46 protein-coding genes (2 of these 46 running past the window's edge) are annotated in these 57671 nt (G+C 43.8%); 22 read left to right on the top strand and 24 right to left on the bottom strand.

All coding sequences use genetic code 11. The features are described 5' to 3' along the window. Window positions 1-206: the beginning of a thioesterase family protein gene (locus JMX82_RS02200; protein WP_201539207.1), read on the bottom strand. Its footprint begins 385 nt before the window's first position; 206 of the gene's 591 nt are visible here — the first part of the coding sequence; its start codon is at window positions 204-206; its stop codon lies beyond the left edge, outside the window. A gap of 221 nt (window positions 207-427) precedes the next feature. On the opposite strand from JMX82_RS02200, the gene xthA reads away from it, so the two are divergent. From xthA to JMX82_RS02185, 3 genes are all read left to right on the top strand, one after another. Beyond that, entirely contained in the window at window positions 428-1252 is an 825-nt protein-coding gene (xthA, locus tag JMX82_RS02195) for an exodeoxyribonuclease III (RefSeq protein WP_201539205.1), read from the top strand. A gap of 127 nt (window positions 1253-1379) precedes the next feature. Beyond that, window positions 1380-2603, top strand: coding sequence for a bifunctional glutamate N-acetyltransferase/amino-acid acetyltransferase ArgJ (argJ, locus tag JMX82_RS02190; RefSeq protein WP_201539203.1), 1224 nt, complete (start codon window positions 1380-1382; stop codon window positions 2601-2603). Window positions 2604-3030: 427 nt separating this feature from the next. After that, window positions 3031-3429 (top strand): DUF4377 domain-containing protein, encoded by a 399-nt coding sequence (locus JMX82_RS02185; protein WP_201539202.1) that lies wholly within the window; start codon window positions 3031-3033, stop codon window positions 3427-3429. A gap of 142 nt (window positions 3430-3571) precedes the next feature. Here JMX82_RS02185 and JMX82_RS02180 read toward each other — a convergent pair whose 3' ends face one another. After that, entirely contained in the window at window positions 3572-5005 is a 1434-nt protein-coding gene (locus tag JMX82_RS02180; protein WP_201539200.1) for an L-serine ammonia-lyase, read from the bottom strand. A 539-nt stretch (window positions 5006-5544) separates the two neighbouring features. On the opposite strand from JMX82_RS02180, the gene JMX82_RS02175 reads away from it, so the two are divergent. After that, a complete protein-coding gene (locus JMX82_RS02175) occupies window positions 5545-6978 on the top strand; it encodes a solute carrier family 23 protein (protein WP_227676260.1) in 1434 nt (477 codons plus the stop codon). 147 nt (window positions 6979-7125) lie between these two features. Here JMX82_RS02175 and JMX82_RS02170 read toward each other — a convergent pair whose 3' ends face one another. Further along, the gene (locus JMX82_RS02170; protein WP_201539198.1) at window positions 7126-8058 is read right to left on the bottom strand and encodes a DMT family transporter; all 933 of its coding nucleotides are present in this window, start codon (window positions 8056-8058) and stop codon (window positions 7126-7128) included. 403 nt (window positions 8059-8461) lie between these two features. Here JMX82_RS02170 and JMX82_RS02165 point away from each other — a divergent pair, with 403 nt between their 5' ends. Next, complete coding sequence (locus tag JMX82_RS02165; RefSeq protein WP_201539195.1) at window positions 8462-9463, top strand: WG repeat-containing protein; 1002 nt, start codon at window positions 8462-8464, stop codon at window positions 9461-9463. 125 nt (window positions 9464-9588) lie between these two features. Here JMX82_RS02165 and JMX82_RS02160 read toward each other — a convergent pair whose 3' ends face one another. Beyond that, a complete protein-coding gene (locus tag JMX82_RS02160) occupies window positions 9589-10617 on the bottom strand; it encodes an alpha/beta fold hydrolase (protein WP_201539193.1) in 1029 nt (342 codons plus the stop codon). A 27-nt stretch (window positions 10618-10644) separates the two neighbouring features. Next, window positions 10645-10809 carry a rubredoxin gene (locus JMX82_RS02155; RefSeq protein ID WP_011280463.1) on the bottom strand — a complete coding sequence of 55 codons (165 nt, stop codon included), beginning with the start codon at window positions 10807-10809 and terminating at the stop codon, window positions 10645-10647. A gap of 355 nt (window positions 10810-11164) precedes the next feature. On the opposite strand from JMX82_RS02155, the gene JMX82_RS02150 reads away from it, so the two are divergent. Continuing rightward, the gene (locus tag JMX82_RS02150) at window positions 11165-11734 is read left to right on the top strand and encodes an adenine phosphoribosyltransferase (protein WP_055124107.1); all 570 of its coding nucleotides are present in this window, start codon (window positions 11165-11167) and stop codon (window positions 11732-11734) included. A gap of 98 nt (window positions 11735-11832) precedes the next feature. Here the strand turns inward: JMX82_RS02150 and JMX82_RS02145 are convergent, their stop codons facing one another. After that, window positions 11833-12309, bottom strand: coding sequence for a hypothetical protein (locus tag JMX82_RS02145; RefSeq protein ID WP_055124106.1), 477 nt, complete (start codon window positions 12307-12309; stop codon window positions 11833-11835). 142 nt (window positions 12310-12451) lie between these two features. Beyond that, the gene (locus JMX82_RS02140; RefSeq protein WP_055124105.1) at window positions 12452-13393 is read right to left on the bottom strand and encodes a transaldolase; all 942 of its coding nucleotides are present in this window, start codon (window positions 13391-13393) and stop codon (window positions 12452-12454) included. A gap of 517 nt (window positions 13394-13910) precedes the next feature. Here JMX82_RS02140 and pheA point away from each other — a divergent pair. The 6 genes from pheA (at window position 13911) to JMX82_RS02110 (ending at window position 21283) form a co-directional block, all read left to right on the top strand. Further along, window positions 13911-15092, top strand: a complete 1182-nt coding sequence (gene pheA / locus JMX82_RS02135) for a prephenate dehydratase (RefSeq protein WP_045455471.1) — start codon at window positions 13911-13913, stop codon at window positions 15090-15092. Between the two features lie 163 nt (window positions 15093-15255). After that, window positions 15256-16398 (top strand): histidinol-phosphate transaminase, encoded by a 1143-nt coding sequence (gene hisC, locus JMX82_RS02130; protein ID WP_201539189.1) that lies wholly within the window; start codon window positions 15256-15258, stop codon window positions 16396-16398. 171 nt (window positions 16399-16569) lie between these two features. Beyond that, window positions 16570-18981, top strand: coding sequence for a bifunctional prephenate dehydrogenase/3-phosphoshikimate 1-carboxyvinyltransferase (locus JMX82_RS02125; protein WP_413786752.1), 2412 nt, complete (start codon window positions 16570-16572; stop codon window positions 18979-18981). Between the two features lie 307 nt (window positions 18982-19288). Next, window positions 19289-20251 (top strand): EamA family transporter RarD, encoded by a 963-nt coding sequence (gene rarD, locus JMX82_RS02120; protein WP_055124102.1) that lies wholly within the window; start codon window positions 19289-19291, stop codon window positions 20249-20251. 50 nt (window positions 20252-20301) lie between these two features. Next, window positions 20302-20712, top strand: a complete 411-nt coding sequence (folB, locus tag JMX82_RS02115; RefSeq protein ID WP_201539187.1) for a dihydroneopterin aldolase — start codon at window positions 20302-20304, stop codon at window positions 20710-20712. Further along, a complete protein-coding gene (locus JMX82_RS02110; protein WP_227676259.1) occupies window positions 20705-21283 on the top strand; it encodes a 2-amino-4-hydroxy-6-hydroxymethyldihydropteridine diphosphokinase in 579 nt (192 codons plus the stop codon). The genes folB and JMX82_RS02110 overlap by 8 nt, the downstream gene beginning before the upstream one ends. Window positions 21284-21391: 108 nt before the next feature. On the opposite strand, the gene JMX82_RS02105 is transcribed toward JMX82_RS02110, so the two are convergent. Then, window positions 21392-22126 carry a glucose 1-dehydrogenase gene (locus JMX82_RS02105; RefSeq protein ID WP_201539186.1) on the bottom strand — a complete coding sequence of 245 codons (735 nt, stop codon included), beginning with the start codon at window positions 22124-22126 and terminating at the stop codon, window positions 21392-21394. A gap of 174 nt (window positions 22127-22300) precedes the next feature. On the opposite strand from JMX82_RS02105, the gene JMX82_RS02100 reads away from it, so the two are divergent. Continuing rightward, window positions 22301-22846, top strand: a complete 546-nt coding sequence (locus JMX82_RS02100) for a DUF924 family protein (protein WP_201539185.1) — start codon at window positions 22301-22303, stop codon at window positions 22844-22846. 109 nt (window positions 22847-22955) lie between these two features. Here the strand turns inward: JMX82_RS02100 and cysE are convergent, their stop codons facing one another. The 8 genes from cysE to ggt all read right to left on the bottom strand — a co-directional run bounded on the left by cysE (window position 22956) and on the right by ggt (window position 33101). Next, window positions 22956-23882, bottom strand: a complete 927-nt coding sequence (gene cysE / locus JMX82_RS02095) for a serine O-acetyltransferase (RefSeq protein WP_201539184.1) — start codon at window positions 23880-23882, stop codon at window positions 22956-22958. A gap of 149 nt (window positions 23883-24031) precedes the next feature. Next, window positions 24032-24475, bottom strand: a complete 444-nt coding sequence (locus tag JMX82_RS02090; protein WP_201539183.1) for a YtoQ family protein — start codon at window positions 24473-24475, stop codon at window positions 24032-24034. A gap of 115 nt (window positions 24476-24590) precedes the next feature. Beyond that, window positions 24591-25484: an RNA methyltransferase gene (locus tag JMX82_RS02085; RefSeq protein WP_201539182.1), complete on the bottom strand. Its 894-nt coding sequence runs from the start codon at window positions 25482-25484 to the stop codon at window positions 24591-24593. Next, entirely contained in the window at window positions 25484-25861 is a 378-nt protein-coding gene (locus JMX82_RS02080; RefSeq protein ID WP_109592692.1) for an Hpt domain-containing protein, read from the bottom strand. The genes JMX82_RS02085 and JMX82_RS02080 overlap by 1 nt, the downstream gene beginning before the upstream one ends. Window positions 25862-26104: 243 nt before the next feature. Further along, window positions 26105-29815 carry a DNA polymerase III subunit alpha gene (gene dnaE, locus JMX82_RS02075; RefSeq protein WP_201539181.1) on the bottom strand — a complete coding sequence of 1237 codons (3711 nt, stop codon included), beginning with the start codon at window positions 29813-29815 and terminating at the stop codon, window positions 26105-26107. A gap of 421 nt (window positions 29816-30236) precedes the next feature. Beyond that, the gene (locus JMX82_RS02070; RefSeq protein WP_201539358.1) at window positions 30237-30695 is read right to left on the bottom strand and encodes a hypothetical protein; all 459 of its coding nucleotides are present in this window, start codon (window positions 30693-30695) and stop codon (window positions 30237-30239) included. Window positions 30696-30733: 38 nt separating this feature from the next. Next, a complete protein-coding gene (locus tag JMX82_RS02065; protein WP_201539179.1) occupies window positions 30734-31135 on the bottom strand; it encodes a hypothetical protein in 402 nt (133 codons plus the stop codon). Between the two features lie 19 nt (window positions 31136-31154). After that, window positions 31155-33101 carry a gamma-glutamyltransferase gene (gene ggt, locus JMX82_RS02060; protein WP_227676258.1) on the bottom strand — a complete coding sequence of 649 codons (1947 nt, stop codon included), beginning with the start codon at window positions 33099-33101 and terminating at the stop codon, window positions 31155-31157. A gap of 180 nt (window positions 33102-33281) precedes the next feature. Here ggt and JMX82_RS02055 point away from each other — a divergent pair, with 180 nt between their 5' ends. From JMX82_RS02055 to JMX82_RS02045, 3 genes are read left to right on the top strand one after another with little or no spacing between them, the layout of a single operon-like run. Beyond that, on the top strand, window positions 33282-35267 hold the full coding sequence (locus tag JMX82_RS02055; protein ID WP_201539177.1) for a hypothetical protein: 1986 nt from the start codon (window positions 33282-33284) through the stop codon (window positions 35265-35267). 44 nt (window positions 35268-35311) lie between these two features. Further along, complete coding sequence (locus JMX82_RS02050; RefSeq protein ID WP_201539174.1) at window positions 35312-36949, top strand: hypothetical protein; 1638 nt, start codon at window positions 35312-35314, stop codon at window positions 36947-36949. Window positions 36950-36993: 44 nt separating this feature from the next. After that, window positions 36994-37878, top strand: a complete 885-nt coding sequence (locus JMX82_RS02045; RefSeq protein ID WP_201539169.1) for an exonuclease domain-containing protein — start codon at window positions 36994-36996, stop codon at window positions 37876-37878. Between the two features lie 119 nt (window positions 37879-37997). Here the strand turns inward: JMX82_RS02045 and JMX82_RS02040 are convergent, their stop codons facing one another. Continuing rightward, window positions 37998-38531 (bottom strand): Spy/CpxP family protein refolding chaperone, encoded by a 534-nt coding sequence (locus tag JMX82_RS02040; protein ID WP_201539168.1) that lies wholly within the window; start codon window positions 38529-38531, stop codon window positions 37998-38000. Window positions 38532-38797: 266 nt separating this feature from the next. Between JMX82_RS02040 and JMX82_RS02035 the strand changes: the two genes are divergently transcribed. The 3 genes from JMX82_RS02035 to JMX82_RS02025 all read left to right on the top strand — a co-directional run bounded on the left by JMX82_RS02035 (window position 38798) and on the right by JMX82_RS02025 (window position 46827). After that, window positions 38798-39496, top strand: a complete 699-nt coding sequence (locus JMX82_RS02035; protein ID WP_201539167.1) for a response regulator transcription factor — start codon at window positions 38798-38800, stop codon at window positions 39494-39496. Window positions 39497-39510: 14 nt separating this feature from the next. Continuing rightward, window positions 39511-41166, top strand: coding sequence for a sensor histidine kinase (locus tag JMX82_RS02030; RefSeq protein ID WP_227676257.1), 1656 nt, complete (start codon window positions 39511-39513; stop codon window positions 41164-41166). Between the two features lie 417 nt (window positions 41167-41583). Then, window positions 41584-46827: a YadA-like family protein gene (locus tag JMX82_RS02025; protein ID WP_201539165.1), complete on the top strand. Its 5244-nt coding sequence runs from the start codon at window positions 41584-41586 to the stop codon at window positions 46825-46827. Window positions 46828-47076: 249 nt separating this feature from the next. Here the strand turns inward: JMX82_RS02025 and JMX82_RS02020 are convergent, their stop codons facing one another. Continuing rightward, entirely contained in the window at window positions 47077-48261 is a 1185-nt protein-coding gene (locus JMX82_RS02020; RefSeq protein WP_201539163.1) for an acyl-CoA dehydrogenase family protein, read from the bottom strand. A 376-nt stretch (window positions 48262-48637) separates the two neighbouring features. Then, window positions 48638-49285: a maleylacetoacetate isomerase gene (maiA, locus tag JMX82_RS02015; RefSeq protein WP_201539348.1), complete on the bottom strand. Its 648-nt coding sequence runs from the start codon at window positions 49283-49285 to the stop codon at window positions 48638-48640. A gap of 142 nt (window positions 49286-49427) precedes the next feature. Here maiA and JMX82_RS02010 point away from each other — a divergent pair, with 142 nt between their 5' ends. Then, a complete protein-coding gene (locus JMX82_RS02010) occupies window positions 49428-50315 on the top strand; it encodes an IclR family transcriptional regulator (RefSeq protein ID WP_227676255.1) in 888 nt (295 codons plus the stop codon). Between the two features lie 95 nt (window positions 50316-50410). Here JMX82_RS02010 and JMX82_RS02005 read toward each other — a convergent pair whose 3' ends face one another. The 5 genes from JMX82_RS02005 to JMX82_RS01985 all read right to left on the bottom strand — a co-directional run bounded on the left by JMX82_RS02005 (window position 50411) and on the right by JMX82_RS01985 (window position 56146). Continuing rightward, a complete protein-coding gene (locus tag JMX82_RS02005) occupies window positions 50411-51463 on the bottom strand; it encodes a TRAP transporter substrate-binding protein (protein WP_201539161.1) in 1053 nt (350 codons plus the stop codon). 146 nt (window positions 51464-51609) lie between these two features. After that, window positions 51610-52185 carry a VOC family protein gene (locus tag JMX82_RS02000; RefSeq protein WP_055124084.1) on the bottom strand — a complete coding sequence of 192 codons (576 nt, stop codon included), beginning with the start codon at window positions 52183-52185 and terminating at the stop codon, window positions 51610-51612. A 113-nt stretch (window positions 52186-52298) separates the two neighbouring features. Then, a complete protein-coding gene (gene fahA, locus JMX82_RS01995; protein ID WP_413786750.1) occupies window positions 52299-53600 on the bottom strand; it encodes a fumarylacetoacetase in 1302 nt (433 codons plus the stop codon). Window positions 53601-53854: 254 nt separating this feature from the next. Further along, window positions 53855-55051, bottom strand: a complete 1197-nt coding sequence (locus JMX82_RS01990) for an aromatic amino acid transaminase (RefSeq protein ID WP_201539159.1) — start codon at window positions 55049-55051, stop codon at window positions 53855-53857. 165 nt (window positions 55052-55216) lie between these two features. Further along, window positions 55217-56146, bottom strand: a complete 930-nt coding sequence (locus tag JMX82_RS01985) for a LysR family transcriptional regulator (protein ID WP_198330808.1) — start codon at window positions 56144-56146, stop codon at window positions 55217-55219. 145 nt (window positions 56147-56291) lie between these two features. Here JMX82_RS01985 and hppD point away from each other — a divergent pair, with 145 nt between their 5' ends. Together hppD and phhA are read left to right on the top strand one after the other, a co-directional pair. Further along, window positions 56292-57392: a 4-hydroxyphenylpyruvate dioxygenase gene (gene hppD / locus JMX82_RS01980; protein WP_201539157.1), complete on the top strand. Its 1101-nt coding sequence runs from the start codon at window positions 56292-56294 to the stop codon at window positions 57390-57392. Window positions 57393-57580: 188 nt separating this feature from the next. Continuing rightward, window positions 57581-57671, top strand: partial view of a phenylalanine 4-monooxygenase gene (gene phhA, locus JMX82_RS01975; RefSeq protein ID WP_201539155.1) — the 5' end (the start) only. The gene runs 866 nt beyond the window's last position; the window shows 91 of its 957 coding nt (coding positions 1-91); its start codon is at window positions 57581-57583; the stop codon falls past the right edge of the window.

Here is a 57671-nt window from a genome sequence, read left to right as displayed (position 1 = left end):
GTCTGCAAAAAATACCCGTTTAAATTCAGTTCCCCAAACCAATCACGGCGGCAGTTTTCAAAAAACACCAAATGATTGGCATGGTAGACTATACCGCCTGCATCAGTATGGTTAATATAGACATTATAATTTTTGGTAAACAATGGCGTATATTCGCCGTCTACACTTGCCACTGTGTTTGTATTTTTGCTGTTATTTTTTATCATAAAGATGCTCGGTCATTGTTTTAATAAATATTGTTCGATGTTCATGATTCGATGGCCAAAATTTGATAGTAGCCATATTAACCACAACTACTCTAGCTTAAGATATCAGGGCGCGCAACAGTTAGGTCGGTCGACGTCTGTTATGATAGTGGATTATGCACTTTCATAGCCCATTTCTTTATATTAGCACCGTATTTTCATCAATTAGTATAGGATAATTTATGACCCGTTTTGTCAGTTTTAATATCAATGGTATTCGCGCTCGTCAACATCAGCTTGAGGCCGTGCGAGAAGTGATCGATCCTGATGTGATGGGTCTACAGGAAACCAAAGTACATGATGAGCAATTCCCCCTAGAAAACATAGAGAGTCTGGGCTATCACGTAGAGTACTTTGGTCAAAAAGCCCATTATGGCGTGGCATTACTATCCAAGGTTGCACCTATATTTGTGCAAAAGGGTTTTCCTGGTGAAGATGCTGAGGCACAGAAACGCTTTATCCATGCCCGTTATGATTTTGACGATCGTGAAATTGATGTGCTTAATGGCTATTTTCCACAAGGCGAAAGCCAAGATCATCCGACCAAATTCCCGATGAAGCGCGCTTATTATGCAGATTTAATGGCGTATATCGATACCCTAAAAGCAGAAGGTCGCTCGCTCATAATCATGGGTGATATGAATATTGCCCCAGAAGATACTGATATTGGCATTGGCGACGTCAATGCTAAGCGCTGGTTGAAAAATAGAAAGACCTCGTTTTTACCAGAAGAACGCGAGTGGTATGCGGCGCTGATGTCACGCGAGCTGACAGATACCTATCGCTTACATTATCCAGAGAGCACAGAGCTATATAGCTGGTTTGATTATCGCAGCCGTGGGTTCAATGATGAGCCGAAACGTGGCTTGCGTATCGATCATATTTTGTGCAGCTCGGATCTTGTTGAGGCCTGTGTTGATGCTGGTATTAGTTATGAGCTACGGGCGATGGAAAAACCGTCTGATCATGCGCCAATTTGGTCGGCATTTGATTTAAAAAAACGGTAGTATTTATATAGGTCGTGTTTGATACTTCAGCAGCAGTAGCCTCATGGTTGAAGGCTCAACGCGCCTCAGTATTTATCGCATCAACCGTTATAAATAATGATAAAAATTTCACAATAAGGATTAAACCATGGCAGTCGGAAATGTTACAGTACCTGATATTATTTATCCTATCGAAGGAATCAAGCTAAGCGCCACTGCCGCAGGCGTACGCTATAAAGACCGAGATGATTTAGTACTGATTGAGATCGCTGATACCGCGACCACTGCGGTTGTGACCACCAAAAACACCTTTTGTGCAGCGCCTGTAAGGGTATTGCGCGAGCATTTTGCCAAGATGAGTCCGCGTTATTTGGTCACTAACACAGGTAATGCTAATGCTGGGACGGGTGCTGATGGCAAACGTCGCGCCGTTGATATCTGTGCCTCTCTGGCGAGTAAGGCTGGCGTGGATAGTAATGCAATATTGCCATTCTCGACCGGTGTCATTGGCGAGCCATTAAATAGCGATGCGATCATCGCGGGCTTAGATAATGCACTTGCCAATTTGGGGGCTGACAATTGGCTTGCCGCGGCGAATGGTATTCGCACCACAGATACGATTCCGAAGCTCGCTAGCCAAAAAATCGACGTGGCGGGTAGCAGCTATCATATTACCGGCATGTCAAAAGGCTCAGGCATGATACGCCCTAACATGGCAACCATGCTAGGTTATGTGGCAACTGACGCCAATATTGCTGCTGACCTATTACGAGAAATGCTAAGTGCCATTAATGAGCAGTCTTTTAACCGCATCACTGTCGATGGCGACACTTCAACCAATGATTGCTGTGTGTTGATAGCCACGGGTGCTGCCAGCTCAGATATCATTGATAGTCCAGAACATCCGCATTATCAGGCTATATTTTCGGCTTTGACCGAGGTGTTTGTCCGTCTGGCGCAATTAATCGTACGTGATGGCGAGGGTGCTACCAAGTTTATGACCGTCAACGTCACTGGTGGCAAGACCACGCAAGAGTGCTGCGATGTGGCATATGCGGTCGCGCATTCACCGTTGGTCAAAACCGCGTTCTTCGCTAGCGATGCCAACTGGGGTCGTATCTTAGCGGCGGTTGGTTATGCTGGTATCGAAGACTTGGATACGGAACAAGTGGATGTCTATCTCGATGAAGTCATGATTTGCCAGAATGGTGGCGTCGCGCCTAGCTATACAGAAGAAGCGGGCAAAGCAGTCATGAGTCGTCCCGAGATTACCATTCATATCGATCTTGCTCGCGGTGATTCCAGCGACACCGTTTATACTTGTGATTTGTCCTATGACTACGTCAAAATTAATGCGGATTATCGTAGTTAAGGGTTATCACTGTCAGCTAAGTAAAATACTGTTTAATGAATAACTGAGCCAGAGTGACTATTACTCTGGCTTTTTGATGTGTAAATTTTGCTCAGTATCAATTTACTTTACTATTCAATACGCGCGATTAACAACAGTTGCAAAAGCTGACGTTACTTTACAAAGCAGTTATAGAGCAGAAGACGAGTTGCGCTCTATACTGACCTCAGTAAACAAACAATAGACGACATTATTGAGACGTAATAGGTTTATTCGGTAAAGCTAAATCAGGTGAATACTCTTGCTTGGCTCAATATCGACAGTAGTATTACACCCATCGCAAAAATTGACTGATATTTTTAAAATATATTTACCAGCATGATGTGTCCAAAACAATAATCTCAAACCATCAATAATGTATTTATAACCATTAACTGAGGATTTAATAATGAAAAAATTAGTACTTGCAGCAGTAATGACCGCCTTTGCCCTGTCAGGTTGCTCTACCATGGGTATGGATAACGAACGTACGATGGTTGTCGATGGGCAACCTATGAATGTTAAAGTGGTTAACATTCCAAGTTTTAAAATAGAAGTAGCACCACTGAAAGCCGTCTGTGAGCTGTCAACAGCTGAGGGTACTAAGGTTGAAGCAGAATGCTTACAGTATCGTCAGACTTATCAGAAAAACTACACACCTTTAAACGGCAATATTCAGGGCTTTACTTATGAGCCAAACTATCGTTATGTTCTAGATGTTCGCCAAGAAGTCATGATGGATGAAAATACTAACATGGCTAAGCCAGTTTGGATTCTAAACGAAGTGGTTTCAAAAACAGCTGAGTAATGAATCATTGAGTATGTCTAGTTAACGAGCATATTTAACCAGAATAAAAAAGACCTCTAATTCTATATTAGGGGTCTTTTTTTATTTCAGAAAATACTTGGGAGTGTGATGTCAGGATAAGCTATATTAAACAATCGTTATGTTAGCACTGACTATATTTTACACTGACGCCATGAGTGGCAGTAGGGATGCGATTGTCTGCATAAACGGCAAGACCGCCTCGTGAGGTTTCTTTGTATTTATCTAGCATATCCGCACCAGTGACTTTCATGGTTTCAATCACTTTATCTAAAGAGACAAAGTGCTGTCCGTTACCACGGCAAGCAAGTCGCGCCGCATTGACAGCTTTGACGGCGCCCATGGCATTGCGCTCGATACAAGGCACTTGCACTAGACCGCCAACAGGGTCGCATGTCAGACCTAAGTTATGCTCAATACCAATTTCAGCCGCATTAAGGCATTTAGCTGGATCACCGCCTAAGATTTCTGCCAATGCAGAAGCTGCCATGGCACAAGCAGAACCAACTTCACCTTGGCAACCAACTTCAGCGCCAGAGATGGAGGCATTTTGTTTGATTAAGCTGCCAATAGCGGTCGCATTTAACAAAAACTTGCGTGCACCATCTTGGCTATAGCTTGATAAAAAGTCGCGATAGTAATGCATGACCGCAGGAATAATACCTGCTGCACCGTTGGTGGGGGCAGTGACGACATTTCCGCCATTGGCATTTTCTTCATTGACCGCCAAGGCATATAAATCAATCCAGTCCATGGCAGCGAGTTTGTCATTTTTGGTAATGGGTTGGTTTTTCTCGGCGCACAGCTGTAGATGTAATGCTTGGGCACGGCGTTTCACATCCAAGCCACCAGGTAATATGCCACTGTTTTGACAGCCTCGCGTCACGCAGTCCTGCATTGACTCCCAAATAGAGTCTAAATAAGTAAAAACTTCTGATTGATTGCGGTAATGACATTCATTTGCCAATACCAATTCACTAACGCTTAAGTGGTGTTGACGACATTGCTCCAGCAATTCTGCGGCGCTATTAAAGGGGTAAGGAATGGCGTCAATGGTCGGCGTGGCGTTATCTTCATCCGGATTGGTGGCATCTTCTTCATTGATAACAAAGCCGCCACCTACCGAATAATAGGTTTGTTGATAATGACTGCCGTCGGTCAATAATGCACGGATAGTCAAGGCATTAGGATGGTAGGGTAAAACGGTTTCGTCATACCAATGAATATCGCGCTCTGTCTCAAAGGCAATAACATGCGTGCCTGCTATATTGAGCTGTTTGTCTGAAAAAATCGGTGACAAATATTGACTGGTCAAACGGGTATCGATCGTACTAGGAGCATGCCCAAGCAGCCCTAACAATATAGCAGTATCGGTTGCATGCCCTTTGCCTGTGGCTGCCAAAGAGCCATAAAGCTCAATTTCAACACCTGTAATAGCCGTCAGCTCTGTTTGCTTAGTTAATGAGCCCAAAAAAAGATTGGCGGCGACCATGGGTCCTACCGTGTGTGAGCTTGATGGGCCAATACCAATTTTAAATAAATCAAAAACACTAATCATAATAACTTACCAAGTTTTTTAAGTGCACTAACATGTTGTATAGCTGCTTTAGGCACTTTCATTGAGAATATAACAGGAAGCTCTCGCTTATAGCACCGACAAAGGTGTAGAGGAAGCACCGCCCATGGAAGTATTAACGCAAAAGAGGAAAAATGGTGATTGAATAATAACTTTTATTTGTTTTGAAACTCCGCTATCATGCTCGGAGCTAATGGCTATGTAACATCCTGTAAGTTGATTGTCGCGGCAGAGTACACTGAGTCATAAGCGACCATAACCATTTTTTAGTTAAACATATCCGACCACATACATCTACCAAAACATGGTCATCATACCAAATAATACTTTTGGTTTGCCATATTGCAACATAAATGAATGAGTCAGAGCGACATATTATAAATGAAAAGATGCGGATTTTACTCGTTATCGTAATTTCTAGCCACATATTCTTGCCGATTGATGCTCTGATTTAACTCAATTTTTATTTTTCATTTACTGTTGTCTATTATTTTAGCCCAGTTTACATAGGACAAGCGTGTATGCCCTCTCAAAAAGACCCTTCCTCGCCTTTAGAAAACAGCGCTCAAGCACCATCTGCTGAACATGGATTAGAGGCTGCGGCGATCAGTCCTCCGTACAATCCAGACTTTGAAAATGGACGCTGGTTTCCGACATGGCGTCCGTATCAAGGCGATTTAGATCGTGATCCGGTCGGTATCAATGAATATTTGCCACCGTCAAAAAGCCTGCTATTAGGTGTACAGCATACTTTTGCGATGTTTGGTGCGACTGTGCTTGCGCCGCTGTTAATGGGCTTTGATCCCAACTTAGCCATTTTGATGTCAGGTATCTGTACGGTGATGTTCTTTCTGATCACTGGTGGGCGCATGCCGAGCTATTTGGGCTCAAGTTTTGCTTTCATTGGTCCTGTTATCGCTGTGACAGCTTATGCAGGCGCAGGGTTCAATGGTAATTTGAATGTCGCTTTGGGCGGCATCATGGCTTGCGGTATCATTTATGCGTTAATTGGGCTGCTGGTGATGAAAACGGGTACTGGCTGGATTGAGCGTTTGATGCCGCCTATCGTTACTGGTGCTATTGTGATGATTATTGGTCTTAATTTAGCGCCAGTGACCATTCAAGGGGTGTCTGCCAATCAGTTTGATGCTTGGATGGCTACCTTGACCGTATTACTCATCAGTGGTGTGGCTGTTTTTACACGCGGTATGCTGCGTCGTCTGTTATTATTGGTTGGTTTAATATTATCCTATTTTGCCTATTTTATCATGACCAACGTCATGGGTTTTGGCGCAGCGATTGACTTTAGTAGTGTGGCAGCTGCTTCGTGGTTTGGCTTACCTAGTATCCATACGCCTCGCTTTGAGATGAGTGCTATTATTCTGATTGCGCCTGTGGCCTTTATTTTAGTGGCTGAAAACTTAGGGCATTTTAAGGCTGTCGAAGGTATGACCAAAGCTCGTGTAACGCCTTATATGGGTCGAGCATTTTTTGCTGATGGTTTGGCAACCACTTTTTCAGCAGGGTTTGGCGGTACTGGTGTGACGACTTATGCTGAAAACATCGGTGTGATGGCGGTGACTAAGGTATATAGCACAACAATATTTGTCGTGGCAGGTGTGGTTGCTATTTTATTGGGACTATCACCAAAATTTGGTGCCATCATTCAGACGATACCAGCCGCTTTATTGGGCGGTGCGTCCATTGTGGTGTTTGGTTTGATTGCTATTGCAGGTGTCAAAATTTGGATAGACAGTCGTATCGACTTTAGTAAAAACAGTAACCTAATTATCGCGGCCGTGACCGTTATTATGGGTACGGGTAACTTTAGTTTGCATTTAGGCGGCTTTGATTTGGGCGGTATCGGTACGGCGACTTTGGCAGCGATTGTCTTAAATGCGTTATTTAACCAAGGATCTGAAGCGAAGGCCACTCATCAATCATTGGCTAAGTAATCAGCTTTTATGATGCTGAGGTTTTATACCTATCAGTTAATGACGGTAACAGCGTATATCATTCCATAAAAAGCGCCCATGCTATAGGTAGCATGGGCGCTTTTTATGGAGTGGCAGCAAGTGCACGATAAAAATGCAGAATAAAAGCTACTTGTAGTCTCGCTTATAAAATTTTGAGAAAAACCGATAACGTCGTAGGGCGCGCGGCTTAGGTTTCAGTGAACCCAAATAGATTGCAAACATGGTCAACAGAGCACCGCTCCACTGTAAGCTATTAATCGGTTTGTCCAGCCAGCTATAATCAATGACCAATGCAGCAATGGGTTCTGATAATAATAATAATCCAGTTAACGCCAAAGACAGCTTAGGAATGGAATAGGCAATTAGTCCCCACGCCAAGCACTGCATCACCGTGCCGTAGATGAGCACCCAGCCAATCTCAGACCAAGTGTTTGGCAAAATATGACCCCTATCAAACACAAACATAGGAATAATCATCGCCAATACACCACCGATACTAATCAGCTGCATCAGCATAAATATGGGTGTGGGTTCAGTATCATGGGTCTTACGGATAAAAGTCATTGATGCCGCTAGCATTGCCCCTGAGACGATACCAGTGATGAACCCCCAAGTGGCGGCGCTGTTATGCGCAAACTCAGGACTGCCTATCATGGCCACACCAAACATGGCTAAAAATAAACTGATGAGCTGCAATATAGATTGGCGTTCGTTAAAATATAAAAACCCAATGGCGGCTAAAAAGAAAATCTGTAGGCTATTCAATAAAGTTGAGATGCCAGGGCCGACCGCATAAATACTCTCGTGCCAGAGCGCCAGATCTAAGCCTAAAAAGACACCTGATAATAAACCATAAAAGATAGCGCGCCTTGAGCGGGGTAGACGCTGTCCCATGATTTTGGCCAATACAGCGAATACGACACCTGAAATAGCCAAGCGCCAAAATGCCATTGCCCAACTGCCAATATCAACGTGAGCGACAATCAAACTACCCAGACCAAAGATAATACAACCAATGACCAACCCAGTAGAGGCAGAGCGTGAAGAAGCAATCGCCATATAATGTCCTTATATCCATATTATTATTTTATCTTACTGTATCAACGATGACGCCAATGAATACTGACGCTAACACAAGCCGTATTGTCTAGGTTTTGACGCTAAAATGAAATGGTCAAACCATCATTTATGCTTATTGTTTGATTTATTATTGCTGTATCAGGTTTTATCTCTGTATATGCTAGGTATAAAATCAATGATGACCTTAAGCTTCTCTCATATAAGAAAATCTCTATAACAATACGAATATATGGTGGAGACATCCTTACAGGAACGATATTGGCGTGGATATCACTATTTGTTAATCTAGTGGTTTATAATCACTGTAGTGGCACAATAAAACAGGATATTTCTTATTAGTCTTTACCTCAAGTACTTCAATATCATTAGCCTAGGTTCATCTATGTTGCGACGTTCATTATCCCTACAACAACGACCATTGATATCTGGTTTTGCTATCGCCATCTTTGCTATTACGCTATTTATGGTGCCAAGCGTACAAGCGGCCAGTTGCAAAATTCCAAAAAGTTATTATAAAAACGTGGCTTGTACGGCAAATAGCGGCTATTTTTTGGCGACAAAAGATTTCGGCGCGCCTGTTGCTCTGATTAATAGTAAGGGCAAAAGCGTCGTTGATTTATCACGTTATCAAAAAGTTGATGCCAGTAAGATATCGGCAGGTTTACTTCCTGTACTGCGCAACGGTCATGTCGGTTATCTTAATATGCAAGGTCGTGAAGTAGTGCCTGCGATGTATGATGTGCTTAAAGAAGGACAGGGTTGGGCGCGTCCCGTCTCTAACGGGCGTATCGTGGTAAAGCAGGATGGTAAATATGGGGTCATTACTACTAGTAATAAAACCATCGTGCCATTTTCGTCCGCGATTAGTGACATTGATGATTACCAAAATGGTGTCGCCCGTGTACGTAAAAATCAAGCAATCAGTTGGATTGATGAAAACGGTAAAACGACCAGTGACCCAAATGGTAGTAACAACGAGCAATCCACGACGCCACGAGCACCTGCCAGCGCTAATGGCAATGCATCCTCATCCAACCAGACACTTCCCAATCGTTTTACGATGCTACAACCGCGTCAGCAAGATGGCAAATGGGGGTTTATCGATGATAATAATGTGACCATGATTACCTATTCTTTTGACGAGGTGCGTCCCTTTGCCGAAAGCTTGGCTGGCGTACGCATCGATGAAAACTGGGGCTTTGTTAATCTTGGTGGCGAGTTGGTGATTCCTTTTCGCTTTGCCAATAGCGGTGTGTCGGCTGGTGATCTTTATCAAGGCAAACCCGCCTTTACCTTTACTGGTGGTAAAGCGTGGATTGGCAATCTAAAAAACGGCAATAAAATGTGTATCGATAAAGAGGGCACAGGAGTGGGCTGTGATTAAGCTGCGTGTTCAAACCTAAAGACCTACATGACCTAGGTAAAATATCCAGCATAAAAAAGAGCGTAAAACCTATGAATCAATAGTAGGATTTACGCTCTTTTTTATGGATTGTGTGACAACTAAAACTATTCATCTAATAAATGATTGCTGATTAAATCGACCATATAAGGTTGATAGTATTCAGGAATATCATGCGCCATGCCTTCGATTAAATGAAACTTGGCATTCGGAATGGTCTTGGCAACCACACGACCTTGTGAGGCGGGGAGTAGTCCATCTGCGCTACCATGCAGTACGATAGTCGGTGCTTTGACTTGCTTGCTAAACCGGCTGATAGAGCCTGATGCCAAGATAGCATTGAGCTGTTGTACCGTGCCGAGCGGATGAAAGTTGCGCTGATAACGCAATTTGGCAATTTCACGCACCATACGTACGTTGACATGCCCAGGCGTACCGACTGTCTTCATAAACCACACGCTATGGCGCACGATATCGCGCTCAGAATGACTTTCAGGGCGGTTGATCAGGGTATATAGCTGCTTAGGTTTCGGTGGTTTTAAAAATGCACGGTTGGTCGTGGTAAACATCAACGCCATACGCTGCACTAAACTTGGATAACGTGCCGCTACGATTTGCGCAATCATGCCGCCCATCGAAGCGCCAATCAGATGGGTTTTGCCCAACTGCAATGCTTTAATCAAACGAACAGTATCTTCTGCCATATCCGTTAAATTATAAGCAACTTGCGTACCTTTATTGGACAACCCGGTTTGCAGGCGCATCATCATTTTTAGCTGACTGATACGCGGTAGTCCATCAATCTGCACTTTAGAAGACAGACCAATATCACGATTATCAAAACGAATGACAAAAAACCCGGCATCAATAAGGCGCTTGATAAAATTATCTGGCCAAAATATCATCTGTGAGCCAAGTCCCATAATCATGAGCAGTGGTGGATTATTAGGATTGCCACCTGCCTCAACACACAGCTCAATGCCATCGCCGATATCAATCATTGATTGATACAGATGCTTGCTAAGGTCAGAGTCTCGCCATTGGTGCGCGCCAAACTTTTGCCACTCAGGAGTAGGGTAGCCACCTAAGTCTTGTTGTAGTGTTGCCGATGGTTTGATGTCATTCGATGTTGTCATGAAGTGTCCTAATTAGAGGGTCGTCTATTACAGCTCAAGCATCTCAAAATCAAGCTTGCCCACACCGCACTCTGGGCAGGTCCAATCATCAGGGATGTCATCCCACTTGGTGCCTGGGGCAATCCCTTCTTCGGGACAGCCGAGTGCTTCATCATATATCCAGCCGCAGACGATACATTCATAACGTTTCATAAATAGTCCTATCGAGCATTATCAGTGTTTATAATCCGTGTTACAGGGTGTTTTTAACGTTCATATTTACAATCACAGCCGCTAGATGAGACTGTAAAAGCGCACATAGTTTAGCATATAACCGTGATTTTCGTCGTTAAGTTTACACTTGTATATTGAGATTGATTGGTTTTTATCAAGGGGTTTAGGTCTTCTGTCTGTCAGTAAGCACCTGTACGCTTACGCGCTCAACTGCGATATTTCTATCAATTATGTTATAATAAGCGCCGCTAAATTCACAGTATTAGCCATCATTTATTGTTGATAGATTATTATCTAAATTACATTATCTAAGTCATATAAGCTAAGGGTTACCATGAGCATAAATGCTGCCGCTACATCTAAAAATGTCGAAAATGAGTCGTCTAATAAGCTCAATACGGATCATCCCTTTTGGCAAGTGATTCGCACAGTACCAGACTTCCCGAAAGTCGGCATTGATTTTTATGATATTACGCCGTTACTGCGCAGTCATATTAATGAGGTGATAGATGCATTGCTCGCCGCACTGCCTGAAGGGGTGATGGATGAGGTAGATTGTCTAGGGGCAGTTGAAGCGCGTGGTTTTGTCTTTGCAAGTTTGCTTGCAGGTCGATTGGGCAAAGGGATGATTTTGCTACGTAAACCCGGTAAACTGCCACCGCCCGTTGCCAATAAAGCGTATGCTCTAGAATATGGTAAGGACACGCTTGAGATGCAAAACAATCTACCGCCTGAGCGCGTGCTATTGGTCGATGATATTTTAGCCACAGGCGGCACTTTAACCACCGCTTATGAGTTGTGTAAATCGGCAGATCATACTGTAGTGGGGGCGTTAGTATTGCTAGATTTGGTTGATTTGCATGGCGAATTTCCAGTGCCTGTCTATACGGTCTTAAAGGCTTAAAACTGGCAACGCTTAGTGAATAGCGTGAAATGAAGCAATCAAAAAAGCGCGCTGAATGAGTTTAGCGCGCTTTTTTGATTGCCTGTATTTGCTTTGTCTTAACGTACGTTACTTGTCTTGCTGGTAAGGTAAGTTTTACACGCCTGTTCTATTAGCATGCGACTAATCGTTTTTGGCTTGGTTATCTTAAAATCTTTGGTGGTTAATATGGGTTTTTCTGATTGCCAAGATTCTAATACCTTGTTATTGGCATCATAGTTAACGTAAGCGCGTCTATAGTAACTGGCGTCTTTGCAAGAGATGAGCAATTGCTGATCGCTATGATGAATCGCTTTTTCTTTACCTTCCTTATCTACTTTCGTTTCATCTTTTTGTGCAGGGTATGTTCTGCGGATAGATACGGTGATGTTTTCGACACTTTTTTCGTCTATGATATTGATGTCGGAGCTTTCAATAGAGTCCAAGTCTAAGCTAAAAATTGATCCAGTAGGACTTTCTGATATTTTTGACCAGTTCACTGCATGCGTGCTGACTGCTAGAACACCACCCACTAATAACACTGATAGCCGTTTCATAATCAAGCCTTGCTTCTTGTTGTGAGAAGTGAGCCATGATAGCCAACTTACTATTAGCAGGCAAATTTCTTTTATGACCTGCGACTGAGGTTTGTGAAGTGCTGATCATACTCATCACCGTTTATAACGCTCGACGCTCATATCAATGACGCATCGCTGCTAACATCTGAGCAAGCTCATCACGAGCACCAATAAAGCCATCGATACCTTTTGGTAATAAATCTTGTGTAACCGTGTCTTGCTGATAGGCGCTACTATACTCCTCTCGCGTTAGACTCACGCGTTTCATGTCAGCCACATCTAATGACATGCTAGGTGACAGTTGCTGTATCACCTCAGTATCCATCGCTGCCAGCGCGTCGATAAGGTCAGGCGCGATGGTCAATAGATCACACCCTGCTAGCGCCAATATCTGTTCAGTCGAGCGGAAGCTTGCGCCCATCACTTGCGTATTATAGTTATGCTGCTTGTAGTATTGATAAATGCGCTTTACAGACTGCACGCCCATATCATCAGAAGCGGGCACGTTTTGACGATTTTGTTGGCGTTTTTGCCAGTCTAAAATACGACCAACGAAAGGCGATATCAATGTCACGCCTGCATCCGCACAGGCAATTGCTTGATGCTGTCCAAATAACAACGTTAAATTGCAGTGAATATTTTGGGTTTCAAGATAGCGTGCTGCCTCAATACCTTGCCATGTCGCGGCCATCTTAATTAATACGCGCTCTGAGTTAACCCCTGCTTTTTGGTAAGCTTCCATAAATGCTAGGGCTTTATCAATCGTCGCTTGAGTGTCATAAGACAAACGAGCATCCACTTCGGTAGAGACGCGGCCTTGGATAAGCTCTAAAATATCACAGCCAACCTGAATGGTTAGCGCGTCAATCACTGCATCTATATTGCCATTATGACGACTCATGGTTTCTGACAGCATGCCTTGGTTGTCAGGATGGAGGAGTGCTTTAGTAATGAGGCTTGGATTGGTGGTCGCATCGATAGGTTTTAAGCGCGCAATGGCGGCAAGGTCGCCAGTATCAGCGACAATGGTGGTCATGGTACGAAGCTGTTGTAATGCGCTCATCATATATCCTTTTTGATCAAAAACAGATTGTGTTCAGTTACGTGGCGATTTTCTACTTTATAGTGCTATTTGCTATCAGTTTTAGACTGTAACATAGTTTTGAGTGGATGTTCCTTCATAGTTTTGCCGTACATCGCTGCCATATTGCCTCTGTTTGCCAATATTGACGAATTTACGCGCATTTACACATGGGCACTGTCGATAGTTTTTGTTATAGTAGAGCGGGTCAGCGATCTGGCTGCTACATTTGCATGCTGGTGTGTGACTAACATGCGGCAATAGTAGACGACAACGCTAGCAGTACAGGGTGCTTTTGAGAGGCTGCTTGCTATTTAGTGTGATTCCTATCGAATATCACTGCTAGTATGCTTGACACCCCTGACCGTCATTGAGTGCTGATTCAATAATGAGATGATTGGTTGTCGATAATTAGCAATACTTAATGCCTTCAAAGTTAAAAAGCAGTACCTAATAGTAAAAAAACTCAGTAATAATTTTAGAAAAAGGATAGGCGGTAATGAGTGAGCAGTCATCAGAGCAAAATATGGATAAGCTAAATCAAGCCATCGCAGGGGCTAACGATACTGCAACTGAAAAAGCGTTTTTGGACGATATTCGCCAAAGTATTGATACAGTAGACTGCGAAATCCAGACATTGATTAATAACCGTGCCAAGTTGGCTCAGCAAGTGGCCGCAGTAAAGAAACAACACATTGTCAATAACCCGACTGCCGACAATAGTAATCCTATTTTTTATCGCCCTGAGCGTGAAGCGCAAGTGCTAAAAGCGGTGATGGAACGCAACACAGGTCCGATCGCTGATGACAAAATGGCGCGGTTGTTCCGTGAAATCATGTCGGTCTGCCTTGACTTAGAGGCACCGCAGCGCATTGCTTTCTTGGGACCAGTAGGTACTTTTACTCATGCTGCTGCGCTCAAACATTTCGGTAAAGCCGCTGATACCGTACCAATGACCACCATCACTGATGTATTCCGTGAAGTTGAAGCAGGCACAGCGATGTATGGTGTGGTGCCAGTCGAAAACTCGTCTGAGGGTGTGGTCAACCATACGTTAGATGGCTTTTTGTCTTCTACCTTAAAGATAATTGGAGAAGTTGAGCTGCCGATTCATCAGAATTTCTTGGTCGCTGAGCATACCAAACTTGATGGTTTAAGCCGTATTTACTCGCATCAGCAGTCACTAGCGCAGTGTCGTCATTGGCTCGATGTCAATTATCCTAATGTCGAGCGCGTGGCGGTATCGAGCAACGGCGAAGCGGCCCGCCGCTTGAAAAATGAATGGCATTCAGCGGCAATTGCAGGTGATGTGGCTGCTGCTGAATATGGCTTGCATAAGCTATATTCAAATATCGAAGACAACCCGAGCAATACCACGCGATTCCTTATCATCGGTCATGAAGCGATTGCGCCATCAGGTCAGGATAAAACGTCTATCGTCGTATCAGCACATGACAAAGCGGGCGCATTGATCGAGATTTTGAAGCCTTTGTCTTATCATGGCGTGTCGATGACCAGTATCGAAACCCGTCCTGAGCGTCCGAATAAGTGGGCATACGTATTCTTCATCGACATGAATGGTCATATTGACGAGCCAAACGTCAGCGCTGCTATCGCTGATATCCGTCCATTGGTAAAAGATGTGCGCGTTCTAGGTTCTTATCCAAAAGCAGTGCTATAGTCCCTCTACTGTAAAAGAGTCATGGCGTTTACCTCGCGTAAAGCATCACATAATCATCTGCACTCGGTTGCCTTGGTTCCCCTTGACTCGCTTTGAAATTGAACCAACGATATAACGCCGAATGGGTCACATCACTTGCCAAAATCATATCTAAGGATAAATCATGCCGTCATCTCATTCAGTAGAGTCAAATTTATCACCGCTTGTACCTGCCTATGATAGTATTTTAGAGCTGGTGCCTTATCAAACGGGCAAGCCGATTGAAGAGTTGACGCGTGAGTATGGCGTCTCAGATGTGGTAAAACTTGCCAGTAATGAAAACCCAAGAGGCTGCTCACCGCACGTCACGCTAGCGATTACTGAGCAATTGGGTCAGTTGGCACGTTATCCTGATGGCAACGGTTACTATCTAAAACAAGCACTGGCTGACTTCAATGATGTCAGTGTCGAGCAGATTACTTTGGGCAATGGCTCTGATGATTTGCTTGATATTTTAGCGCGTAGTTTTGCTGGTGCTGACGATGCTATCGTTTACAGTCAATATGCTTTTATCGTTTATCCGATGTTGGCTAAAATACAAGGGGCGACAGGTATAGAAGTGCCTGCCCATCGCTTTGGTCATGATCTAAAAGCGATGAGTCAAGCGGTTCAAGACAACCCCAATACTAAAATAGTCTTTATCGCCAATCCTAATAATCCAACTGGCACGCAGCTTGAACCTCAAGAGTTACGAGCATTTATGGCTAGTATACCAAGCTCGGTATTGGTGGTATTAGATGAGGCGTATATTGAATATAGCCCTGAGAGTAATAATCGGGCGTTGTTAGATGAATTTGATAATGTCGTCATCGTGCGCACTTTTTCCAAAGCTTATGGACTGGCGGGTTTACGTGTCGGTTATGCGCTTAGCTCAGTGGCTGTTGCGGACTTACTCAACCGAATCCGTCAACCATTTAACGTGAGTAGAGTGGCTTTAGCTGCTGCGGCTGCAGCACTTGCTGACTCAGACTTTATTGAAAAAACTCGTCTGATGAATGATGAGCAAATGCGCTGGTTAGAAAAGCAGTTTGACGCGTTAGGGTTGGGTTTCATTAAGTCGCATTCCAACTTTATTATGGTGGAAATAGCCGTTGAGATGGAAGACATCACCGCTGCTTCTATTCATCAAGCATTGCTAGAGCAGGGTGTTATCGTCCGTCCATTAGAGGGCTATGGCTTACCTCATTGGCTGCGTATCACAGTAGGGGTGGCAGAAGAAAATATGCGCCTGATTGATACACTGCGCTCAATCTTGACTGATAATTGATCAGAAGTATGTTAGGTCGTTTTGGATAAGTAAATAATTTATTAATCATTTTTATGACACTAGCGTTGGCTTGTTTTAGTCATTCTGACGCTAGTTTGTTTAACGAGAAAAGCCGTGAGTCGCCAGCAAAAAAATATAAGCAATCAAAACATAAGCAATCAAAACAATAATATGCAGTGTATGAATACTCAGCCGCCGTTATTTAAACAAATTTGTGTGATTGGTCTAGGGCTTATCGGTGCGAGCCTTGCCCAAGCCATTAAAGACAATGGTTTGAGTGAGCGCTTGGTGGCGGTTGATAGACATGTACCAAGCATCGACGAAGCCATTCAGCACGGCTTATTAGACGCTGGTAGTGCTGTCTTAAGTGAAGTAGTGTTTGGTAGTGATTTGATTGTTATCGCCGTACCAGTACAAGCGGTGCAAGCCGTATTTATTGATATCAAAGCAGCGATGGATAATGGACAACTTGCCACTGACTGCATCATTACTGATGTTTGTAGCACCAAGGTCAATATAATTGACGCTGCCAAAGCCGTCTTTGGCTCATTGCCTATAGGTCTTGTTCCAGCGCATCCGATTGCGGGTGCTGAGAATTCAGGATATCATGCCAGACGCGCGACATTGTTTGTTAATCATAGTGTCATTATTTGTGAGCTACCTACTACAAGCAATGTAGCGATTACCAAGCTGCGGCAGTTATGGGAAGCGGTGGGTGCAAACGTTATGTCAATGGATGCGGAACACCACGATCGTATATTGGCGCACACCAGTCATTTGCCACATTTGCTCGCGTTTAATTTGGTTGAGCAATTGGCGAGCCATGATGATAATTTAGATATGTTTCGCTATGCAGCGGGCGGCTTTCGTGACTTTAGCCGCATCGCTGCCAGTGATCCTAAAATGTGGCACGATATATTTTTTGCCAACGAAAGCGCGATTGTTAGCGCCCTTGATGAGTATGGCGTTTACCTACAGACCATGCGCCAGCTTATCATCGATAAAGATTCAACCGCCCTGATGGGACTTTTGGGCCGCGCGCAAGCCGCACGGCGACATTTTGGCCATATGTTAGCCAGCACCCCTTATACGGATACTTCTGCCATGTCAGCTTCTTATAATATTACTCCTAGCAATACTGTATTGGGCACTATTGCCATTCCTGGTGACAAGTCTATCTCGCATCGCAGCATTATGCTGGGCAGCCTTGCGACAGGCGTGACCAATGTCACTGGATTTTTGGAAGGGGAAGATGCGCTTGCCACCTTGCAAGCATTCCGTGATATGGGCGTGACCATTGAAGGGCCAGACAATGGCAAATTGACCATCCATGGCGTGGGTATGAACGGTCTGAAACCGAGTAAAACACCATTGTATATGGGCAACTCAGGTACTAGCATGCGCCTGCTGGCTGGTATTTTAGCGGCGCAATCATTTGACAGCGTGTTGACAGGTGATACCAGCCTGAACAAGCGCCCAATGGAGCGTGTGGCCGCACCTTTACGCGAGATGGGTGCAGTCATTCAAAGTACGGGTCATAGTGGTACGGCACCACTTAGTATCACTGGTCGAGCGACTATCGGTAAGCCATTACAAGGCATCGATTATGAGATGCCTGTGGCTTCTGCGCAGATTAAATCTTGCTTATTGTTGGCTGGACTTTGGGCAGAAGGCACCACAACCGTTACCCAACCGGAAGTCAGTCGAGACCATACCGAGCGTATGCTTTCAGCTTTTGGTTATCCCGTAATGGTTGATGGCAATCGTATCAGTGTAACCGGTGGCGGGCAACTCACAGGTGGTGATATCGCTGTCCCTGCTGATATATCCTCTGCGGCATTTTTTATGGTCGCTGCTGCGATCAGCCAAAATAGCGAGCTTACCTTGACGCAAGTAGGTATTAATCCGACACGCACGGGCATTATCGATATCTTAAAATTAATGCAAGCAGATATCAGCTTAAGTAATGAGACACATGTCGGCGGCGAGCCAGTCGCTGATATCACTATTCGTAGCTCAAGCCTAAAAGGTATTGAAATCCCAGAGCATTTAGTGCCATTAGCGATTGACGAATTTCCAGTATTGTTCATTGCTGCCAGCTGTGCGCAAGGTCGTACGGTGTTGACTGGTGCCAAAGAGCTGCGCGTAAAAGAGTCTGATCGTATTGCAGTCATGGCAGAAGGATTACAAACACTGGGTATTGATTGTACAGTGACGGAAGATGGGCTAATCATCGAAGGTAAAGGCATCGAAGGTAAAGGCATCGAAGGTAAAGGCATTGAAGGCGAAGGCATTGAAGGCGAAGGCATTGAAGGCGAAGGCATTGAAGGCGAAGGCATTGAAGGCGAAGGCATTGAAGGTCAAAATAGCAATGTCAATAATAGCCAGCCTGTCTTTGGTGGCGGTCATATTACCTCGCACCATGATCATCGCATTGCCATGAGTTTTGCAATTGCCAGCTTACGTGCATCCAAGCAAATTACTATTGAAGGTGTTGAAACCGTTAATACCAGTTTCCCAGGATTTGCAGAGCTTGCCAATCACATTGGAATGTCTATTAAAGTTGATAATGCCACGGTTTAATACCACAAACTATATTAACTTGCTGAATAGTATTATTGGCTTTTGCAACACTGAGCTTTAAAGTGCTGACTTGTAAAATGCTGGCTACAGCATTCAATAAAGTCTAAAAAGTTGCTTATCAGCCTTGATGTAAATGTTGTTTTTAAAGTTGTTATCGTTAGCAATGTGTTGATGCCTATATTGGCATGAGCGCATTGCTTTTTAACTTGTATCCTATCTGTAGTGACCCTGCGCTTTTGCCATTGAATTGATATAAAAATTAATATGGGGCAAGAGTGCGCTTTGCTCTAAAAAGTTGTACTGTACTATGACCACCCAAAACGTCATCAAAAAACCAGTTACGCCCATTAAAACAACCAGACGTGGCATCATCACCGCCCTCATTGCCTTTTTTATCTGGGGTGGGTTTCCATTATATTTTAAACAATTGGCCGCCTACGATGCGACCGAAATTATCGGTCACCGTATTATTTGGACGTTTGCTTGCTTGCTTATCGTGTTGGTAGTCACCAAGCGCTGGCAATGGATCGATACCTTAAAGAAAAATCCGAGATGGATCGCGTTCTCATTTATATCGGGTTTGATTATTGCCACCAACTGGCTCACTTATGTATGGGCCGTCAATCACGACCGCATTCTCGAAGCCAGTTTGGGGTATTTTATCGGACCATTGGTGGGCGTTGCGCTATCGATGATTTTATTCAAAGAGCGCTTACGTACGCTGCAATGGGTTGCCATCGGTTTCGCCTTATTATCCGTGGTCATTCAAGTAGTTATGATTGGTAGCTTGCCATGGATATCACTGATTTTAGCCTTTAGTTTTAGTACTTATGGCACCATTCAACGGCAGACGCCTTTGACGGCAGTCGATGCTATGTTTGTCGAAACAACGATGTTGGTGCCGATTTGCTTATGGTGGTTCTGGCAAGCGGATGTGGTCAGCAGTCAATTGAGTTTTTGGTTTAGTCCCAATATTTGGCTACTAATGATCGCAGGGCCGATTACCTTGATACCGCTGTTATTGTTTAATAAATCTACCAAGCTCGTTGCTTATAGCATTTTAAGTTTTATGAATTATTTGACGCCGACCTTTATCTTCTTCTTAGCGGTGTTCTATTATAACGAGCCATTTGATTTACAGCGTCTTGCAGTGTTTGGTCTGATTTGGTTTGGTCTGTTATTATTCAGCATTGACTTATGGCGTCATCGCCCTAGTAAAGCGCTAAAAGCTGCGCGTTTGCGTGAAGAGGCGTTGCAGAAAACCAATTAAAAAACCTGAGTTCAAAATCTAATTAAAATTTAGCAAACAAGGATGAAAGCATGTTTCATACCGAATCTGATATAGTATTCGTTAAAGGCTTAACAGTGGAAGCCGTCATCGGTGTTTACGCGTGGGAGCGCGCAATCACGCAGCCGCTGCTGATTGATATAGCACTTGAAACAGATATCAGCTGTGCGGCTATCTCAGATGATGTCAATGATGCGCTGAATTATAAAGCGGTTTGCGATGATGTGAGCGCGTGGTGCCAAGCGATTAAAGCGCAGTTGCTAGAGCATTTAGCGGGGCAAATTGCTGATAAGTTGCTTGCCAAATATAGCTGTCATAAAATCACTTTAAGCATTGCTAAGCCCACTGCTATAAAGCAAGCCGATGCGGTTGGGGTGCAGATCACGCGTTATGCAACGGTCATTGAAAATAAGCCAGTTGTAAGCAAGGACGATGATGCATAATATGCATAAAAATTTGGCTGATTTGAGTCTTGAAACGCTAAAAAAGCAGACGCCTGAACAGTTGCAAACGCAGTCTGTGACGGCAGTATTATTGGCTTTAGGCAGTAATTATCAAGCTGAGCATTATCTGCCGCTTGTCCGAAAAGATCTAGCGGCGCTAGGGGAAATACAGTTATCTACTGCATTTGAAAATCCTGACTTTACATCGACCGAAGCGCAACCAAAGCCCGATTATACCAATCAGTGCGTTTATTTGCGTTTGGTAGAGCCAATGACACTGAAACAGTTACAGCAGGTTTTTAAAGATCTTGAAGGTGACTGTCATAGACAGCGTCTAACAGAAGCTCAGACGCCAATAAAAAAAGTTACGATGGATATCGATATTCTATTGATAGAAACCTTTATCAATAAAAATAGCCTAAGCAGTAATAAAGACTTTGAAGAATATAATTGGATTGTAATGGCAGATCGTTACCCATTCAAAGCGCATGAAAGAGCAGGGGTAGAGGAGTTGATTAAAGTTCATTTCTTAAAAGGTCACATGAAGCAGCCAAGATGCTATTCTAAATAAGTAGAAGTTATTGAAGACACGCCCTAGTGTTTTTCTTAAAACCTCTCAAAATAAAAGCTGAGCAAAATGCCCAGCCTATATCACATTTAAAAATTTTAACTATTACGCCTACTGTGCGGTCAAACCACCATCAACGACAAACTCTGAACCCGTCGAGTAGCTTGAGTCATCTGACGCTAAGAATAACACCATGCTGCTGACTTCTTCGGGCTGTGCCACACGTCTCATCGGAATAGTTTTGGCAAATGCTTCAACCGCATCTTTGGTATCACCTTGCATAATCATCGGTGTGGCGATGACGCCTGGATGAATAGAGTTCACGCGAATGCCATGAGGGGCACACTCTAATGCTGCCGCTTTGGTCATACCGCGTACCGCAAATTTAGAATCGGTATAGCCGATAGCGCCGCCAACCAAGCCATTAATTGATGAAATATTGATGATAGAACCTTGTTTGGCGGCTTTCATCGTTGGAATGACTGCTTTCATGCCTAAAAAGACCGATACTTGGTTAATCTCTAGAATCTTGCGATAATCTTCTACTGACGTATCTAAAATAGATTTGTGCGTAGTGATACCTGCATTATTGACCAGTACATCAATTCGACCAAATTTTTCCTGTGTTTCTTTAGCGACTTGCGCCCAATCGTCTTCATTAGTGACATCATGCTTAATGAATAAAGCGCTATCGCCAAGCTCTTTTGCTAATGCGTCGCCTTTATCAGCATTGATGTCGGTCAAGACCACTTTAGCGCCTTCTTGCATACACAAACGTGCATGAGTCTCGCCCATGCCTTGAGCGGCACCTGTGATAATAATCACTTTGTCTTGTAAACGAGCCATAAGTTTTCCTATTTTTTTTAGTTATGAATAATGAAAGAGTATAGGACAGAATCGCTAAATACTCCTTAGTGATTATGAAACCAAAAGTCAATACTTGATGTTTTTAAAAGATAGTTTTAAACATAGCTTTGAATAATGCTTTTGGCTGACTTTTTTGAATAATGTAGTGAGGAAATGATGTACAACGACATATTAAATTTCTGTTTTGATGAGGCAGGTAGTGAGAAGTTTTTTGAGAAAGATATAGCGTTTGATCAATTATTAATAGAGCGGTACAGCGATATACTTGAGCAAGCCGCCGCCGTAGAATTTTATACATGGCGAAGCAGCATAAAAGGGTGTTTAGCAGAAATTATTATATTGGATCAATTTTCGCGCAACATTTACCGTGATACGCCAGCGGCTTTTGCCCAAGATACGATGAGTCTCGCGCTCGCGCAAGAGGCGGTGGCTGCCGGTGCATTAGAGGCACTTGAAACGATGGATGAACGTAAGTTTTTATTGATGCCTTATATGCACAGCGAATCAAAACTGATTCATCAGCAAGCAGAGAAGCTATTTAAGCAATATAGCAATGCAGACACTATCGATGCTGAGCTGAAACATAAAGTGATTATCGATCGTTTTGGTCGTTATCCGCATTGTAATGATATTTTGGGACGGGTTTCAAGTAGTGAAGAAATAGAGTTTTTGACGCAGCCTGACTCATCTTTTTTATAAATATTGTCTATTAAATAGCTAGTCAGTAAAGCGTTATTTATCAATTGGTTAAAATAGAAAAAGAGGCTGTTTAGCCTCTTTTCATTCAGTATAGACGACAGCTAGCAGATTACTTCTGCTCAGTGCCTATCTCATCCATATCAGCACGACCAATCACATCGATATCCTCTAAGCATAATTTATCATATTCTTTTTTACAAAAGTCAGGATCGATTTTGCACATCGCTGCTTGTAATTGATCTAAGCGATTTTCTGATTGTTGAATATGCTCTAGCATTTTAGCAAAAGCTTCAGCCACAGGATCTTGTGAGGTTGGATCGATACCATAAGCTTGAAAAGCAGTTTCGCGTACTGAGCGGTTGGTGGCTTTTTCATCTATTGATTTTTTATCTATGCCATTATCTGTAGAAGCAGCTTGCGCTACTTTTTCTTGCTGGTTGGCATCATCGACTTTTTTGACAATTGGATTGCCCTTTTCATCATGATGGTCTGATATCATCCGAGCTGCGCTGCCGACCATAGTCGCACCTGCTGGTACTGCCTTTACTACGACGGCATTTGAGCCAATTTTGGCGCCTTTACCGACAGTAAATGGCCCCAATACTTTAGCACCAGCACCAACGATAACCCCATCTTCTAAAGTAGGGTGGCGCTTGCCATTGTTCCATGACACACCGCCAAGCGTGACCCCGTGATAAAGGGTCACATCATTGCCAATCTCTGCCGTTTCGCCAATGACAATGCCCATACCATGGTCAATAAAAAACCGTCGACCGATTTTGGCAGCAGGGTGTATCTCAATACCTGTGATGATGCGTGAGCCATAAGAAATTACTCGCGCCGCCAGCTTTTGCTCGTTTTGCCACAGATAATGGGCACCGCGATGTAGGACGAGCGCGTGGATGCCAGGATAAGTCAAGATGACTTCCAGACTATTACGCGCAGCAGGATCACGGTTAAATACCGCATCGATATCTTCTTTTAGGTCTTTTTTGATGCGTGAAAGTGATTTGAATAAGGCAGTTGGCAATGACATAAATTGTCCTATCATATTTTTGATTACAATCTATTTAGTTATAGCAGCTTTGCAGCACAAAATATAGCGATGAGCGATAAATAAAAACAGACGACTGACAGATAAAATGCCAGTCATTGACAATTTATCTACAGGCAATTATTTATGATTTAGCTATCACTGACAACATATTTTAGCAGTTCAACAACTTGCTCTGGCGTTTGCGCCCATGCCATTGCCGCCGCATCGACTTCTTTTAGCGGATGGATAATATCTTCAGCATGAAGGGTAATGTACGGCTTGCTTAAAGCCGCGCAGTAGCCGGCATCGAAGGCAGCGTTCCACTGCTTATATTTATCACCAAAACGAATGATAGCAATATCGCATTTTTGAATCATGTTTTTGGTGCGAATCGCATTTACCTTTGATGACTGATGGTCGCGCCAGAAGCCATTGTCATTTTTACCGAGTACGTCACCGGCGGCATCACTGGCTTCATGTTCAGTGACTGCTGAGGTAAAGGTAATGTCTAAACCTTGGTCTTTCGCGCCTTGCATGATTTTTTGTCGCCAGTCGGTGTGTATTTCTCCGGACAAATAAACGTTCCAATTCATCATCAATTCCTTTTTATTATTGAATCCTATCATTTTTAAAATCATAGGATTTGTAAATGCTACGGCTGCTAATGCAATAGCAACTCAACGCCTGAAAATTTGCATATTAAAAGCTTTAGTCTTTTGCAAGTTTGGCAATCAAAGCACTGAGTAGCTGATACTCTTTTTGATCAAGCTGTAGGCGTGAGCCCAGTCGTGACAGCCGCGATGGTAATGACTTCAAGTTTTCGCTATCGGCTAAACCTCGTTGAGCCATCAGTTCAGTGGTGCGATGGGTCAGCTGTTGCAATTGCTGCTGGGTAATGGCGGGTTCATCCCATTGCTGACGTAAATGTACATCGAGCATTGGCTGAGTAGTAGTACTCAAAGCAGTATCTAAACTATCCGCTGTCTGAGTGTGTGATTGCGCGTAAGCAAAAATAAAGCTAGCGATTACTTGCACGGCTGACGCGACATTGAGTACAGGATAAGCAGGGTTGGCATCGATTTGGATATGATAATCGGCATAAGCCAACTCTTCATTGGTCAATCCACGATCTTCACGCCCAAATAGGATAGCGATATTTGGTTTACTAGCAGTAACAGCCGACAGGGTATTAGCGTTGCTATCGTCTTTGCTCGACGCCGACTGTTTATCGATAAAATCAAACATAATCTTAGCAGCTTGCGTGGGTGTCACGACAGGGCGGGGCAAATGCCGACTGCGACTGCTGGCAGCAAATACCAACTGGCAATCCGCAATAGCAGATTCTAAAGTAGGTGCAATCAAGGCTGATGATAGCAGCTCGCTGCCACCTGCTGCATGAGACACACTGGTTTCATCAATTGGTAGCTTAGGATCGACAACCGTCAAACGAGACAAACCCATTGTGTGCATGGCGCGCGCTGCTGAGCCAATATTGGCAGGCAAAGTGGTATTAACCATGACAACTTGCACACAAGACAAATAGTCGCTCACCGTATGATTGACAGTAGATGCTGCTAATATAGGGGTAGAATCATTACTCATTACAACCCCAGTCTTAGATTGATTTCTTGTTCTGCGCGTTGCAATGCGACGGCGATATTTTCAATCAGTGCCGCTTGCTCGCTGATAAGACGCTCGCGGCAGCGCTCTTGTAACTGGCTGCTCAAGTTCGTTAATTGGGTCGTGCCCAAGTTGGCGCTGGCTCCTTTTAGCGCATGAGCAACTTCAAAACCATTGGCATTGTCATTTTCTTGCTGAGCGACTCGCAGCGCACTTATTCGCTGCTGACTATCAGTGATATACACTTGTATCAAATCAGCAAAGTCTTCTTCTAACAAATCACGCATATCTTCAAATTGCTCATGATTAATGATTTCTTCAGCTTGGTGAGCCATATTTTTATTTGGGGTTTCATCCATGGTTTTATGTCCAATTCTAAAAGTTAAAACGGTAAAGGGTTTGTAATAAATACGTCAATGTTCTTCAGGTATTAGGGCGTGTCCTCAATTCAATCAATTACTCTCTAAATGGGCTAAACATGGCTAAATTTTGTTAAACATCGTCAAATAGCTTATCAATATCTCGATATTAACGTCGCTATCTTCCTTGTTTGACGGCAATTTATCTCATTTTCATCACCATTTTTAAAATGAGGATACGCCCTAGCTATAATGGAAATGCAAATTGTCTTCACTAACCATATTCTTTAATTGCTGTAAGTTATCATCGTTGGGGTAGATGCGCCAGTGCTCAGATAGCCCTACGTTAGCGATGCCAAATTTCTCATAAATGCTCAGTCCCAGTGGCAGACAATTATCATTAATGGAGGTGTCAGTATTGCTCAAAGCATTATTGGCATAACTTTGATTAGCACTATTTTGATTCATGTCATTTTCTAGCGCCAATAAATCATTGCCATTTTCATCATATAAACTTCCGCCCATCGCAGCATCGTAGCCACTATTGCCATTAAAGTTGCCACTTTGCTCGTCTTGCTCGTTGTCATGAGACAGTTTTGGTGCCGGAATAATGCTGGCTTGTGCAGACTTGAGTAACGGTTGCAGTCGCGTCAGCAGATTGATGTCGCTGCCATGAATTTTAATACTGATTTTTTTCATCCATCTTAGGCGCGCATCGACCATGCTCATGGCACTATCAAGACGGGCAAATAAACGCCCATCACGCTCACGAATGCTGCCTTTGATGATGACGACTTCATCAATTTTCAACTGTTCTTTGACACGATTGAAACGCTCGGCATAGCAGCTTACTTCCAGCCTTGAAGTGCCGTCATCTAAGATAATGACATTGCGATTACCAAAGTTGGCAATATCAATAATCAATCCGGCGAAATAACAGCTACCGTTATAGCCCGTGTCAGTCAGTTTATCGAGACGAGTGCCTGAGGTATAGCGTTTTAACTCATCCAAGTATTCATTGATTGGATGACCCGTCAAATACAATCCTAACGTGTTCTTTTCTGCTTTTAAACGATGTTTATCACCCCAAATCAGCTCTGGCGTCATAACCAGTGGCGGCGCGGCGACGACACCATCCATTTCACCAAACAAATCCATCATGCCGATTTCACGGTTCTGACGGTCTTGTTCAGCAGCTTGTACGGCACTTGGCAGCTGGCTCATTAATGCGCCGCGAATCTCGTATGCTTCATCGGCTGGTAAATCTGGTCGTAGGGTGGCTGCAAAGTCATCAAAACAACCAGCGTTTATCAGTCCCTCTAAAGTGCGTTTATTAACCTTTTTGATATCAACGCGGCGACAAAAATCATATAGGTCTTTAAACGGTCCTTCACGGCGGCGTGCATCAACGATAGACTCGACCGCGCCTTCACCAACGCCTTTAATCGCACCCAAGCCATAAATGATATTGGTTGGGGTATCGGCAACGAAATGCCATTCACTGCGATTTACCGATGGATTAACCACGGTCAAATCAAAGTTTTCACGGCAATCATTGATAAAGAACACCACGTTGTCAGTGTTGTTCATATCTGATGTGAGTACAGCTGCCATAAACTCAGCAGGATAGTATTGCTTTAGATACGCGGTCTGATAAGCGAGTACACCATAAGCAGCCGAATGCGAGCGGTTAAAGCCGTAACCGGCAAACTTCTCCATCAAATCAAACACACCGCCTGACGTTGCTTCATCAATACCTTGCTCTGTTGCACCAGTAATAAAGATATCGCGCTGCTTAGCCATTTCTTCAGGTTTCTTTTTACCCATGGCACGGCGAAGCATATCTGCGCCGCCCAAGCTGTAGCCTGCCATGACCTGCGAGATTTGCATGACCTGTTCTTGATAGACAATAACGCCATTGGTATTTTCTAAAATCGGCTCAAGATTGGGATGATCATAAATGACTTCCTCACGACCATGTTTGCGGTCGATATACATCTCTACCATGCCAGCGTCCAGCGGGCCTGGGCGATAAAGCGCACACATGGCGATCACATCTTCGATATTGGTCGGTTGTAATTTCGCCAGATACTTTTTCATGCCCATACTTTCTAGCTGAAAAACGGCAGTGGTCTTGGCATCTTGCAAGAGCTTGTAGGCTTTTTTATCATCTAATGGTAGGTCTTCTAACACCAACGCATCTTTGCCTTCTTTTGCACGGCGCAGGTTGATATTTCTAACAGCGGCATCAATCACGGTCAAGTTACGTAGACCCAAAAAGTCAAATTTTACTAGCCCAACGGCTTCAACGTCATCTTTATCAAATTGGCTGACACGGTGACCTTCATCATCACAATAAATCGCGCTAAAATCTGTGATTCTGTGCGGCGCAATCAATACGCCACCAGCATGTTTACCCACGTTCCGGCAAATACCTTCGAGCTTAATTGCCATCTCCCACACTTCAGTGGCATCTTCATAATCCATATTGTCAGGATTGGAGATTAAGTCTTTGAGCTGCGGCTCTTGCTCAAGCGCTTGACTGAGGGTGATACCCGGTGTTTTGGGAATAAGTTTCGACATTTTGCTGGCAAGGAAATAGGATTTACTTTGTGCACGTGCGACGTCACGCACCACCGCTTTTGCTGCCATCGTACCAAAGGTAATGATTTGCGAGACTGCTTCACGACCATAGGTTTGTGCTACATAATCAATAACGCGGTCGCGACCTTCGATACAGAAGTCAATATCGAAATCGGGCATGGACACACGCTCGGGATTCAAAAAGCGCTCAAATAATAAGTCGTAATGAATAGGGTCGAGGTCGGTAATATTGAGCGAATAAGCAACGAGTGAGCCTGCACCAGAACCACGACCAGGACCGACTGGTACGCCATTGGCTTTTGCCCAACGGATAAAGTCCATGACGATGAGGAAGTAACCAGGAAAGCCCATTGAAAGAATAACCTTTAGTTCATACTCTAAGCGGTCATCATATCTTTGGCGAAACTCGCTCCAATTATCGCTACGTTTCTCGATTGGGAATAGTTTATCTAGTCGATTATTCAGACCCCGTATTGATTCTGCACGGAAAAACGATTCAATCGTCTCACCTTCGGGCACAGGAAAGTCAGGTAATACGTTGATACCAAGCGTCAACGTCACATTACAACGGCTTGCTAAGCGCAAAGTATTGTTGATAACCTGCGGAATATCAGCAAATAACTGCTGCATTTGCGCTTGGGTTTTAAGATATTGTGCATCGGAATAAGTTTGCGGGCGATTTTGGTCGGCAAGTACGTAAGAGCCAGCGATACAAACCCGCGCTTCGTGAGCATCGAAATCATCCTGCTCTAAGAAACGTACGTCATTATGAGCAATGATAGGAATATGATGCTTAGCACCAGAGTGAATAGCCGCTTTAATAAAGGCGTCTTCACCTGAGCGATTGGTACGCTTAATCGCAAAATATAAACGGTCAGCAAATTGCGCCTGCCATTCTATTAGCAGCTCATCGGCTTTTTCTGGCATCGAGCCAACCAGTGCCTGACCGACATCTGATTTTTCAGTAAATAAGACAATCACGCCTGCCGCATGCGCTAAAATATGACTGCGCTTAACGACTGGCACACCATGATTGGCATCGTCGGCGCGCCCTTCGGTAAAGCCAAGCGATACGATACGAGTGATGTTTTGATAGCCCTCGTTGTCCATCGCGAGTAGGGTGAGCCGTGTGTCTTCATTTTCCATGATGACTTCACTGCCGATAATGGGCTTGATACCCGCACCTAGGCAGGCACGATAAAACTTCACCGTGGCATACAGATTGGACAAATCGGTCAATGCCAGCGCGCGCTGATGGTCAGCCGCCGCAGCTTTCACTAGCGGCTTAATACGCACGATAGAATCAGTGATTGAATATTCGCTGTGGATGCCAAGGTGTACAAATGCCATAGGAGACTCTTACTAGTACGATCAAAAGCAATAAGCTATCGATAAAATAAAGGATGTTTATCCGTCATTTATATTGATGTTCAAAGGTAAATAAGACCTCGATAGCCATGTTGATACGTTTTAAATGGGGTCGTCAATAATAGCATTATTTGCCGTAGACAGCCACTGATTCAAAGCTATTAGGCTAAGTAATCAGGTTGGAAGTATTCATCAGATATGTGCTATTTCAATTTCACTAAAAGACCTCAGCGATCTTATTTCAGTGTAATAGACAAGATATAGGCAAGATTTTTTGCTAGGGAAAGCATTATTTTTCTATCAAAAAACCGCTGACATTCTTAACGATGAAAGCGGTTATTTATGAAATGTTTAGAAAGAGATATTAATCTGTTTAGAGGTGAATACTTTTTAGAAACTTGGATTATAATCCAAACCATTTACCTTCAACCCAGACTGGATTATCGGCGTTACCCTCTCTATTCATCCATTTATCACCTTGCCAATAACCGATTAGGGAGTCGCCTTCTTTGCATTGTTTTGCATAATATATTGAAGTTTCATAGTCATAGCATTTTTTGGTATCTTTGTCGGGTGGGCAAAAGCCATCCTGCATATCACAATTGGGTGCTTGCCCAGGTAGATAGGCTCTACCTTCTTTACAGACATAGTCTACCGTGCCATGAGGTAGGTTGTTGTAATCCCAAAAGTAATCGCCGTCAGAACCCAAAGGACTGTTTGTTACACAGTCTAATGCCCAGCCACCTTTACTATTCAAAATGTATTTATCAGGTTTTGAGTTGTTAATCCCTGCTATATTATCTATACAGCCTGTTAATAGTACTGCGGTGAGTCCGCTGGCGATGAGGTATGATTTTTTCATGATAATTTCCTTATCCATGATAGAAGGTACGTTCTTAACTAGCTATCGGCTGGTACACGAGGTACACCATTTCTGCAGTCAAATCTTTTAGTACCCACAGGCAAGTCATATTTTTTCCAATAGCGACGCAGCTGCGGCGTGGTCAGCTCGTTTCCTTGACAGTCCTTTGGTAATAAGGGTGTGCTCCCGTCACAGATAAAATACAGTGTGCCTTTAGGCAAGTTGTTGTCTTCCCAGTATCCTTTTGCCGATCTTTCGGGCAGTGGCGAAAAAAGCAGTCTGTCTGTTGCTGGATTGATCTCTGTGGTACATCTTCCTACTGCATTGCCAGAGTCAGTTTCTAAATAGTCTTGTTCATACATAAACCGCGCACCCAAATCGATACAGGCAGTGAGGCCTAATATACTGGTCAATATTAGTGTGAGTTTGATTGTCTGCATAATACCCTCTAGTTTATGATTAATACCCAACCACCGCCGCATCGACGATACGCGGATCAGACGAGCCGTAGATACCATTTGGCGTAATCATAATCGACTGAGTCGAGCCCATGGCAGATTTTGGACTGACCGTATGACCCATTGACTCAAGCTTTTTAACCGTATCAATATTCAGTGCTTTTTCGACCCGAATCTCATCAGGCAGCCATTGGTCATGGATACGCGGTGCGTGAGTGGCCTCAGCGATATTCATATCATGATCGATGACATTCGAGATTATTTGGGTGACAGTGGTAATGATGCGGCTACCACCAGGGCTACCCGTGACGATATATGGTTTACTATCTTTAAAGACCAGTGTCGGACTCATAGAAGATAATGGGCGTTTATTGGCTTCAACGGCATTTGCTTCACCGCCCAATAATCCATAACCATTTGGCACACCCGGTTTGGCAGAAAAATCGTCCATCTCATTATTGAGCAATATCCCCGTACCTTCAGCGACAAGACCTGTGCCATAAGAAAAGTTTAGCGTATAAGTATTGGCTATGGCATTGCCATTTTTATCTACAATGGAGAAATGCGTGGTCTGATCGCTTTCATAGGGTAGAGGGTTGTTGGCTTTGATGGTAGACGCTGGTGTGGCTTTGTCTAGATTGATTAAGGTGCGCAGTTTATCCGCATAAGCCTGAGAAGCTAAACCGCTAGCAGGCACATCGATAAAGTCAGAATCACCTAAATACTCTGAGCGATCCGCATAAGCGAGCTGCATCGCTTCGGCCATTAAATGAATGGTTTGCGCACTGTTTTGACCGTAGTCTTTTAGCGGATAACCTTCCAAAATGTTTAAGATTTGCACAATATGAATACCACCAGAAGACGGCGGTGGCATCGAGACAATCTCATAACCACGATAATCGCCTTTGACGGGCACGCGAGCGATGGCTTCATAGTTGACTAAATCTTGTAAGCTCATGCTACCACCAGCCTCATTGACCGCTTTGACCAACTTACTTGCGGTTTCTCCTTTATAGAATCCATCCGCCCCTTTTGCGGCAATGAGCTTAAGCGATTTTGCCAATTCAGGCTGTTTTAAACGCTCACCGGGTTGATAGGCGCTGCCATCAGGTTTAAAAAATATCTTTTTCGTGCTTGGCCATTTTTGCATGCGATCGCTTAATGCTGTGAGTGACTCAGACAGACCTGCTGTGACTTCTATACCGTCCTCAGCCAGTGCAATCGCTGGTGCCATCACTTGTCCGCGGCTCATGGTGCCATGATCTTCTAATGCTTTAAGTAATCCTGCGACCGTTCCCGGTACACCAACTGCTAGACCGTGATAACGAGACAAGTCGCTGACCGCATTGCCATCCTCATCGAGATACATATCACGCGAGGCGCTACTCGGTGCTTTTTCACGGTAATCGAGTGCCACCGTTTTGCCTTGCTTGGCATCATAAATCATCATAAATCCACCACCGCCAATGTTACCTGCGCGCGGCAAAGTTACTGCTAAGGCAAAGCCAACGGCGACGCCAGCATCAACCGCATTACCACCGTCTTTTAAAATCTTGAGTCCAATATCAGAGGCGAGGGCTTCTTGGGTGGCGACCATACCGTTCTTTGCCCAAACAGGGTGGTGAATCGCATCTTCAGAATAGATGGCTTGATCGGTCTTGGCATTGTTAATCGTGGAAGTGAGGGCATTGATTTTGGCTCTTGTCACACGCTGAGTTTCAGATATTACAGTAGGATTATCAGCCATAATCGCGAGATTGATGGCGCTAGTGTTAATCGATGTTGGGTTGATAGTAGTTGATTGATTGGTTGTCGGCTCAAGCGCGTGAGCAGACAGTGATACTAAAAATGTGCTACTGATTAACAAAATAGCCGCTTTAATATTTGCTCTACCTTGAGGATTATTGTCAGCAGTGCGTATGTTGTTTTTTGATATAGAGGTTGGCATTGTAAAGTCCTTTTTACTTGGGCGAGAAAGCAGTAGTGAGAAAGTTATTTTGTATAAAAAAATCTAAGTATTTTCTTAATAAATAGGTTCTAATATTACTAAATTGTAACGCATTGTGATATAAATAACGGTACTAATGTACACTAATTATAGACTGGCTATTTATACAAAGAGATTACTATGTCATCAAATCATATTAATAATCATAATCGACAGCGCTACTCTGAGATGACGAGTCATCATTCGTCTATCAATAATAACGATCATGTATATCAGGTAGGTAAATTGACGTCTATCGCCTTGCTGGTTGGCACTACGTCTATGGCTCTTTTGGGCTGTCAATCAAGCCCAGCGGTATCGTCGACTGCGGCATCAAAAAGTATGATTGATTTTAGTACCGCTGATAGCGCGCAGAGCCAAGCACAAGGACGCGCATTTAATGCTAGCCTTACTGCCAAATCTGAGCGTTATCAGCAATTATTTTACCAAGAAAAATATCCCAATACGGACAATCAAGCCAAATCACATTTACTGGCAGCTATTCGTCAGCATCTGGCAACAGAACACGTAGCAGTCGCGCAAGCCAATTATCAAGCGGTACCTTTTATTGATCCAGACAGCATTGATGCAGGCTCTAGTAGCTTGCTTAGAACAATTATAGAAGCCTATGTTTATAAGCCTGACGGTGACTATGATGAAAGTGATTATGAGGACAGGCAAACTGAGGCTATGGCAGAGTTAGCAGCGGTAAGTGCAGAGTCGAATAAATGCAATGATAATGAGGACGATGACGCTTATGAAGTCTGTGTTGTAGAGGATGTTAACTATGACGAAAACGGTTATAGTCGCAGTGACTATCAATCAGAGAGTTACGGCGAAGGGAACTATGACACCGATGATTATGAATCAGACAGTGCTTTTTCAAAGTTATCAAAATTAAACCCAAAAAGCATGATAGAGCAGTATGAAGCCATACAAATGGCTAAGCAACAATCAGAGGCTGTAGAAGGTAGCCAATCAGCAACATCTACGGGCGTCATTGGTCAAATGCTGAGTATGTTCCATCGCACGCCGGAACAGATAGCTGCGTCAAATGCTTATCAATATCAAAATTTAACGTTCAATAGTGTCAGTCAGTACAAACCCAAACAGCGACAACTGCAAAGCGTCTATAGCTATGACTATGTGACGCCGACGATTAGCTCATCCATCCAGATACCGTTAGCGTTCGATTTTAATAACAGCCGTATCACGGTAGACCCATCGGCAATCATGCCTATTGTGGCGCTTGTTAATCCTGAAAACACCCCTTTACCTAATCAAATGACCTCACATACCGTTAGTTTTGGGTTGCCTGAGAGTATTACTGCGCAGCTGCCGCCAGCAGTGCTTTATGATGCCGCCATCACTGCCATACAGAGCAGCATGGCAGAGCTTGCGCCTGAGCACTTTAGTGCTGTAGATATTCATAATGATGCATTTGCCAAAGAAGTCGGGGCGAGCCAAGCGGTAAAAGTCTATTTTGGCAGCAAGCAAAGCGGTGAGATGATCGGAAAAACTCTAAAATACATGACAAAATCGCTACAGGATTATGTCGATGCCAATCCACAGAAATATCCTGATGGCGCTATGCTAAAAACTGCGCTTGCGAAAGTGCAGCTATACAATAAAGGCTACCAAAGTGCGGATGTGGGTGCGCTATTGCAGCTTATTGAGGCCATCGGTCCGATCTCTTTTAATCAGATAAATTACTATTATTTAGACCGCTCAGATCGCCTGCTTGCTAAGCAGCAGCGGGTAAATATCGGTGGCGATTTGATGGGTTCGACAACCAGCGTGCTGAATCAAGTACGCTATGATAAAAGCAGTTTTAATAAACATGCACTAACGCCTTTGTTGACCGAGTCTTTTGGCCCAAATGCTAAAGCTGCTATCGATGGCAATGCATGGATGGCAGAGCAACGCCAACAAAAAGAAAGACTGCAAGCGGCACGTTATGCCCGCTATGACTATAGTGGGAGCAGTGATGATGACTATAGTAGCGATTATGCAGATGGTGATAGCGGCTATGAGGCAGCAGAATATGACAGTGCTGATAGTCAAGATGACACTGATATCGAAGACGATGCCGCAGATGATGCTGACAACAGGGTAGACGGTCAATAACGCTATCTTGTCATATTCAAGCACATATTCAATAAGGAAAAAAAATGAAAAAATCACATCAAATCATTGCAAGTCGTCTTTCGTCAGCGAGCCTTGCATCAGTTCTTAATGGCAATCGCCTATTTGCTGGTGCATTAGTCACAGGGGCATTGTTATTAACGGGCTGCCAATCTACCAGTCTTGACCAATCTAATGCTGCGACTGCTAAGCAAACGCCAGTGGTAGCCAAAACAGCATTGGCGACTGCGTTACAGAAACAGCGCCGCCAGTCCTTTAGCTATCATAGCAATCTGGAGATCAGTAACGAGCAGCAGTTTAGCGATATAAATATGGAAATAGATGCCAAAGCGCCAGTCGCCTCAGTTTATATCGATGAATACTGCGAAGACACACACGATCAAGCGTATGCCACCTTAATTACCCAAGCAGAAACGCAAAATAAAGATATTTTGGTGGCAGATTATGATGCTCAGCGAACGGTGCTCAAAGACCGCTATCTTGAGTGTACGGATGCCTATGAGGCATGGGTAGAGAGTAAATATGATAGTGAAATCAATGTGCCAGCGTTTTACCAACAGTTATTTGACAATTACGACGACCGATCGACAGCGCAAGATATCAAAAAAGCAAAGTTGCTAGATGCTTATGTGCTAAAGCCGCTGTCTATCAATGCACAAGGCGTCTATCAGCCAATGGCTGGCAAGGCGACGATGCTGGCGAGCGTGCAGTATCAAGCGCGTAATCATCAAAGCAGCATGAATCAGCCGATTTATCTGGATTTGAAAAACGGTAATATTTATCTATGGGCAGATAATTTTGCGATGTTTAATTCAGAACTGTTAGACGATAAGCTCGGCACAAAGTGGCGCAACAAATGGTTAAAGCTAGCCATTGATGATGGCACCTTACCTAAAGGCTTTGGTAGCGAGTTGATAAAAAGCCACTTTGCCGCGTTAGATGCCACATTTGATGCCGCACCTACTAGCCAGTTTGATTATGTCGCCCCTAATACGCTAGCCTCGCTCTCTCCCAAGTTACCCGCGCATCAGCTACCAGCAATGCTAGCAAGCAACCAAGTCATTCGCCGTGTACAAAGTGCTGAGAGTTATGAGCAGTTTTATCAAGATTATATGCGCATCGTTTACGAGCGGATGAGTCAGCGATATCCAGAACTGGTCAAAGAAAGCGCGGCTGACGAGGTAGGCAACACAGATGCTGATAAATTTACCAGTAAAGCGTTAGTGCAGCAAATGTTGGCAATGATAAAAAGTGGCATGGATAGTGGCAGTGAGACAATAGAGGAAACAATGGCAGAGGCAAAAGAAAAGACGGCAGAAAGTGCAATGCTAGCAAATGCAGAGACGCAAGAGTTGTATGGATTTGATAAGCGTGGTCAGCTCAAATGGCAGCATATGCGCAGTGAGCTTCCGAGCGAAACCGCCGCTAGTAAGAACATGGTCATAGATGTTTTGCAGCAGTATTCCGCTATAAGCGCCAAAAACATGGTATTTCCCAATTTACCAAACGATGTACAAGTGCCTAATGCCAGTAATAGTATTGATATGCGCGAGTATGGTAGCGAATTAATGCAGTACTATCGTGATGGCAATGGTACTGCAATGGGTAAAATGATGTTTGGTGTCATGCCAATGGTTGAAGAGAAGTTTGGAGCGATTGAATAAACAAAACTAAATCAGACTAAATCTATGACATTGAGGACGAGCTAGTGAATTTTGTGACCATTGACGTTGAAACTGCAAACAGCGACGTAGGGTCTATTTGTCAAATAGGCTTGGCTAAATATTTGAACGGTAAGTTAATTGATACCTACTGTAAGTTAGTATGTCCTCAGACGTCTTTTAGTCGTCAAAATATAGAAGTGCATGGTATTACCAGTAGTATGGTAAAAGATGCGCCGTCTATGTATGACATTTACGGGCAAATATTAAAATTTATCGGTGAAAATGTTGTCGTTAGCTATACTGACTTTGATCAAAGGGCGTTGACAAAAAGTCTAGAGCTTCACAAATTACCAATACCAGAGTTACAGTGGGTCGATGCCACGATATTGGTACGTAAGACGTGTCAGCGCTTTTCGGTTAAAGGTTATAATCTGGCGAATGTTTGTAGAGAATGGAATTATCGGTTTAACCATCATGACGCGCTAGAAGATGCCAAAGCATGTGGCTTTATAATCGTAACCATTCTTAGAGAAAATGGTTTATCAATTCATGATTGGGTAGAAGATAGTCAATACAGTCGTAATTATCCTCAGCAACCAAGCGCAAATAATAGAAGTTACCCCAGTCATATCACAAAAGTTGGAAATGAGTCAGGACAATATGCAGGACTCAATATCTGCTTTACAGGCAATCTTAGTATCAGTCGAGCAGATATTGCTGAGATAGCAGCCAAAAATGGTTTTAATGTCAAAGCGGGTGCTTCGAAGACATTAGATTATCTTGTGGTTGGTGTTCAAGATTTAACGTTGCTTGCTGGTCATGAAAAAAGTAGTAAGCATCGAAAAGTGGAAGAGCTGATTCAGAGTGGTTTAGATATCAAAATTCTTGAAGAGCGCGCCTTTTTACAGTTAATTAAAATATCAAAGTAATGTGAGCCTCAACATTAAAACTAAAAAGCGCACCGTTTATACGATGCGCTTTTTTATGTGTTCATAATCAGTCTTATAGGACAGTCAGCATGAATGCGAAACAGCCTATTAATGACGAATTACATGCCTTGATGTGGTTTGCCATGCCTTTTACCGTGCTCTGAGCCTTTATGACCTTTCGCCATTTTTTCAGCTTTTAATGTAGCGAGTTTTGCGCGTTGCTCAGCAGTCAATACTTGAGAGATAGCATGTTGAGTCTGTACTCGCTCAATGAAGCGCTGCTTGGTTTTAGCCGCTTGCTGATCAGCTAAGCGATTAACTGCGGCTGTATTTAGAGTGCTACTATTAGTTAATGCTTGCATTTGTTGCTGCATTTGCGCCCGTTCTGCTTTGTTTTTTGTACGGTCAGCTTTACGATCGCCGTGTTGTGCTTGCATGATGGCTTTGATTTGCGCTTGTTGCGTTGCTGTTAGATCTAGCTGCGACATTGGACCTCTCATGCCGCCTTTGTTCATGGCTTTTTTCATGCCATCTTTATGCTGCATTTTACTGGTCGTTGGTGTGGTATCAGTGGTTGCATTAACACTGGTACAAGCCGTTACGGTGAAAATGCTAGACATTGCTAAGACTGAGCCCATTAATAATTTTTTCATCATCGTTACCTTAATTTATGGTGCATACGTTATTGGTTGCGAAAAAGTCAGTTTTTATCTGATTAGCTTATGAATGCTAAGTGTCCCGGATAGCCACTATCCATCACAGCTTGTTATCAGTATTTGTCGCGATAGACGCTATATTACGACAGTTAAAGGTTACGAACATTTATGAAGTATTAAGAAAGGTAACGTTTATAGCGAATCGATAAGCAATTGACTGATAATATGGCTCATAAAGCGATTTAACGCTTAAGGAGAAAGATGTGCCACACATACTACTAGGTGATGATGACGAAGAATTGACCCAATTGTTACAAGAATACTTGCACAATCATGGGGTGACATGCGACTGCGTTCACGATGGTGAGGCTGTCATACAGAAACTCAAAACCGCAAGCAATAATGTGCTTAATGGCGCTGCTGCTTATGATTTGCTGGTGCTAGATATTATGATGCCAAAAATAGATGGATTGAGTGTCTTGCGTCAATTACCCAATATCAGTGATATCCCTGTCATTATGCTGACCGCAAAAGGGGAGGAGATTGATCGTATCATTGGGCTTGAACTTGGTGCTGATGATTATATTACCAAACCCTGCAATCCTAGAGAGCTGCTGGCACGTATCAATGCCGTCATCAAACGCACTAGCGCAGCGACATCAGAGCATACGCCGTTACCAGAGAGCCGTTTGCATCTGAATCAAAACCAGCGGCTTTGTCAGATAGATGGCATAGAACTACAAGTGACGGGGACAGAGTTTGATTTGTTGGTTGCGCTACTGAAACAAAAAGGTGAGGTGGTGAGCAAAGCGTGGCTGTCAGAGCATGTTTTACAACGTGAATTACAGCCGTTCGACCGTAGCCTTGATGTGCATGTCTCACGACTCCGCAAAAAACTCCAACCTTTTCATGATGAGCCTATCAAGGCGGTTCGTGGTAAAGGTTATCAGCTGGTATTGTAATGATGGACTCATCGATGAACGCTTCCAAGAAAGCTATTAACCATAAAATGCTTAAGCAAACACCAAAGTTTAAAGTGCGAATCACACTATTTTGGCGTTTGTTTCTAAGTCTATTATTAACAATTATAATCACCTCTATTTTATCGATCATGGTGGAGCGTTGGCTGGTCGAAAAAGCACTAACGGCTCGCATGAACGTACAAACTGATAGTTTATTGATTAAGCGTCAAGAAATGGTTCAGGCATTAAGAGCGGGTGATTTAAGTACAGTTAAGCAAATGTATCGTCAGGACCGTCAACTCATGAATCAGATAAGTGTTTACGATGAAGAAGGGGCGATTATATTTCCGCGTTATCGCAATAGAGATGAGCGTAGGCAAAAAGGTATGCAGGGTAGTCGGCGTGAAGTAGGGCAACTATCAATGCAATCATCAATGCAACCAATGGCAGCTCAGCCCAATGTGGACAATAACAGGGTTAATAGTCACGATGATAATAATAAAATGTCGAATGATAAGTCGTCATTCTTAAACCATATTCTGCAACCGATGATGCCAAATAGCGCTACGCTAGCTGATTTCGACAGTCGCCCTGAGCTGGCTGATGTGACGGTCGTCTTACCAGATGAGCAGTCTGTCATTATACAATTACGTCCGCATTTGCGTTTTGCTGATGTTATGGCGCTGCAACGTGGCAATTTTCCCATACGTTTGCTATTTATTCTCGTTTTTAGCGTCTTGGTTTGTATTTGGCTGAGCCGTACAATGACTCAGCGTATTCGCCGTGTACAAAATACCGTACACCGTCTGATTGATGGCGATTATCAGACCCACCCAGACCTATCAAAAATGGGAGATGATGAGCTTGGTTTACTCGCAAAAGACGTGGCTAAATTATCAAAACGGTTGGCTGAGAGTGAGCTAGCACGCAAACAGATGCTCAGTGATATCTCGCACGAGCTACGATCGCCACTGGCACGTCTAGACGTTGCGACTGAGCTGACTCGCGACTTTGCACCGAATGCCAGTCGTTATCTCGACCGTATCGATAAAGAGTCGGCGCGGATGAATGAGTTGATTGAGCAAATCATTCATATTCAATCTCTACAAATGCAGCAATATACCATCGACAATATAGAAAACGAAGCGGTTGATATTTCTGACATCATCAGTGAGATTGGACAAGACGTTTGCTTTGAGTTTCAGCATAAAAATGTGCGTTGGCAATGGCAGCCGAGTCACACACCCATGACAGATTCTTTATCAACGGCTCACTCAGCCACTCCTTGGACAGTACTTGGCAATCAAGAACAGCTGCATAGTGCGCTTGAAAATGTCATTCGTAATGCTTTTATGCATACGGCCTCTGATTCAACAGTCATTGCTGACATTAAAAAAGTGGAGATGGAAGGCAATAAGCCTGCACTTCAAATCAGCATCACAGACGAGGGTGGTGGCATCGCGGATAAGGACTTGGCGCGTATTTTTCAGCCCTTTGTACGGCTTGACTCGGCTCGCCATCGTGAAACGGGGGGTTATGGTTTGGGGCTGGCAATCGTTCATGCCGTGGTAATGGCACACAAGGGTCAGATTCATGTCTATAATCGCCAAGATGATATCCAAGGGCTGGTGATGCAAATAACATTGCCTGTTAACTCTGAAGGGGACTAAGAGCAGCATAAAGTGGCGAACACGCGCTTAAAACATCTCTAAAGTGTGTGTATAAGCGTGTGTTTTATTAAGTTTCAAAGCGGATTATTTCAAAAAAGTGGGAGCATTCAATATAAGCAAGGAGCAAAAAACATCTATATATTCATTTTTTGTTATATAATTGGATGAACGGTAATAAATGCCCGATGAGCGGCATTGTCTCTCTCTATATATTCGGTAATACTAATATATAGAGAGAGCGATTAGGGCTTTTCAAGATAAAAAGTGTTAGTTGTTGGTTAACAAGATAAATGATGAACAAAAAATATTTACTCATTGCCAGCCGATAACGTGTTTTATTTTGTGATATCGACTCTCTGCAAGATGGATATTATCTCTGATTTTTAAATCTGACCAGTCTGTAAGGGAGTGCACACTATGAACCGCATCTATAAAGTAATATGGAATGAAGCCTTGAGCTGTTTTACCGCAGTTGGTGAATATGCAAAGGGGCGCGGCAAATCTTCCAAATCTAGCGTGAGCGCAAACGCGACCATCAATACGACTTCTAATCTTTCTTCTACCCAATTTTTCCGACTATCCACGATCGCCATAGGGATGCTGGCGGCTGGATTTACAATGTCACCGCAAGCTTTTGCGCAAGTGAATGTCGGCGGTGGTACGGGATCTGGTACGGCAATTTCTTCTTGTAATACAAACAGTACTGAAGCGAATGCTGAAGGCAGCTATTCGGTTGCCATTGGCTGTGAAGCGGACGCTGGGCAAAACTTCAATCTGGTCGATAGAGGCAATCCGTCATTTACTTGGACGGGTGGTTCACAAAACAACTCTGGTAGTACCGCCATTGGCACTGGGACAGAAGCCGGCGACGTCGCTACTGCTCTAGGCACTCAAGCAAAAGCCATTGGTCGGTCATCTGTGGCAATTGGGGCGGCAGCGTATTCTAATGGGAATACCTCGTTAGCGCTTGGACGTCAATCGGCAGCGACTGCTGACTTTGCTCAGGCTATTGGTAACGTCTCCTCAGCAACGGGTCAAGGCTCTCTTGCTGTTGGTCATTCAGCACTTGCCTCAGGCAAACGTGGTATTGCGATTGGTTCAACTGATTTTGAAAATGCAGGTACAGTGGCTGATCAAGCAAATGTAGGTTATAGAGCGGATGGACAGACTCAAGCAGTTGGCAGTGATACGATTGCCTTTGGTAGTAATGCAAAAGCGACTGCTGATAACAGCCTTGCTTTTGGTGTCGGCTCTCGATCTAACGCAGTAAATGGCATCGCATTAGGTTCAAACTCTATTGCAAATCGTGCTGGTGGTGCCAGTGGTTTTGTGCCAGTAGGAGCAGATAGCTCAGTCATCCAAGCAACGGATAGCGTTACGCTTGGCGCGGTCTCTGTAGGAACAGGAGCAGCGGGTGGCAACCGTCAGATTGTAAACGTCGCAGCAGGTAGTAGTGACAGTGATGCTGTCAATGTGGCTCAGCTAACGGGGCTGTCGAATACTGTCGCTAATAATAAAACCAAGTATTATAGCGTGGACTCAGCTGCTGTCGGTAATGCTAATAACGACGGAGCGACAGGTTATAACGCCATGGCGCTGGGCGGAAATGCAAAAGCCACTGGTAGCCAAACCATTGCGATTGGCAGCTCAGAATTTGGGCAACAGACGATGGCAAGTGGTGAGCAATCGATTGCTATCGGTGCTAACGTCGTGTCTAGAGGGGCATCCTCGATCGCGATAGGCGGTGATGATCTAGATTTTGCATCGAGAACCAATATCGATGGTAGTCCATTGTCACCACTAAATAGTGGCACAGTTAACGATGTTTTCAAATCCTACGTAGGTAAAGATTTGGTAGAAACCAATCAGTACGATGTCAATACCGAAGCTGGAGGTGCTGCGTCGATAGCCATTGGTGCAAAATCGTTGTCTAAAGGTGATCTGTCTACAGCCGTTGGTGTTCATTCCAATACCTCGGGAACGGCTTCTTCAGCGTTCGGTGTTGGTGCATCAGCGAGCAAAGATGGTTCAGTCTCTTTAGGTGCAGGCTCAACAACAGCAAAAAGTGCAAGCTCTGAAAAGACGATGACAGTTGGTGGCGTGGTATATGATATCGCCGGTAATGTCATTGATGATAAGGGTATGCTACGAGAGGGTGCGCAAGTATCCGTGGGCGTAGTAGGATCTGAGCGTCAGATCAAAAACGTCGCTGGTGGAGCTGTCACTGTGGCTAGTACAGATGCCGTGAATGGTAGTCAATTGTATGCGACCAATGAAGCGGTCGGAAATAATACCACGACTATTAACAAAGGATTTGCGCTAAAAGCTGCTGATGGTAATACAGTACAGAAACCATTGGGACAAGCCGTTGAGGTGGTTGGCTCTAACAGCAACATCGACACCCGAGTAAAAAATGGCAAAATCGAAGTTGAGCTCAATGACAATCTAAACCTAGGTACAACAGGCAGCGTTAGCACAGGTAACTTATTAAACGGTACAACGGTCAATGGTCTAGGTATTGTCACTGGCGGCGTGCTTACTGGCGTCACTACCGTTAGTGGTGCAGGTGTCACGGTAACGGGTGGAAGCATATTTAACCCTACCAATGCCACGTTAACCAGCAATGGTCTGACCATTTTAAATGGTCCAAGCATCACCAAAAGCGGGGTCAATGCGGGTAATAAGAAGGTCGTCAATGTTTCTAATGGTACGGTCAGTCTAAATAGCAAAGACGCCATCAATGGTGGTCAGTTATTTAATACCAACCAACAAGTCACGACCAATACTAGCAACATCTCAACCAATACCACCAATATTGGCACCAACACTGACAATATTGCTAAAGGCATCAAGTTTAATGTGAATGATGCAAGTAGCGGCGGCACTCTCAAAAAAACCTTTGCCTTGGGTGAAGAAATTAAGTTTGATACGGACAGCAATTTGACCACTACTGGCTTATCAACGGGCGATGGAATTGCTCTCGGTCTGTCTCCAACTTTAACGGGCCTCACTAGTGCAGATTTTGGTGGTGTTAGTATCTCTACTACTGGTATCAATGCCAACGACACCCAGATCAAGGGAGTAAAAAGCGGTGGTGATACAGTAACCAATGCGGCGAATATTGGTGATGTACAGATGGCAGCCGCAGGAGCGAGAACCAAAGTAGTTAAAGGTACGAATGTTGCCAGTGTTGACTTTTCAACCGATAGCGATACTGGACAGGATGTCTATACTGTCAATGCCAATGGCGCCAGTGTTTCTACTGCAGATGCTAATGCACTAACAGTTAGCACTAGTGTCAAAGATCCTGATACCAATATCACCGACTATCAAGTTGATCTAAGCGAAGGTAGTAAGGCAAGCTTGGTAAAAGCCGATAGTGCGATGCAAACGGTAGTGACACAAATCAATGGTGCTGATGTCAAGACTTTGGATAAAGACAATAATACAGCCAACTTTATTACTGGTGACAATATTGTCTTGACCGCTGACAATGGCGGTATCAAAGTTGCTACTGCTGCCGACTTAGTCTCAACCAGCTTGACCACAGGAAATACAGTCGTCAACGCTGATGGTGTCACATTTATGGGTGGGACTAATCAAACGGTCAGACTCAGTAATAGTGGGCTAGACAATGGTGGCAATCAAATTACCAATGTCGCTAACGGTACAATAGCCAGCGATGCCGTAAACTTTGGTCAACTACAAGCCACGACCACGACCATCGATAAAGGTTTTGATTTCGATGGTGACACGGGTACTACCGTTAATCGTCAGCTTGGTGACAAGCTGACAATCAAAGGTGGCGCGACCGTGGCAAGTGACTTGTCAAATGGCAACAACATTGGCGTCGTTGCTGACGGTACCAGCACATTGACCGTGAAACTTGCGAAAGATTTAACTGGTCTTAACAGCGCAAACTTTGGTAGCGGTGTCAGCATCTCAGCCAATGGTCTAAACAATGGTGGCAATAAAATTACTAACGTTGCAGAAGCGACCACAGGTAAGGATGCGGTAAACTTCGACCAATTGTCAGCAACCAATAGTCTCGTGGCTAAAGGCATCAAAATCGGTGATGGCAATAGTGCCAACGACCAGCAGTTTGCTTTAGGTGATACCATCAACGTCACTGGTGATAGCAACATTACGACGATGGCCTCAGCAACGGGTGTTCAGGTGAAACTGAATAACCAGTTGAATTTAGGCAATGAGGGTAGCATGCAGATTGGTAATAGCATTATGAATAGTAATGGCTTTACCTTTACCGATAATGGTCCGGGTAGAACGGTTAGACTGAGCAGTAGTGGTCTTGACAATGGTTTTAACAGAATCACCAATGTAGCTGCTGGTATTGCAGATACAGATGCGGCGACTGTCGGACAGTTGAATGCCACGACGTTTGCCCTTGATCAAGGTTGGGGACTAACGGCTCAGGGTGATGTTGCCACTATGATCAAACAAGGCAGCGCCATCGATCTGAACAGCACAGATGGTAATATTAAAGTATCTAGATCAGCGGACAATAATGTTAGCCCTGACCTACGTGCTGCTGCACCATTGGCAGGCGTCAATGACATTAGCTTCGATTTAAATCCAGACCTGAATTTAGATAGCGTAACGACGGGTGATACCATTATGAATAATAATGGGCTGACTATTACAGGTGGACCTAGTGTCACCAAAGCGGGTATCAATGCTGCCGACACTAAGATTACAAACGTTGTGAATGGCGATGTCTCTGAAGGTAGCAAAGATGCCATCAATGGTGGTCAGCTCTATGCACAAGGCAGTGGCATCAGTAGTATCATTGGCGGTGAGACAGTCTACAATCCTGTAGATGGTACCTTTACCAATAGTAATATTGGTGGTACTGGTCAAAATAGTATCGACGGTGCGATTGCTTCTATTAAGCAAGGAGAAGTCGTTATCAATGAAAACATCCAAGCCAACACCACCAATATCCAAACCAATACCACGAATATTGCCACGAATAAAACAAACATCGACACCAATACGACCAATATCAAAGTGAACAAGGATAAAATAGATGCGGGTCTCAATTTTGGTGCTGATAGCGGTGCTACCATCAACAAACCAGTAGGCGATGGCAGTGTCCTCACCTTCACAGGTGGTAATAACATCACCACAACAGCAGCAGGCAGTAGTATTAAGTTTGATCTAAACGGTAATATTAATATCGATAGCGTCAAAACTGGCAATACGACAATCAATAATAATGGTGTCAGCATTGTCGGTGGTCCTAGTATGACTGCAAGCGGTATCAACGCCGCTGGTAACAAGATCACTGATGTGGCTGATGGCATGGCTCCCAGAGATGCTGTGAATATGGGTCAGTTAGATGCTGTTAGTCAAAGACTTGGCAACAACATGAATGAGCTAGGTTATAAAATTGGTGAAGTCGAAGACGATGCAAATGCTGGTATTTCAGCCGCCATGGCAATGTCTTCACTACCGCAAGCTTACATCGCTGGTAAATCCTTAATCGGTGGCGGTATAGGAACGTACAATGGGGAAAGTGCAGTTGCTATTGGCTTCTCGAAGTTATCCAATGATGGTCGTTGGGTCATGAAGGTAAACGGCACCGCTGATACCCAAGGTAATGCTGGCGGCTCGATTGGTGCAGGCTTCCATTTTGATTAAAGCAATCAAGCCTACTATCAAGTAAAGTGATTTGTTAGTTATAAAAATTAGTCATGAAAAAGCAAGGCATCAGATGTCTTGCTTTTTTGCGACATGAGCATGAAGACGTTTTCAACGTGATGATTTGGTAATCACTATTTGGTAATTACTATTTGATTTTTAACAATGATTTGTTTTTCTTTGGCTCAATAGCCAAGCGATAACAAGCCCTCATTCTATGAAGGCCTATTTATTTTTACAAAAGCAATTCTATACTCTGAACATGGCTGCATTTGGGGTCAATCCGACATAAGCCATGCCAGCTTGTTCCATCCAATGTGGCTGCACGATACCATGTTGTAAAATAGCATGAATGTCTCGATGCGCTCTTTCTATTCTATGTTTTTTATATAGCGAGACCGTACCAGCGACCGCATAAATCTCCGATACCATGGCTCTGGCTTCTCTCGCTGCCTCACAGGCTGCTGCCCACACATCAGCCAGCTGTATATCGGTAAAGACATTCTGTTGCTGCTGTGCCTCGTTCCATAATACCTCGACACTATTGTGTAATTGTGCGCGCCTAGATGCTAAGAGTGTTTTGCTTTTAGCGATAGTCGCTTGTACTGCTGCACGATCACGCAAATCTGGGCTTTTACCGGGCGTTACTTTCTCAAGGCAAATTTGGATTAACTCATCTGTCGCTGCTTTTAAGACACCTAGTGCCATTGCTGCACAGCCAGCGGCATTAATACAACCGATTGGTAGGCGGCTATACGCATTATCGATGGCGACAGGGCTTTCAAAATCGACCGCATAACGCTCCTGTACAAACGCGTCTTTGATGACGATGTCGTGACTGCCTGTACCATTTAGTCCACCAACATGCCAAGTATCAATCACTTCCACATCTTTTTTTGGAATAAAGAACAGCTTTAGATTTGCACCCGGTCCAAGGGTCGTAGGCGAGCCTTCGGATATTACCAAGCAGCGCAGCACAAACCAGTCTGCCAACTCACAACCTGATACTAATGTCCATTGACCTGAGATCATATATCCTTCAGCGGTTTGTTTAGCAATCCCTTCAGGGCGTGCTGAGTTGGCATAGACATGAGAGGGGTCACTATATATCTCCTTCATGCTAGGCTCGTCTAAAAATCGTCCAAATGTGCAGGCCAAATGATTGTTCCAAACGATCCAAGCAACTGAGGCTTCAGCACTGGCTAGCGTCTCATAAACCTTTAACGTTTCCACAGGATTGCCTTGCCATCCTCCCAACGATTTTGGCAGTCCCATCCTAAATAGCGACAACTCTGACAGTTTTTTGACCACTATCGGTGCAATTTTTCTACAGGTTTCTGTTTCTTCTCTAGCCGATAGGGCTAAATCATAAATATCTTGAGCGGCATGGGATGGTAGAGAGTCTTTGTTATTTGATAAAGGTGTATAACTCATAATATCCAACCTTATTTTAATGTATAAAACAGTATGTTTATCTAAAATTCATTCTAAATTTGAGATATAACAACGCCTATACCAAGAATAGCCAACAGTTGACTGCTATACAACCAATAATTTGAATATATTAAATATTATATTGAGATAAAAAGTGGAAGTGATGATTCGATGAAATATTGAATGCTGTATTTGGCTTAAGAGTATCGATGCTTTGTCTATTTTCAGGCAGTCATTCGCTTTGATTGCTTTGTCTGAGCCCTGAGCTCTGAGCCCAGCAATTATAAGGGCGTTTTGTTATTAAATTCTCTAATCATTTAATTTTCTAGTCATTTAATAGTAAAACACCCTTACTGAAAGCACTCTGTTTGATTGTTCATTGAGACTTGGGCGCATCAGGCTGCATGCTAGGATCAGCGTCAGAAAAGGCCTTGAGCGTACGGCAATGCGTGTCAATTTCGACGATATTGGGATAGGCACTTAAATCCACGTTAAAACGTCGCGCCGAAGAGACCTGAGGAATCAAATAGCAATCTGCAAAAGTAGGGCTGTCACCGTAGCAAAATTTTCCACGGCTTTTGTCTTTTGCTAGTATTTTTTCTAACGCCGCAAAGCCCTCACTCATCCAACGGTTGCACCACGCCATGACTTTTTCTTCGTCTACCGCCAGCTCATTGCGTAGATATTGTAAGATACGGCGGTTATTAATGGGATGAATGTCACAACCAATCATAGCGCTAATGGCGCGTACTTGCATACGTCCAGCCGCGTCTTTAGGTAATAGCGGGTTTTTAGGATGGACTTCTTCTAACCATTCTAAGATGGCTGGGCTTTGATATAGTAATAAATCATCGGTCTGTAAAACAGGCACCAATCCTTGTGGGTTGAGTGATTTAAACGCATCTGCTAACTGCTCATCTTTTGCTAAATTGACCGAAATATAGTCATAATCTAAGCCTTTGAGATTCATCGCGATACGAGTACGATACGAGGTGCTGCTGCGAAAGTAGCCATAAAGTGTCATCATTGTGAATTCCTTTTATTATGGTAGGTTGTGAATGAGATAAGCAGTTATAATTAATAATACGAAATGTATGTTATACAATTAAAGAACTCTTATGACGTTACCTCTTCATTTCAGTTTTTCATGAATATATTAGATTAATATGCCAAGTAAATTACTCATTGAGCAAAACATGCCAGCAGCTGAAAACCCTTTAGAAAATCCAGTGACAACCAATAAAAGTCAAAGTGGCGTCCAGTCACTGGAGATTGGATTGTCGGTATTAGACGTTCTTATTGATCATAACGAGCCGATGATGCTAAAAGATATTGCGCAAGTGATGCAAATGCATCCAGCAAAGTGTCACCGCTATTTGGTCAGTCTTATACGTAAAAACTATGCGCGTAAGCTTGATGATGGTCGCTACGGGCTAGGCGATAGTGTTAACACATTGGCAGCATTGGGGCACGCTGGATTTAGTCAAAACAATATTTTAGAGCGGCTGACGCACATCGCTAATGAAATCAAAGACACCCTGAATTGCGGTGTGCAGATTGCCAAATGGTTTAGCGAAGGTCCTATTATTATTCAGTCCGTTGAACCAGATAGCCCGATTAGTATTATCACTCGTATCGGTTCACGTATGCCGCTGACGACATCGGCGACGGGGCAATTATTTGCCAGTTATCAGCCAGATGCCGTCATTCAGCCATTGGTCACAGCTGAATGGCAGACAGACAATGAAGCAATAATCACAGAAAAATGGCAGAATTTCAGTCACTTGCAAGCCAAGATTCGTACCCAAGGCTATGCGACAGTGACGGGTGATATGCTGATGGGGATTAATGCCATTACGATTCCTGTCATATTGCCGCAGCTTGCTAATAGCGCTGTTAATCTATCTGCTGTTAGTGGCAAAACTGCTAGCAAAGAACTACCACTAGAATACGCCATCACTATCATCGGAACGACAGAGCAATTGCCCATGAGTGAGCAACACAACGTGGTTGAGCAAATACTAGCAATCGCGCAGCGTTATCAAATTGCGTAGCTGGTTTTTTTACTATATAAGTTTTAATCATATAAACTGACCGACTATCGCGTAAAGGAATTTTTGTCCGAATATCATTTAATGATATTCATCCTTTAGACCATACAGGCGCTACTTGCTGATTTAGCTTTTTCGTACACGTTGTCAGCGTCTAGACCACTGGCATTCACTTCATCTAGATAGTGCTGCGAGCCTTCCATTAATGGCCCCTTCCAGTCTGGGTCATTGAGTGGGTCAGGAATATCGATCATGATATCGCCTTTTTCTTTAGCGGCAGCCATTGCTTTGGCATTACTGACGTCAAATACTTTGGAGACACGTGCTGCCATCTCCGCCCCTGAATTGTCATCAATTACTTTCTTGAGATCATCGGGCAAATTGTCGTATTTCTCTTTATTCATACTGATAACAAAAGTAGAGTTATAAAAAGGAATGTTGGTGTGCGTATTGATTAACTCATCAAGACGAAATGCTTGAATGGGCTGCCAAGTAAAGCTAAGTCCGTCAATGACACCGCGTTGAAGGGAAGTATAAGTATCACTGGCAGGCATGCCAACGGGCGCCGCGCCAGTCGCTTCGATAATGTGGCTGGCAACGGCAGAAGGTTGGCGAATACGTAAGCCTTTCATATCGGCTGGCGTGCGAATAGGCTTATCAACCGTATGAAGGGCGCCTTGTCCTGTTCCGATGAGCGCGAGCAGGTGAGTATCTTCGTACTCATTTTTAATGACACCATCATCATACAGCTTATGAAGTATGCAGCTCTGCTGCTGTGCGGTATTGGTGATACCTGGCAGCTCTACAATCTGCGTTAAAGGAAACCGTCCTGCTGTATATCCTTGTGCTTGCATACCGATATCAACGATGCCTTTCGCGGTAGCGTCATAGGTAGCGCCCGGTTTGCTAAGAGTAGCAGAAGGGTATATCTCAATCTTTAAGCGGCCTTTTGATTCTTCTTCAATTTTCTTTGCCCATGGCTGCAATGCTTCGGTGTTTATGTTGTCATTGGCAGTCATAAAGTGCGAGAATCGCAACGTCGTCACTTCACCTGCATCTGTAGATGTGCTGACCGCTTGATCGTTATTGGAGCAGCCAGTCATCGCAATCGAGGCAGCTAAGAGTATTCCTAAAGGGGTTTTTATTTTCATCATTGAATCCTTTCATGATGGTTAGATATTGTTCGCTACCTAGGGCGTATCATCAATTAGTATATTGATACATTTAATGGTCTTAAAATGATGGCACGCCCTAATTAATCATATAAAAAGAGATAGCGAACACAATAACAGGTCAATCACTCACCGACAGGCGCGACTTCTCTTGCTTCAGCCAGTTCCTCTGCATGTAAAAACTGGGTATGAGCTGGTGCGCGTTTGGTACGTGACCATTCTTCTAACATCTCATACTTCATGGCTTCAGTAATCATCGAGACTTTTTCTTCTGAGGTAATATCATCGTAGGTGAGTTCCATACGATGGCCGTTAGGATCAAAGAAATAGATAGAATGGAAGATACCGTGATTGGTCACGCCGACCACATCAATACCATTTTCTTCTAAATGCTTTTTTGCTGCCATTAAGGCATCACGGTCTTTTACCTTCATGGCTAAGTGTTGCACCCAATTTGGGGTATTCGGATCAAAACCCATTTCAGGCTGATTGGGCACTTCAAAAAACGCCAATACGTTGCCATTACCTGCGTCTAAAAAAACATGCATATAAGGATCAAAGGCTTTGGTCGAAGGTACGTGGTCTTCAGCGAATGCAAGGATGAAATCCATGTTTAGGTATTTTTGATACCATTCAACGGTTTCTTTAGCGTCTTTGCAGCGATAAGCCACATGATGGATTTTTTCAATTTTAAAGCTCATATCAAACTCCTTTTGATAGGGAATGCAGTGAGTAATAGGCTGCCAGTACCAATTGACTATAGGTCGATGGTTGCTTGGCAGCTCAAAACGACTGTGCTCACATTTTTTCTAGACTATTTGTCAAAATCAAAGTTAAGCGCGGGCAGTACTTTGCCGCGTACTTCACCAAACCCGACACGAATGCCGTCTTTTTCGCTATAGCCTTTCATGATTACTGTGTCGCCATCTTCAATAAAATTGCGGGTCTCGCCGCCTTTTAAAGTGACAGGTTTGGTCGCATTCCAAGCAATCTCTAGCATTGAGCCATAAGAATCTGGCGTTGGTCCTGAAATCGTACCTGAGCCCATCATATCGCCAACTTCTACTTTACAGCCAGTGATGGTGTGATGCGTGAGCTGCTGCGCCATTGACCAATACATGTGCTTGAAGTTGGTCTCACAAACCACAGTGGCGCTATCTGAGTTTTCAGGCAATAACTCAACTGATAGATGGATGTCATAGCTATTATTGCTGTCTTTTTCGTTTAGATATGCCAATGGTTTTGGCTCTTGAATCGGGCATGCTGTTTTAAAAGGTGCCAACGCATCCATAGTCACAATCCAAGGCGAGACTTCAGAAGCAAAGGTCTTTGCATTAAATGGACCTAAAGGCACATATTCCCATTTTTGAATGTCACGGGCTGACCAGTCGTTGAGCAAGACCATGCCAAAAATATGCTCAAAGGCATTGTCTACTGCAATTGGTTGACCAATGCTATTACCTTTACCAACCACAAAAGCAGTCTCAAGTTCAAAATCTAAACGCTTACAGGCTGAGAAAATAGGGCGGTCGTCAGCGTTTGGTTTTAATTGACCAGAGGGGCGTATCACCTCAGTGCCACTGACGATGACGGTGCTGGCGCGTCCATTATAGCCGACGGGCATTTCAGTCCAGTTAGGTAGTAGGGCGTTGTTTGGATCACGAAACATAGTACCGACGTTGGTGGCGTGCTCTTTAGACGAATAGAAATCGGTAAAACCTGGGACGTGAACAGGCAGATGCATGGTGACGTTTGCTTGATTAAATAGCGCTTTTTTCTGCAAGTCTTGATTATCACGCAAGGCGTCGCTGGCACTAGATAGGAGGGTTTGGATGGTTGAGCGTGCTTGAGTCCAGTTGTCTCGACCTGAGTCAATAAAAGCGTTTAGCGTTGGTTGATCAAAATATGGACCGCCCTCTAAGCTCAGTAAACCTTCTGCTTCGAGCACAGCCAAATCCAATACGTACTCACCGATAGCCACACCAGCGCGGCGCTTGTTATTACCAGCAGCGTCTTTGGCATCACTAAAAATACCATAAGGTAGGTTATGAATGGAGAAGTCAGAATCAGCGGCGATATCGATAAAGGATGTGAGGGTATTGTCAATCTTTGACATAGGGTGCTCCTTGCTAAAGCATATAATGAATTACGTTATAATTAACTACTTACGCATAATGTAATTTATCAAAGTGGAGATTGCAAGGATTTTTGTGCAGTGTTTTCTTAAAATAGACGTGATACTAGGGACGTTGATGTTATTTGGTAAAATAAATAGGAAAAACGTAGGACATAAAAAAAAGGCTGAGCAGTCGCTCAACCTTTTTGTGAATCGCTATTACTGACTACCGCACCGTTTTAATGCGTGCTCACTCAGTCTTTTAAGACGTCTGCCATGGCATTGGCGACATAGTCGATGTTACTGGTGTTCAGTCCAGCCACACACATACGTGAGTTGGAAACCATGTAAATGCCAAACTCGCTTTGTAAGCGTTCGACTTGCTCAGGCGTCAGACCAGTAAAGCTAAACATGCCATTTTGACGGGTAATATAGTCAAAGTTGCGGTTCGGGATTTTGGCTTCTAACACTGATTTTAGCTGTAAACGCATGGCTTTGATACGGTCGCGCATCGCATAAACTTCGCCAACCCATTGCTTATGTAGTGCTTCGTCGTTCATAACGATATCGACCACACGACCACCATGTGATGGCGGGCTTGAGTAAATACGGCGTACGGTAGCATTTAGCTGACCGAAGACGCGCTCTGTCTCGTCAACCGTTGGACAAACAACTGATAGACCGCCGACACGCTCACCATATAGCGATAAGTTTTTAGAGAATGAGTTGCTGACAAACAATGGCAAGCCCATATCGACAGCTTTACGAATCGCATAAGCATCGCTGTCCATGTCTTCGCCAAAGCCTTGGTAGGCAATATCCATAAATGGAATCAGTTCGCGCGCTTGAACGACGTTCAGTACGGTATCCCATTGCTCACGGGTCAAATCTAGACCTGTTGGATTGTGGCAACAAGGATGCAGCAAGATCACATCATTTTTGTTCAACGTCTCAAAAAACGCAATCATTTCATCGAACTTGATGCTGCTGTTGGCTTTGTCGTAGTACGGGTATTTACCCACTTCGACGTCAGAGCCTTCAAAAATAGCAATGTGGTTGCCCCATGTTGGGTCACTCACATAGCATTTAGATTGTGGGAACCATTCATGGATGAACTCAGCGCCGACTTTTAACGCACCAGAACCGCCGATCGTAGCGATAGTGGCGACCAAACCGTCTTTTAAAATCTGCGCGTCTTTACCGAACAGTAATTCCTGACAGCCTTTACGATGTCCTGGCAAGCCTGCCATCGGCAGATATGGACGCGGCGCAATAGGATCGGCAATGCGTTCTTCGGCTGTTTTTACACAGTCAAGTACGGGCAATACACCATTTTCATCATAATAAATACCAATGCCTAAATTGACCTTTTTAGGATTGTTATCTGCTGTATATTTTTCCATCAGCCCTAGAATTGGATCACCAGCGTAATAGTCGATACGTTCAAACATGTTGTTTCCTTATGAAATATAAATCAAGCCGCCAAAAATCATAGAGCAAATTGACGGTTAACTCAATATGAGATTCAATTATCTTGCATAATTAATAAAATAGTTGGTTGAAACCATTGTGTTTCAAGGCTTTTTAAGCACCGATGATCTCTGTATCAGCGATACTTAAGTATGCTGTAAGTCATTAAAATGACTGGAAAAATAGCTCTGCAAGAAGTCTTTGAAAGCAATGGTAGCAGGCGATAACGCACGAGAAGCACGCTGATAGATAAAAAACTGCCGCATTTTAACGGGTTGTGCCAGCGGCCTCATTTGTAAACCATTGGCGCTAACCCAGTCGATGACTTCGGGCATATAGGGCAAACATAAGGTAATGCCGAAGCCTTGACGGGTCATCTCAAGCGCGGTGGACATAAAATTGACCTTGTAACGCGCCTGTTGAATATGACTGGCGATCTGGTCGTCCAATTCGGCTGTCACTTGTTCAATGAAAGGGCCTTGCAGCGTGATGAGCGGAATGTCTAATAAATCCTGCCACGTTATTTCATGTTTTTGTGCCAGCGCATGGTTGTCAGGCATCACCACACAAAATGGCAGCTGATATAACAAATCAGCATTGATGTCGTCCTCAGCCTCCATAAATCCAAGCTCAGTACCGACACCCAAATCTACTTCAATGTCCTGAATATGTCTGAGTAAGTTTTCTGCCGAACAATCTAATAACGATACGCCAATCTCGGGGTGTTGTTTGGAAAACTGGGCGATGACCGCTGGCATAGAGGAGGCTGCAAACTGCGAAACAGCGAGTCGTACTTGACCTTGCGCCAAGCTCGTTAAGCTGCTTGCCTCATTTTCAAACAGCTGCATCTCATTCAAGATACGCCGTGCTTGCGGCAATAAATGCCGTCCTACTACCGACAACGACAGCTGGCGGGTAGTACGGTCGAACAGCACAATACCGAGGCTGGACTCTAGCTCTTTAATCAAGCCGCTAACGGCAGATTGGGTCAAATGCATCTGATCGCTGGCACGGGTAAAACTGCCATTGTCAGCGACTTGGATGAAAGCGGTTAATTGGCGAATGCTGATATTCATAAGTAAACCTGATAAATAAATCATAAAAAACAATTAGTCTTATAAATAAACCTAATCTAATATAAATACATCGTCAATAAGAATTATTGATTGAAGACATTTTTTATTGCATTTTTACCACCAATTGAAATTAAGGATGATTACAATGGCAGATTTATTTGACAACCCAATGAACCTGAATGGGTTTGATTTTGTTGAATTCGCCTCACCTCAACCGGATGCGGTCGACGCATTGTTCAAACAGCTTGGCTTTGCCCATGTCGCCAACCATCGCTCAAAAGATGTGGCGCTATACCGTCAAGGTGATATCAATCTTATTCTAAATCGTGAACCAAAAAGCGAAGCGAGTTATTTCGTTGAAGAGCATGGTGCTGGTGCTTGTAGCATGGGCTTTCGTGTGCAGAATTCCAAAAAAGCTTATGAGCGTGCCATCGAAATGGGCGCGCAGCCAGTAGACGTGCCCACTGGTGTAATGGAGCTGCGCTTGCCTGCTATCAAAGGTATCGGTGGCTCACTGATTTATCTTATTGATCGTTATAAAGATGGTGAGTCTATTTATGACGTCGATTTCGAGTTTTTTGCTGATGTAGACCGTCGTCCTGTCGGGCATGGTTTTAAAGTTATCGACCATTTAACCCATAACGTCTACCGTGGTCGTATGGCCTATTGGGCAAACTTTTATGAGCGCATCTTTAACTTCCGCGAAATCCGCTTTTTTGACATCAAAGGTGAATATACGGGTTTGACCAGTAAAGCCATGACAGCGCCTGATGGCAAAATCCGTATTCCATTGAACGAAGAGTCAAAGCAGGGCGGCGGTCAAATTGAAGAATACTTGATGCATTTCAACGGTGAAGGTATTCAGCATATTGCTTTAGCCAGCGATGATTTGTTTGCCAGCATCGATAAATTAAAAGCAGCGGGTATCCCGCTCATGACCGCTCCAACTGCGACTTACTACGAAATGCTGAGTGAGCGTCTACCAAATCATGGCGAAAATGTCTCTGAGCTACAGATGCGCGGTATCTTGTTAGATGGCACCACTGAAGGCGGCACACCGCGTCTGCTACTACAAATTTTCTCTGAAACTATTTTAGGTAGCCCTGTTTTCTTCGAGTTTATCCAGCGTAAAGGTGATTACGAAGATGGCTTTGGCGAAGGTAACTTCAAAGCCCTATTTGAATCCATCGAGCGCGATCAAGTGCGTCGTGGCACGGTTGGTCAGCCAGAAACTGAAACACCGTAAGCGCCTCTACCTTTAGGGAAAAATCCATAAAATAAACGGGCAGGGCAAAAGGAGTTTGTCTTGTCCCTAATAACCACTGCGCTCTGTAATACCATGTGTTCAATGCGATGACTGAGCTATGGTTCAGTCATGATTGAAAACGACTAGCAAAAATTCAGAGCGGTAATGGCAATAAAAGGAATACAGGCATGGAACGCCTACCACATACGAATTCTGTTAATAAAGCTATCGGTGCCAACAGCGTTGCTTGCAAAACGCTAGGCACTGATGCTGCCAGTC

The organism is Psychrobacter sp. 1044 (genome assembly GCF_904846525.1).
Classification (GTDB): domain Bacteria; phylum Pseudomonadota; class Gammaproteobacteria; order Pseudomonadales; family Moraxellaceae; genus Psychrobacter.
This window is presented reverse-complemented; position numbering and strand designations above follow the sequence as displayed.

Coding starts and splice junctions, on each gene's coding strand:
- JMX82_RS02085 (WP_201539182.1), bottom strand. CDS start 25,484: ATGAGTAATGATTCTACCCCTATATTAGCAGCATCTACTGTCAATCAT.
- JMX82_RS02125 (WP_413786752.1), top strand. CDS start 16,570: ATGCAGTGTATGAATACTCAGCCGCCGTTATTTAAACAAATTTGTGTG.
- JMX82_RS02150 (WP_055124107.1), top strand. CDS start 11,165: ATGAGCATAAATGCTGCCGCTACATCTAAAAATGTCGAAAATGAGTCG.
- JMX82_RS02165 (WP_201539195.1), top strand. CDS start 8,462: ATGTTGCGACGTTCATTATCCCTACAACAACGACCATTGATATCTGGT.
- JMX82_RS02140 (WP_055124105.1), bottom strand. CDS start 13,393: ATGAGCGCATTACAACAGCTTCGTACCATGACCACCATTGTCGCTGAT.
- xthA (WP_201539205.1), top strand. CDS start 428: ATGACCCGTTTTGTCAGTTTTAATATCAATGGTATTCGCGCTCGTCAA.
- JMX82_RS02080 (WP_109592692.1), bottom strand. CDS start 25,861: ATGGATGAAACCCCAAATAAAAATATGGCTCACCAAGCTGAAGAAATC.
- JMX82_RS01990 (WP_201539159.1), bottom strand. CDS start 55,051: ATGTTTGAACGTATCGACTATTACGCTGGTGATCCAATTCTAGGGCTG.
- fahA (WP_413786750.1), bottom strand. CDS start 53,600: ATGTCAAAGATTGACAATACCCTCACATCCTTTATCGATATCGCCGCT.
- JMX82_RS02145 (WP_055124106.1), bottom strand. CDS start 12,309: ATGAAACGGCTATCAGTGTTATTAGTGGGTGGTGTTCTAGCAGTCAGC.
- JMX82_RS02185 (WP_201539202.1), top strand. CDS start 3,031: ATGAAAAAATTAGTACTTGCAGCAGTAATGACCGCCTTTGCCCTGTCA.
- JMX82_RS02100 (WP_201539185.1), top strand. CDS start 22,301: ATGATGTACAACGACATATTAAATTTCTGTTTTGATGAGGCAGGTAGT.
- JMX82_RS02050 (WP_201539174.1), top strand. CDS start 35,312: ATGAAAAAATCACATCAAATCATTGCAAGTCGTCTTTCGTCAGCGAGC.
- maiA (WP_201539348.1), bottom strand. CDS start 49,285: ATGACACTTTATGGCTACTTTCGCAGCAGCACCTCGTATCGTACTCGT.
- JMX82_RS02000 (WP_055124084.1), bottom strand. CDS start 52,185: ATGAGCTTTAAAATTGAAAAAATCCATCATGTGGCTTATCGCTGCAAA.
- ggt (WP_227676258.1), bottom strand. CDS start 33,101: ATGCCAACCTCTATATCAAAAAACAACATACGCACTGCTGACAATAAT.
- JMX82_RS02175 (WP_227676260.1), top strand. CDS start 5,545: ATGCCCTCTCAAAAAGACCCTTCCTCGCCTTTAGAAAACAGCGCTCAA.
- JMX82_RS02090 (WP_201539183.1), bottom strand. CDS start 24,475: ATGAATTGGAACGTTTATTTGTCCGGAGAAATACACACCGACTGGCGA.
- JMX82_RS02155 (WP_011280463.1), bottom strand. CDS start 10,809: ATGAAACGTTATGAATGTATCGTCTGCGGCTGGATATATGATGAAGCA.
- JMX82_RS02030 (WP_227676257.1), top strand. CDS start 39,511: ATGAACGCTTCCAAGAAAGCTATTAACCATAAAATGCTTAAGCAAACA.
- JMX82_RS02055 (WP_201539177.1), top strand. CDS start 33,282: ATGTCATCAAATCATATTAATAATCATAATCGACAGCGCTACTCTGAG.
- JMX82_RS02160 (WP_201539193.1), bottom strand. CDS start 10,617: ATGACAACATCGAATGACATCAAACCATCGGCAACACTACAACAAGAC.
- pheA (WP_045455471.1), top strand. CDS start 13,911: ATGAGTGAGCAGTCATCAGAGCAAAATATGGATAAGCTAAATCAAGCC.
- JMX82_RS02010 (WP_227676255.1), top strand. CDS start 49,428: ATGCCAAGTAAATTACTCATTGAGCAAAACATGCCAGCAGCTGAAAAC.
- JMX82_RS02065 (WP_201539179.1), bottom strand. CDS start 31,135: ATGCAGACAATCAAACTCACACTAATATTGACCAGTATATTAGGCCTC.
- rarD (WP_055124102.1), top strand. CDS start 19,289: ATGACCACCCAAAACGTCATCAAAAAACCAGTTACGCCCATTAAAACA.
- JMX82_RS02070 (WP_201539358.1), bottom strand. CDS start 30,695: ATGAAAAAATCATACCTCATCGCCAGCGGACTCACCGCAGTACTATTA.
- JMX82_RS01985 (WP_198330808.1), bottom strand. CDS start 56,146: ATGAATATCAGCATTCGCCAATTAACCGCTTTCATCCAAGTCGCTGAC.
- JMX82_RS02180 (WP_201539200.1), bottom strand. CDS start 5,005: ATGATTAGTGTTTTTGATTTATTTAAAATTGGTATTGGCCCATCAAGC.
- JMX82_RS02025 (WP_201539165.1), top strand. CDS start 41,584: ATGAACCGCATCTATAAAGTAATATGGAATGAAGCCTTGAGCTGTTTT.
- hisC (WP_201539189.1), top strand. CDS start 15,256: ATGCCGTCATCTCATTCAGTAGAGTCAAATTTATCACCGCTTGTACCT.
- dnaE (WP_201539181.1), bottom strand. CDS start 29,815: ATGGCATTTGTACACCTTGGCATCCACAGCGAATATTCAATCACTGAT.
- JMX82_RS02110 (WP_227676259.1), top strand. CDS start 20,705: ATGCATAATATGCATAAAAATTTGGCTGATTTGAGTCTTGAAACGCTA.
- JMX82_RS02040 (WP_201539168.1), bottom strand. CDS start 38,531: ATGAAAAAATTATTAATGGGCTCAGTCTTAGCAATGTCTAGCATTTTC.
- JMX82_RS02020 (WP_201539163.1), bottom strand. CDS start 48,261: ATGAGTTATACACCTTTATCAAATAACAAAGACTCTCTACCATCCCAT.
- hppD (WP_201539157.1), top strand. CDS start 56,292: ATGGCAGATTTATTTGACAACCCAATGAACCTGAATGGGTTTGATTTT.
- argJ (WP_201539203.1), top strand. CDS start 1,380: ATGGCAGTCGGAAATGTTACAGTACCTGATATTATTTATCCTATCGAA.
- cysE (WP_201539184.1), bottom strand. CDS start 23,882: ATGTCATTGCCAACTGCCTTATTCAAATCACTTTCACGCATCAAAAAA.
- folB (WP_201539187.1), top strand. CDS start 20,302: ATGTTTCATACCGAATCTGATATAGTATTCGTTAAAGGCTTAACAGTG.
- JMX82_RS02105 (WP_201539186.1), bottom strand. CDS start 22,126: ATGGCTCGTTTACAAGACAAAGTGATTATTATCACAGGTGCCGCTCAA.
- JMX82_RS02005 (WP_201539161.1), bottom strand. CDS start 51,463: ATGAAAATAAAAACCCCTTTAGGAATACTCTTAGCTGCCTCGATTGCG.
- JMX82_RS02170 (WP_201539198.1), bottom strand. CDS start 8,058: ATGGCGATTGCTTCTTCACGCTCTGCCTCTACTGGGTTGGTCATTGGT.